This window comes from Streptomyces sp. NPDC058671, from assembly GCF_042716475.1.
Taxonomy (GTDB): domain Bacteria; phylum Actinomycetota; class Actinomycetes; order Streptomycetales; family Streptomycetaceae; genus Streptomyces.
In genome coordinates this window covers 1-46870 of record NZ_JBHXSA010000035.1, presented here as the reverse complement: position 1 = coordinate 46870, position 46870 = coordinate 1, and the positions used below count along the sequence as shown (strand labels likewise).

Below are 46870 nucleotides of genomic sequence, written 5' to 3'. Positions count from 1 at the left end.
ATTTTGTTTTAACGATCCAGGGCCCACGCTGCTCGCCCCCCCCGCCTGACCCCGGGCGACGGGTCGCCCCCCCGCGCGGGCGCCCCCGGGTACGTCGGTACCGTGCGGCGCCCTCGCGGAGCGGAAGAGGAGGCGGTCAGGCCTTCTTGGACTTGTCGAGCACCATCACGAGGCCGGCGATCACCAGGAACAGCACCAGCGGGGCGGCGACGAACAGACCGAGGGTCTCGATGACCTCCAGCTTGGGGGCCGGGTCGTCACCGTCGTCGCGGGTGAGCGCGAGCGCGGGGGACGACATGAGCAGCATCATCAGCGTCGTACCGGCCGCGAGCGAGCCGGCGCGCAGAGCGTTCTTCTTGTCCACGGTGCAAACGTAGCGAACCCCTAAACGGGGCGCGCGCCCGGGGGTGCCGTACGGGCGTCGGGGACCGGCGTGGGGACCTCCGGGGCCGGCGTGGAGGCGCTCGGGACCACCGAGGCGACGTCCGGAGTCGTCGTGGGGACGTCCGGGCTCGGCGTGGAGGCGCCGGCGACGTCCGGAGTCGCCGTGGGGACGTCCGGGGCCGTGGTGGCGCGGTCCGGGGCGGCCGTAGGGGCGTCCGGGATCGGCTTCGGGACGTCCGGGGCCGTCACGCGGGCGTGCAGTTCGCGTAGCAGGGCGTGGGCGCGGGGCGAGGCGACCAGGTGCTCCAGAGTGAGCGGCTGGCCGTCCGGGGCGGCGAGCGGGAGCCGCCAGTTCGGGTACTCGTCCCAGGTGCCCGGCAGGTTCTGCGGTCTGCGGTCCCCCACCGTGTCCGGCAGCCACACCCCCACCATGCGGGCCGGGGTGCCGAGCAGGAACCGGTGGACGGCCCTGATCTCGGCCTCCTCGTCCCCCGGGCCCTCCGGGAGCAGCCCGAGGCGCTGGAACAGGCCCAGCCACTCGGCGGTCTCGGCCCGGTCCAGTGCCCGCTCGCGCTCCAGGTCGCCGCCGAGCAGGCCGAGGCGGTGCCGCAGCGTGATGTGGTCGCCGGAGAGCTGGGCGGCCGTCGGCGGCAGGTCGTGGGTGGTGGCGGTGGCCACGCAGTCGGCGCGCCACCCGCCCGGGGGCAGCGGACGCTTCGTACCCGCCCAGTCCCGCTCGAACCAGAGCACGGAGGTCCCGAACACCCCGCTGCGGGCCAGCTCCTCGCGTACGCCGGGCTCGACCGTGCCGAGGTCCTCGCCGATGACGAGGGCCCCAGCGCGATGGGCTTCGAGGACGAGGACGGCGAGCATCGCCTCGGCGTCGTAGCGGACGTACGTTCCCCGGGTGGGCTCGTGGCCCTCCGGCACCCACCAGAGCCGGAACAGTCCCATCACGTGGTCGATGCGCAGCGCGCCCGCGTGGCGCAGGAGTTCCCGCAGGAGTCCTCGGTACGGGGCGTAGCCGGCGGCGGCCAGGGCGTCGGGGCGCCACGGGGGCAGGCCCCAGTCCTGGCCGCGGGAGTTGAAGGCGTCGGGCGGCGCGCCGACCGACATGCCGGCCGCGAAGGCCTCCTGCTGGGCCCAGGCGTCCGAGCCCTCCGGGTGGACGCCGACCGCCAGGTCGTGGACGATGCCGACCTCCATCCCGGCCTCGCGGGCGGCTGTGGCGGCCGCGGCCAGCTGCCGGTCCGTCAGCCAGGCGAGCCGGCAGTGGAAGTCGACCCGGGCGGCGAGGGCCGGGTCCTCGCACACGGCGGTCTCGGCCGTGCGCGGTTCGCGCAGTTCCTCGGGCCAGTCGCGCCAGTGGGGGCCGTGCCGCTCGGCGAGGGCCTGGTAGGTGGCGTGGTCCTCCAGGGCCCGGCCGCGCGCGGCGAGGAAGTCGTGGAAGTCGGCGCGCCGCCCGGGGCCGAGCTCCACGGTCTCGACGACGAGTTCGAGAGCCCGCCGCTTGAGCTCCCACACGGCGTCCCGGTCGATCACCGCCCCCTTGCCGAGGACCCGCTCCCGCAGCTCGGCCGCCTCGGCGAGGATCCGGTCGAGCTCCTCGCGGTGCTCGGGGCCGACGAGGGCGTACTCGGGGATCTCCTCGATCCGCAGATGGACGGGGTCGGGGAAGCGGCGCGAGGAGGGGCGGTACGGGGACGGGTCGCCGGGCGCGCCGGGCACGCCCGCGTGGAGCGGGTTGACCTGGACGAAACCGGCGCCGTGGGTGCGGCCCGCCCAGGTGACGAGTTCCCGCAGGTCCCCGAGGTCGCCCATGCCCCAGGAGCGGGTGGAGAGCAGTGAGTAGAGCTGGACGAGGAGGCCGTAGGCGCGACGCCCGGGGCCCGGAACGCGCGCGGGGCTCACGATCAGGGTGCTGACGGCCGCGCGCCCGTCGGGGGCCTGCGCCTCGACCGTGTGGACGCCGAGGGGCAGCCGTTCCCAGTCCTCGCCGGTGACGACGGCGCCGTCCTCGGTGGTGACCCGGAGCCGGGTGCCGGGCGGCAGGTCGGCGGGCGGGCGGACGGGCGCTCCGCCGCGCCGCAGGACCAGCGTCGGGGGCAGCAGGCGCTCCCGGTCGGCCCGTTCCGCCGCGTCGAGGGCGGCGGTGACCGCTTCCGGCGTGGCCGCGTCGACGCCGAGAGCGGCGAGGACCGCCACGACGGTCGCGTCCGGGACGGGCACGGTGACGCCTTCGGAGGGGCTGTACGCGGTGGCGACGCCGTGACGGGCGGCGAGACGGGCCAGGGTCACTTCACACTCCGGGGGACTCCGTGCCGCCCGCGCTGCCGGGGGCGGTGGGTTCGCTGGTGAGGGGGGCCGCCTCGGTCAGGGGCGGTTCGCTGGTGAGGGGGGCGGCGTCGGGGAGGGGCGGTTCGCTGGTCAGCGGTTCGCCGGCGGGGGCCGGCTGCTGCGGCATCCGTATCCGTCCGAGGTGGGGGGCGGTGGTGGTCACGGGGGTCTCCCGGTTTCGTCTCGACAGGTGGGACCAGGGGTAACGACGGAGACCTACCCACCGCACCTCGTTTTACCGGCGGAGAGTGGTGAAGTGATGTCACCTCGCCGACGGCTCGCCGGGCAAAGGCGACACATCGGCCACGCACATTGACACCTCAGTACGACGGGTGGTGGGCTCGTGACCCACTCGTGACCAACCGGCGGAGCAGCCGGCACCGCCGAAGGGAGACCCCGTGCACCTCGGGCGCAGGAAGCGCACGGCGACGGCCGTGGCCGCCGCCGTCATCGGCGGCCTCCTCGGCGGCGCGGCTCCGGGCCCGGCCCAGGCGACCCCGAGGGCGCCGCTGCCCCTCCGCGCCCCCACAGCCCCGCCGGTGCCCACCGCGCTCCTCGGCGCCGTGGCCCCTCTGTCCCCGGCGGCGCCGGTGGCGCCGGTGGCCCCACGGGCCCCGAAGGCACCACTCACACCACTGTCACCACTGGTCCCGGTGTTTCCGGCCGTCCCGGCGACGGACAGCCCCTCCGTCTGGCCCCGGCCGCAGTCGCTTGCCGCCGGCGGGCCCTCCGTACGGCTCGGGGACGAGGTGACGCTGGTCGCGGACGACGACGCCGATCCGTACGCCCTCGACGCGCTGCGCGAGCTGCTGCGGGCCGCCGGGGTGCGGACCGTCCACGCCGGGCTCCCGGGCCGCGGGCCCGTCCTGCGGGCCTCGGGCCACTCGGGCGAGGCCGCAGGGAAGGCGTTGACCGCCCTGCGCGTGCCCGACCGGCTCGATCTGCCGCGCGGCGGCTACCGGATCGCCACGGGACGCCTCGAAGGCCGCGACACGGTCGTCCTCGACGGGGTGGGCGAGGACGGTCTGTTCCACGCCGTGCAGACACTGCGTCAGCTCCTCGGCGCCGGCCGGGAGGTCCCCGGGGTCGTCGTGCGCGACTGGCCGGGCACGGCCGAGCGCGGGATCACCGAGGGCTTCTACGGCCGCCCCTGGACCGCCGAGCAGCGGCTCGCCCAGATCGACTTCCTCGGCCGGACCAAGCAGAACCTCTATCTGTACGCGCCCGGCGACGACCCCTACCGGGGGGTGCAGTGGCGCGAGCCCTACCCGGCCGCGCAGCAGGAGGAGTTCCGCGCACTCGCCGAGCGGGCCCGCGCCCGGCACGTGACGCTCGGCTGGGCGGTGGCGCCCGCCCAGTCCATGTGCCTGTCGTCGGCAGGCGACCTGAGGGCGCTGACCGGGAAACTCGACGCCATGTCGGAGCTCGGGGTGCGCGCCTTCCAGCTCCAGTTCCAGGACGCCTCGTACGACGAGTGGCACTGCGACCGGGACGCCGACACCTTCGGTCGCGGTCCCGAGGCGGCCGCCGCCGCCCACGCGCGCGTGGCGAACGCGGTCGCCCGCCACCTCGCCGAACGGCATCCCGGCGCCGAACCGCTGACCGTGATGCCGACGGAGTACTACCAGGACGGCACGACCGCGTACCGCGCGAAGCTCGCCGAGGCGCTCGACACGGACGTGCGGGTGGCGTGGACGGGCGTCGGCGTCGTGCCGCGCACGATCACCGGCGGCGAACTGGCCGGGGCGCGCGGTGCGCTGCGCCACCCGCTGGTCACCATGGACAACTACCCGGTCAACGACTACGCGCAGGACCGTCTCTTCCTGGGCCCCGCCACCGGCCGCGAGCCGGCTGTGGCGGCCGGCTCCGCCGCCTTCCTCGCCCACGCCATGGAGCAGCCCGCGGCCTCCCGCATCCCTCTCTTCACCGCCGCCGACTACGCCTGGAACCCGCGCGGCTACCGCCCCCAGGAGTCCTGGCGGGCGGCCGTCGACGACCTGGCGGGCCCGGAGCCGGCCGCCCGCGAGGCGCTGCGGGCGCTCGCCGGGAACGGCGCCTCATCGGTCCTCGACCCGGCGGGCGAATCGGCCTACCTGAAGCCGCTCCTGACCGCCTTCTGGGCCTCCGGGGCGGGCGGCGACGGCGCGGCCCGGCAGCGGGCGGCCGAGGAACTGCGGGCCGCGTTCACCGTGATGAGGGAGACCCCCGAGCGGCTCGCGGACACCGCCGGCGGCGCCCTCGACGACGAGACCGGCCCCTGGCTCGACCAGCTCTCCCGGTACGGCCTGGCGGGCGAGACGGCCGTCGACATGCTGACGGCGCAGTCGGCCGGTGACGGCGCGGCGGCCTGGCGGGCACAGCTGCGCCTGGAAGGGCTGCGGAAGGAGCTGGGGGCGAGCCGGGTGACGGTCGGGGCGGGGGTGCTCGACCCGTTCCTCACGCGCGCGGTGGAGCGGGCGGCGGCGTGGACCGGCGCCGACCGGACCCCGGCGGCCCGCGCCGACCGTGCCACCGGCTCCTACACCGTGCGGCTCGACCGGGCCCGGCCCGTGGAGGCCCTGACGGTGATGGCCGAGCCGGCCGCGGCGGGCGCACCGGGCACGGACGCGCGCGTGGAGGCGTACGTCCCCGGCGAGGGCTGGCGGCCGCTCGGTCCGCTGTCGGCGTCCGGCTGGACGCAGACCGGGCTCAAGGGGCTGAGGGCCGAGGCGCTGCGGGTGGTGTGGAGCGGCGGGGGCCCGGCTCCCGAGGTGCGTTCCCTGGTGCCGTGGTTCGCGGACGGGCCGCGTGCGGGTCTCGACCTGTCCCGTACGGAGACGGACGCGGAGATCGGCGGCCCGGCCCAGCGGGTGGACGTGGAGCTGTCGGGCCGGCGCGCCGGGGTGGTGCGCGGGCCGCTGACGGCGAAGGCCCCGAAGGGGATCACGGTCCGGCTGCCGAAGCAGGCGGCGGTGGAGCGCGGCGCGCGGACGACCGTCCCCCTCGAGGTGTCGGTGGCGCCGGACGTCCCCACGGGCGCGTACCGGGTGCCGGTGTCGTTCGCGGGCGAGGAGCGGGTCCTGACGGTACGGGCCTTCCCCCGTACGGCGGGCCCGGACCTGGCGCGGACGGCGACGGCCTCGTCGTCGGGCGACGAGACGGCGGACTTCCCGGCGTCCTCCGCGGTGGACGGCGATCCGGCGACCCGCTGGTCCTCCCCGGCGCAGGACGGCGCCTGGTGGCAGCTGGAGCTGCCCCGGCCCGCCCGGATAGGGCAGGTGGTGCTGCACTGGCAGGACGCGTACGCCTCGCGCTACCGGGTCCAGGTATCGGCCGACGGGCGGGTCTGGCGTACGGCGGCGACGGTCGAGGCCGGCCGGGGCGGCCGGGAGTCGGTCCGGATGGACGCGGCGGACACGCGCTTCGTGCGCGTGCAGGGCGAGAAGCGGGCGACCCGGTACGGCTACTCGCTCTGGACGGTGGAGACGTACGCCGTGGCGGCCCCTCCCGAGAAGCCGGTCCGCCCTGCCGAGGACGCGACCCCTCCCGCCCAGGAGGCGACCGGGGCCGCACCGCAGGAGCCGTCGGATCCTGCCGAGGGCGCGACGCGGGAGCCGTCGGGCCTTCCCGCGGGCGCGCCGGAGGAGCGGCCCGCCCCCTGAGGTGCGCGCCGCTCCCGGCCTCCCGTACGCGAAAGGCCCGGCTCAACCCGTCGTCAGCGCCCTCACTGGGGCCTCGGCGACGGCGTCGATCCGGGCCATCACGTCCTCGGCGCCGTAGGCCTCGAGGTACGGCAGCCAGCGCGGGTCCCGGTGTCCGGTCCCGATGATCCGCCAGGCCAGGCCGGTCGGCGGGGCCGGCGGGTGGCGCAGCCGCCAGCCGATCTCGCGCAGGTGCCGGTCGGCCTTGACGTGGTTGCAGCGGCGGCAGGCCGCCACCACGTTGTCCCAGGCGTGCGTGCCCCCGCGGCTGCGGGGGATGACGTGGTCGACGCTGGTCGCGACGGCCCCGCAGTACATGCAGCGCCCGCCGTCCCGGGCGAAGAGGGCTCTGCGGGTCAAGGGAACGGGCCCCCGGTAGGGGACCCGCACGAAGCGTTTCAGTCGCACCACGCTGGGCGCGGGGACGACTTGGGTCTCGCTGTGCAGGAAGGCGCCGGATTCCTCGAGGCAGAGAGCCTTGTTCTCCAGTACGAGGACGAGTGCGCGGCGGAGCGGTACGACGCCGAGCGGCTCGTACGACGCGTTGAGGACCAGGACATGCGGCACGGATGCCTCCTATGACGCCGGCGGCGCGTGGCTCGCGCCGGGACGAACTGCTCTCAGTTTCTCCTCATGCCTGGTCGGAACGCCACCACGTATGCGGGATCGGGGTGACGGGCCGGGGGTGTTCTCGACCACATCGGCATGCCTGTCCTCCTCTCTCTGTCCCTCTGTCTGCCCGGGTGAGGTCGGTCTCTCCCTCGAACAGGACAACGGGACCACCCCCGCCGTCCCGTTACTGTGGATGGCCTGCGTACGCGATGCCTGGAGGTCTTCCGTGTCCTGGTCCGCCCTGGCGGCTGCCACCGAACCCGAGCCGATGCCGGCGACCCTGGACGAGGCGGCGGAGAGGGCCACGAACGCGGCCAGCTGGGTGGAGCAGAACTGGTCCACCTGGCTGAACACCGGGTTGCGGATCCTGCTGATCCTGGTCGTCGCGGTGCTGCTCCGGATGGCGTTCCGCCGTGCCCTGACGAGGCTGATCGAGCGGATGAACCGTTCGGCGCAGGCCGTGGAGGGCACGGCCCTCGGCGGTCTCCTGGTCAACACCGAGCGGCGGCGTCAGCGCTCGGAGGCGATCGGCTCGGTGCTGCGTTCGGTGGCGTCCTTCCTGATCCTGGGCACGGCCGGACTGATGGTCCTCGGCGCGTTCAAGATCGATCTCGCGCCGTTGCTCGCCTCGGCCGGTGTCGCCGGTGTGGCGATCGGTTTCGGCGCGAGGAACCTCGTGACGGACTTCCTGTCGGGCGTCTTCATGATCCTTGAGGACCAGTACGGCGTCGGTGACTCGGTCGACGCGGGCGTGGCATCCGGCGAGGTCGTCGAGGTGGGCCTGCGGGTGACGAAGCTGCGCGGCGAGGACGGCGAGATCTGGTACGTGCGCAACGGCGAGATCAAGCGGATCGGGAACCTCAGCCAGGGCTGGGCGACGGCCGGCGTCGACGTGACGGTCCGGCCGACGGAGGACCTGGACCGGGTGCGCTCGGTGATCATGGAGGCGGCGGAGGCCATGGCGAAGGAAGAGCCGTGGAACGAGCGTCTGTGGGGTCCGGTGGAGGTCCTCGGTCTGAACGAGGTGCTCCTCGACTCGATGACCGTCCGGGTCGCGGCGAAGACGATGCCGGGCAAGGCGCTCTCCGTGGAGCGCGAGCTGCGCTGGCGCATCAAGAAGGGCCTGGACGAGGCGGGCATCCGCATCGTGGGCGGTCTCCCGGCGCAGGCCGAGGAGGCGGGGGCCGATCCGACCGCCGGCATGGCGGCCCCGTCGGCGTTCGCCTCGACGACGTCGCCGCAGTCGGCCGCGGCCACTCCGCTGCCGAGGTCCGATCTCGCCAAGTAGGACGTACGGGATACCCCGGCCGGCGTACGGGTCGGCAGGACGCCCCCGCGGGTAACGCTTCGGTTGCCTTCGGGGGCGTCCCGCGTGTCCGGGTATTGACGCCCGGCGACCGCCGCCTTACCTTCCTTCCAACCGAATAGGAAACTTTCCTAACAGTGTTGGTCCGAAGGCAGGTGCGACCGTCATGGCCGGTACGACCCCGGGAACCCCCGGCACACCGCGCGTCCTGCGTGCCATGAACGACCGGGCCGCCCTCGACCTGCTCCTGGAGCACGGCCCGCTCTCGCGCACCCGGATCGGCAAGCTCACCGGCCTGTCCAAGCCGACCGCTTCCCAGCTGCTCGCTCGCCTCGAAGCGGCCGGTCTCGTCGTCGCCACCGGCACCACCGAGGGCCGCCCCGGCCCGAACGCCCAGCTCTACGCCGTGAACGCGCGGGCCGCGTACGCCGCGGGACTCGACGTCAACCAGCACCGCGTCCACGCCGCCGTCGCCGACGTCACCGGCACGATCGTCGGCGAGTACGAGCTCCGCACCCCCGGCCGATCCTCGTCCGGCGTCGTCCGCCAGATCACCGGCGCCCTCGACGGTGCCGCGGAGGCGGCCGGGATCACCCGCGAGGAGGTCCGGCGCCTGGTCATCGGCACCCCCGGCGCCTTCGACCCGGCCACCGGGCGCCTGCGGTACGCCTCCCACCTGCCCGGCTGGCACTCCCCCACCCTCCTGGAGGAGCTGGCCGCCGTCCTGCCCATGCCGTTCGAGTACGAGAACGACGTCAACCTCGTCGCCGTCGCCGAGCAGCGCGTGGGCGCCGCCCGCGGCCACGACGACTTCGCCCTGCTGTGGAACCAGGAGGGCCTCGGCGCCGCCCTCGTCCTCGGCGGACGCCTCCACCGCGGCTTCACCGGCGGCGCCGGCGAGGTCGGCTTCCTGCCCGTGCCCGGCACCCCGCTCGTACGGCAGGTCACCAAGGCCAACTCCGGCGGCTACCAGGAACTCGCGGGCGTCCAGGCCGTCCCCCGGATCGCCCGCGCCCTCGGGATCGACACGCCCGAACAGCCCTTCGTCCCGGTCGCGTCCTCCCTGCTCGGCCACGCCGCCGAGGCCCACGGCGAGGACCCCCGGTACGCGCAGCTGCTCGATCAGTACGCCGAGCGGGTCGCCACCGGGCTCGCCTCGATCGTCGCCGTCCTCGACCCCGAGCTGATCGTGCTGTCCGGTGACGTCCTCGTCGCCGGCGGCGAACCCCTGCGCGCCCGCGTGCAGTCCGAACTCGCCGACCTCGCCGCCTCCCGGCCACGGCTCGTCCTCAGCGCCGTACCCGAGCGGCCCGTCCTGCGCGGCGCCCTCGAAAGCGCCCTCGCCACCACCCGCGACGAGGTCTTCGACACCTCGCGCTGACCCAACCGCCCTTCCCCCCCCGTAAGCCCTCCGCCACAGGGAGACACCGCCATGCCCGTACGCGCCCGCAGAGTCGCCGTCGCCCTCGCCGCCACCGCCTCGATCGCCCTCCTCACCTCCGCCTGTACGGGCTCCGCGGACGACGCGGCCTCCGACGACCCCAAGGCGGAGACGACCATCACCTTCTGGCACGGCTGGTCGGCGCCGTCCGAGGTCAAGGCGATCAAGGACAACGTCGCCCGCTTCGAGAAGGCCCACCCGAACATCAAGGTGAAGGTCGTCGGCAACATCAACGACGACAAGCTCAGCCAGGCGCTCCGCGCGGGGGGTTCGAACGGGCCGGACGTGGCCGCCTCCTTCACCACGTCCAACGTCGGCAAGTTCTGCCACACCGGCGCGCTCGCCGACCTGGGGCCCTTCCTGGAGAAGGACAAGGTCGACCTGGACAAGACCTTCTCCAAGGTCCTCCAGGACTACACCCGGTTCGAGGGCAGGCGCTGCGCGCTGCCGCTGCTCTCCGACGCGTACGGGCTCTACTACAACAAGGACGCCTTCGAGGCGGCCGGCATCCCCGCGCCGCCGAAGACCTGGTCGGAGTTCACGCGGGTCGCGAAGAAACTGACCAAGGAGAAGGGCGACAGCTACGAGCAGCTCGGCTTCATGCCGAACTACCTCGGCTACGAGACGGTCCCCAGCCACTACATGTCGCAGTGGAAGCACACGTACTTCGACGCGAACGGGAAGTCGAACCTCGCCAAGGACCCCGGCTTCGCCAAGATGCTGACCTATCAGAAGTCGCTGGTCGACGGCCTGGGCGGGTTCGAGAAACTGGACAGGTACCGCACCACCTTCGGTGACGAGTGGGGCGCCAAGCACCCCTTCCACACCGGCCAGGTCGCCATGCAGCTCGACGGCGAGTGGCGGCTGAACTTCATCAAGGACGCCAAGGTCCCCTTCGAGGTCGGCGTCGCGCCGCTGCCCGTCGCGGACGACGAGGTGGCCGAGTACGGCAAGGGCTACCTGTCCGGCACGATCATCGGCCTCGCCCCGCAGAGCAAGAAGCAGAACGCGGCCTGGGAACTGATCAAGTACATGACCATGGACACCGAAGCCGTGGTCCAGTTCGCCAACGACATCGGCAACGTCCCCTCCACCCTGGAGGCCCTGAAGTCGCCGAACCTGAAGGTCGACGCGCGCTTCAAGGTCTTCCTGGACATCGCCCGGCACCCCGCGTCCTCCACCTCCGACGGCGCGGTGAACGGCAGCACCTACCAGGACACCTTCCAGGACTTCGCCCAGAAGTACGAGAAGGGCGAGGTCAAGGACCTGAAGAAGGGTCTTGAGGAGACCGCCGCCCAGATCGACCGCGACATCGCGCAGGCGAAGTAAGGCCCGGGACCGGTACCTCATGTCCACCGACACCCACCTCGCGGGGCGCAGGGCGGCGCTGCGGTCGAAGCGCGTACGCGGCGCGCTGCGCACCACGGCGTTCATGTCGCCCTGGCTGATCGGCTTCGGCTTCTTCTTCGCGTACCCGCTCGCCTCGACCGTCTACTTCTCGCTGATGAAGTACGACGGCATCAACCCGCCGACCTGGCGGGGCCCGGACAACTGGACGTACGTCTTCGCCGACCTGCCGAAGTTCTGGCCGGCGATGGAGAACACCCTCTGGCTCGCCGTCGTCATGGTCGCCTGCCGGGTGGTGTTCGGCCTCGGCGTCGGCCTGCTCGTCACCAGGATCAAGACGGGCGCGGGGATCTTCCGCACCCTGTTCTACCTGCCCTACCTGGCTCCGCCGGTCGCCGCGACGCTGGCCTTCGTCTTCCTGCTCAACCCGGGCACGGGACCGGTCAACTCGCTCCTCGAAGCCGTCGGCGTCCCCGCGCCCTCCTGGTTCAACGACACCGCGTGGGCCAAGCCGGCCCTGACCGTCCTCGCCGTGTGGGGCGTCGGGGACCTCATGGTCATCTTCATGGCCGCGCTGCTCGACGTCCCGAAGGAGCAGTACGAGGCGGCGGAGCTGGACGGGGCCTCGGCCTGGCAGCGGTTCCGCTACATCACCCTGCCGAACATCTCGCCGATCGTGCTCTTCGCGGTCGTCACCGGGATCATCGGCGCGATGCAGTACTACACCCAGCCGATCGTGGCCGCCAAGGTCGCGTCCGGGGTGATGGGCGGCTCGGGCCAGACCTTCGAACCGGGCTACCCCGACGACTCCACGCTGACCCTGCCGCAGCTGGTCTACAACCTCGGCTTCGGCCGCTTCGACTACGGCGCCGCCAGCGTCGTGGCCCTCGTCCTGTTCGCCCTCTCCATGGCCTTCACCGCGCTGCTCATGCGCCGGCGGGGCGGCCTGATCGGCTCGGGTGACTGATCATGACCTCCGTATCCACCCTCGACCGTCCCGTGCGCGGTGCGTCCGCGATGGCCGCCGAGAAGTCGGCCCGGCGCAAGGCGCTCCTGCACTGGATCGCCGTGCACTCCCTCGGGATCGCCGCGGCCCTGTTCTTCGTGCTGCCGTTCGTCTTCGTCCTCCTGACGTCGCTGATGAGCGACCAGCAGGCACTGACCCGGGACCTCACCCCGAACAGCTGGCACTGGGACAACTACGTCCGGGTGTTCCGGACGGAGGGCTTCCTCGACTGGTGGAAGAACTCCCTGCTGTACGCGGGGCTCGGCACCGCCCTCGTCGTGGTGTCCTCGGTGCCCGTGGCGTACGCGCTCGCCAAGTTCCGCTTCCGCGGCCGGCATCTGTCGCTGCTGCTCGTCATCTCGATGATGATGCTGCCGCCGCAGGTCGTCGTCATCCCGATGTACCTGTTCTGGGCCAAGCAGATGGACCTCTCCGGCACGCTGTGGCCGCTGATCGTCCCGATGGCCTTCGGCGACGCCTTCGCGATCTTCCTGCTGCGCCAGTTCCTGCTGACCATCCCGAACGAGTACATCGAAGCGGCACGGATCGACGGCTGCGGCGAACTGCGCACCCTGCTCCGGGTCGTGCTCCCGATGGCGAAGCCCGGCGTCGCCGCCGTGGCGCTGTTCCACTTCTTCTCCTGCTGGAACGACTACTTCGGGCCGCAGATCTACACCTCGGAGAACCCGGCGGCGTACACGCTGAGTTACGGCCTGGAGTCCTTCAAGGGCGCGCACCACACCGACTGGAATCTGACCATGGCCGCGACCGTCCTGGTCATGGCCCCTGTGATCCTCGTCTTCTTCTTCGCCCAGAAGGCGTTCGTCGAGGGAGTCACACTGACCGGAGTGAAGGGCTGACTCACACATGAAGCTCACTGTCGTGGGGGGCGGTTCCACCTACACCCCCGAACTCGTGGACGGCTTCGCGCGCCTGCGCGACACCCTGCCCGTCACCGAACTCGTCCTCGTCGACCCGGCCGCCGAGCGGCTCGACCTGGTCGGCGGGCTCGCCCGGCGGATCTTCGCCAAACAGGACCACGCGGGGAAGGTCGACACCACCACCGACCTCGACGCCGGGGTCGAGGGCGCCGACGCCGTCCTGCTCCAGCTGCGGGTCGGCGGCCAGGCCGCCCGGCAGCAGGACGAGACCTGGCCGCTGGAGTGCGGCTGCGTCGGCCAGGAGACCACCGGCGCCGGCGGGCTCGCCAAGGCGCTCCGTACCGTCCCCGTGGTCCTGGACATCGCGGAACGGGTACGGCGTGCCAACCCCGACGCCTGGATCATCGACTTCACCAACCCCGTCGGCATCGTCACGCGCGCGTTGCTCCAGGCCGGGCACAAGGCCGTCGGCCTGTGCAACGTGGCGATCGGCTTCCAGCGCAAGTTCGCGGGACTCCTCGGCGTGGCCCCGTCCGAGATCCACCTGGACCACGTCGGGCTGAACCACCTGACCTGGGAGACGGCTGTACGGATCGGGGGCCCCGAGGGCGAGAACGTGCTGCCCCGGCTGCTCGCCGAACACGGCGACGCGGTCGCCGGCGACCTGCGCCTGCCGCTGCCGGTCCTGGACCGGCTCGGCGTCGTCCCCTCCTACTACCTGCGCTACTTCTACGCGCACGACGAGGTGGTGCGGGAGCTCGGCACGAAGCCCTCACGGGCCGCCGAGGTCGCCGCGATGGAGAAGGAACTCCTGGAGATGTACGGGGACCCGGACCTGGACGAGAAGCCGGCACTGCTCGGCAAGCGCGGGGGCGCCTTCTACTCGGAGGCGGCCGTGGACCTGGCGGCCTCCCTGCTCGGCGGAGGCGGCTCGCCGTACCAGGTGGTGAACACGTACAACAACGGGACGCTCCCGTTCCTGCCGGACGACGCCGTCATCGAGACCCAGGCGGCGGTGGGCCCCCAGGGTGCCGCGCCGCTCCCCGTCGCGCCGGTCGACCCGCTGTACGCCGGCCTGATCGCGAACGTCACGGCCTACGAGGACCTGGCGCTCGAAGCAGCGCTGCGCGGTGGCCGCGACCGGGTGTTCAAGGCGCTGCTCGCGCACCCGCTGGTGGGACAGTTCGCGTACGCCGACGGGCTCACCGACCGGCTGATCGCGCACAACCGGGAGCACCTCGCGTGGGCGTGACCGGAACCCTGCTGGCCATCGACGCCGGCAACAGCAAGACCGACGTCGCGGTCCTCGGCGCGGACGGCACCGTCCTCGGCGCGGCCCGCGGCGGCGGGTTCCAGCCGCCTCTGGTGGGGGTGGCGGCGGCGGTCGACGCGCTGGCGGAGACCGTCGGCCGGGCGGGCGCCGAGGCGGGGGTCCCGGCCTCGTTCGCCCATGTGTCGGCCTGTCTCGCCAACGCCGACCTGCCCGTCGAGGAGAGCGCGCTGCGGGCCGCACTCCTCGGCAGGGGCTGGAGCCGGTCGGTCCGGGTGCACAACGACACCTTCGCGATCCTGCGGGCGGGGCTCGACGAGCCGCGCGGTGTGGCGGTGGTGTGCGGGGCCGGGATCAACTGCGTCGGGATGACCCCGGACGGCAGGACCGCGCGCTTCCCCGCGATCGGGAAGATCTCCGGGGACTGGGGCGGCGGCAGCGGCCTGGCCGAGGAGGCGCTCTGGTTCGCGGCGCGCGCCGAGGACGGGCGGGGTGAGCCGACCGAGCTGGCGCGGGCTCTGCCGGCGCACTTCGGCCTGGAGACGATGTACGCGCTGATCGAGGCGCTGCACCTGGGCCGGGTGCCCATCGCGCGGCGGCACGAGCTGACGCCCGTGCTGTTCCGGGTGAGCGCGGCCGGGGACCCGGTCGCCCTGTCGCTGGTGCACCGGCTCGCCGAGGAGGTCGTGGCCCTGTCGGCGGTCGCCCTCGGGCGGCTCGGTCTGCTGGACGAGGAGGCTCCGGTGATGCTGGGCGGCAGCGTGCTCGCCGCGCGCCACCCGCAGCTGGAGGGGCGGATCCTCGACCTCCTCGCCGAGCGGGCGCCGAAGGCCGTCGTCGGCTTCGTGACGGCGCCGCCGGTCCTCGGGGCAGGGCTGCTCGCCCTGGACGAGACGGGTGCGGGTCCGGAGGCGGCGGCCCGGCTGCGGGGGCACTACGGGTCCTGAGACGTGGCCGGTGGCGGGGCGTTCCCGCCTCTCCGAGGGGGCGCCCCGCAGGCATGTTCACCTGTTCGAGCGACGCCGGATACGGAACCGATCCGGGCCCGGCGACGTATTCAAGGTGAGGGGTCATGGGGGGTCATGAGCGGTCACGAGGGGGCGTGAGGGCGGCATGAGGGGGTCCTGAGGGGGTTCGCCCGCGGATGTGCCGGAGGCATACGGCAGGATAAGAACAAGATCGCGTCAATACCGGTGTGCGGACGGCCCCCTGGGGCCATACTGCTGGCCGGGTGGTCGTCCACCGTCGGCCGGTGGTCACCGCAGGACCGGCCGGACGGGCCGACGTCAGCGACCGAGTGGGAGGTCAAGTGACACACCCGCCGAACGCGCCCGCCGCCTCGGCTGCGCGGAGCACGGCAGCCGCGCCCGTACGCCCGGTCGGCGTGCCCGCGCAGCCGTCGCCCGAACCCGGCGCCGTCCCGCCCGCGGGGCGCGGGGCTCTGGCCGTGGGACGGGAGCGGCTGCGGGTCGCCGCCACGACCGAGCCCGGCCGGCTCCAGATCCTCGGCGCCGTCCTCGCGCTGCTCGTCGTCGCGTTCGGGGCCGTCACCGCCCTCCAGGTCGACGACCGGGCCACCGCCGCCGACGACGTCGTCAGCCGCAGCCAGCCGCTGTCCGCCGACGCCGCCGCGATCTACCGTTCCCTCGCCGACGCCGACACCACCGCCGCCAGCGGCTTCCTCGCGGGCACCCTGGAGCCGGCGGACTCGCGCGCGCGGTACGACCGGGACATCGCGACCGCCGCCCGGCTCCTCGTCAAGGCGGCAGCGGGCACCGGCGGTTCGAGCCAGTCGGCCCGTGAGATCGCCACCCTCAACCAGCAGCTCCCCCGCTACACGGGCCTGGTCGAGCGCGCGCGGGCAGCCAACCGGCAGGGCCTCCCGCTGGGCGGGGCCTATCTGCGGTACGCCAACCAGCAGATGACCAGCACGCTGCTGCCCGCCGCGGAGCGGTTGTACGCGGCGGAGACCGTACGGCTCCAGGAGGACGACGAGTCGGCCGGCACCTGGCCGTTCCTCGCCCTCGGCCTCGGGCTGCTCACCCTCGCCGTCCTCGGCTGGGCGCAGCGCCGCAACTACGTCAGGACGCACCGGGTCTTCAACCACGGGCTGCTCGCCGCCACCGCCGCCACCGTGGTCGTCATGGTCTGGCTCCTCGCCGCGCACACGGTCGCGCGCAGCGGGCTCGACAGCGCGCGGGCACACGGACAGGAGTCCCTCCAGGTCCTCAACTCGGCGCGGATCAGCTCGCTCACGGCACGCGCCAACGAGAACCTGACCCTGGTCGCCCGGGGCGCCGTCCTCACCGAGGACGGCAAGAACGACAAGTACGAGGCGGAGTACACGGCGAGCATGGACGCCCTGACGACCGCGCTCGCCACGGCGCGCGAGCGTGCCGACGACGACGCCGGCCGGACCCCGGTCGACGAGGCCGCCTCCCGCACGGGCGAGTGGCAGAAGCGCCACAAGGACGCCCGCGCGAAGGACGAGGCCGGGGACTTCGACGGCGCGCTGAGCCGGATCGTCGGGTCGGAGGAGTCGACGGGGCAGTCCTTCGACCAGGTCGACGCCGCCCTCGAGCGCGCCCTGGCGCACGAACAGGCCGAGTTCACCCGCTCCGCCGGGGACGCCAGGGACGCGCTGGCGGCACTGCCCCTGGGCGCGGCGGCCCTCGGGATCCTGGGCGCGGCCGGCGCCGTGCTCGGCATCAACCGCAGACTGTCGGAGTACCGGTGAGAGGGGGCGGGATGCCGAGCGGCACGTACCCGCTGGCGCGGCGGACGGCGGAGCGGTTCCGGGGCTGGGGCGGGGTTGCCGCCATGGCCGTGGCCTGCGGGCTCACCGCCTCGCTCACCCTGCTTCCGCTGACCCACGACGGCGGCGACGCGGCGGCCACCCCCGGCACGCACGGCCCGGGACCCGGCGTCGGCACGGGTGTCCAGATCAAGGCGGACACCTGTGAGAAGCCGGAGGCCTCCCTGCGGCCCTCGACGGCGGACGGCCCGTCGATCCGGGCCGTGAAGGACCGCGGGAAGCTGGTCGTCGGTGTCGACCAGTCCAGCTACCGCTGGGGCTACCGGAACCCGGAGAAGGGCACCCTGGAGGGCTTCGACATCGATCTGGCCCGCGCCATCGCACGGGACATCCTGGGCGACGAGAACGCCGTCATCTTCCGGGCGATCCCGACGAACCAGCGGATCGCCGCCCTGGACAGCGGCAAGGTCGACCTCGTCGTGCGCACGATGACGATCAACTGCAGGCGGATCCAGCAGGTCGCCTTCTCCACGGCCTACTTCCAGGCCGGGCAGCAGGTCCTGGCGCCCAAGCGGGCCGAGGACATCACCGGCTACGACTCCTCGCTGCGCGGCAAGCGGATCTGCACCGCCGAGGGCTCCACCGCCTACGAGGCCCTGGAGCAGAACTCCTTCGGCGCGCTCTTCAAGGACGAGGCCGACGGCACCAAGGACGACAAGGACCTGCTGACCGTCCCCAACCAGCTGGACTGCCTGGCCCGGCTCCAGCTGGGCGAGGTCGACGCCGTCGTCACCGACAACGCCCTCGCGGCCGGCCAGGCCGCCCAGGACCCCGCGGTGGAGCTGAAGGGCCGGCCGTTCACCACCGAGTTCTACGGGGTGGCCGCCAAGCTCGGCAACGACGACCTGGTCCGCCGGGTCAACCAGGTCCTCGTGAACTACCGGCAGGGCCCCTGGCAGAAGGCGTACAAGGACTGGCTGGAGAAGGACCTGCCCGGCATATCCGGCCCACCCGCTCCCCTCTACAAGTAGCCCCGCCCCGCACGACAGCCCTGATACACGGAGAGGAAGAGGTGATCGATGGGCGTCACGGGAACCCCTGGGCCGGTGATGGACCGGGACGAGGTGGACCGTGCGCTGGCGCGGCTCGGCGCCGAGCACAAGGCGATCGAGGACTCGCTCTTCGCGCTCCAGGACCACGCGGGCCGCAGACTGCTCGAAGGGGCCGAGCTGACCGGGACGACCCGGGACCGCTGGGCGGCGGCCGAGCGGACCATCACCCTGCTCTGGACCTGCTTCGACGTGTACACCGGGGCCCTGCGGGACGCCCGCGAGGTGCGCGCCCGGCGGCGCTGGCCCGGCCGTGACGAGCTGGTCGAGCTGACCGACCGGTTGCGGGGCGAGAGCGTGCTCGTCGCGGGCGGCGCGGGCGAGCAGGGACTGCTCTCCGAGCGGTTCAGCCTGGAGGGCCTCGTCCGGCGGATGAACGAGCTGTACGCGTCCTCGCTCGACCTGGTGGTCACCGCCGACGCCGTCTGGTCGGCGCTGCCCGCCCGGATAGACCTGCTCGCCGCCGAGCTGCGCCGGACGCGCTCGCTCGCCCACTCGGTCGGTGTGCGGCCCGGGGAGCACCCGGCCGGGGACGACCTGGAGGACATCACGGCCGAGCTGACCCGGCTGCGCTCCCAGGTGGTGACCGATCCGCTGGCGTTCTGGCGTCCGGCGGCGGGCAGTTCGGCGCCCGGCGGCGGCCGGCCGGACACCGAGCGGTACGACAGGGCGGCCCTGGCTCTCGAGGACGTACGGCGGGAGATCGAGGCGGTGCTCGCGGTCCGGCAGGACTCCGAGGACCGGCTGCTCAGGCTGCGTGACGTGCTCTCCCGGGCCGACCGTACGCTCGCCGAGGCGCGGGCCGCGCGGGGCGAGGTCCTCGCGAAGATCGCCGCCTCCGAGGTACCGGCCGTCAGCGGGCCGCCGATCGTGCTCCAGGAGCGGCTCGCCGCCGCCGCGGAGTACCGCAGGCACGCCCAGTGGCACCGGCTCTCCCCGCTCCTGGAGTCCCTGGAGCGGGATGCGGAGGACGAGCTGCTCCGGGCCCGGGAGTCGCTGACCGCGGTCACGGCGCCGCTGGCGGTCCGGGCCGAACTGCGCGGCCGGCTGGACGCGTACAGGGCGAAGGTGGCACGGCTGGGCGCGGCGGAGGACCCGCTGCTCATGGAGCGGTACGACGCGGCCCGCCGGATGCTGTGGAGCGCGCCCTGCGACCTGCGGGTCGCGGAGCAGGCCGTGCTGCGCTACCAGCGGGCGGTGGCGGACGTGCTGTCCGGCCCGGGAGACGCGGGAGGACGACAGTGGTGAGCGGGGAGACGGGCGTGGGGAGCTGTCAGCGTCCTTCGTGCGAGGGTTCGTACGAGGACATGGGAGGCGGCGAGCTGTACTGCGACACGTGCGGGCTGGCCCCGGTGGTGGCGCCCGGAGGGCTCATCGGCTCGACGCCGACCGGCGTGGCCGTGCCCGGCAGGGGAACCGGGACGAACGTTGTCGGCGGGCCGGACTCCAGCTCGTCGCGGAGCGGTTCGCGGGCGTCGTCGCGGGCCTCCTCGCGGTCCTCGACCTCCCGGCGTTCGGTCTCCGGGCGGCTCTCGCGCGCTCTCTCCGGGGCCTCCGCCCCGTCCCGTTCGGTGTCGGTGCGCAGCTCGGGCTCGTCGACCGGACAGTCCGCGAGGAACCGGCTGGGCGCGGGCCTGGTGTCGATCCCGGAGGTGCCGCGCCCCGACCCCCGGGTCGCGGTCATGGAGAACCCCGAGGTGCCCGAGCGGAAGCGATTCTGCTCCCGCGCCGACTGCGGTGCCCCGGTGGGGCGTTCGCGGGGTGACCGGCCGGGACGCACGGAGGGCTTCTGCACCAAGTGCGGGCACCCGTACTCCTTCGTGCCGAAGCTGCGCGGCGGGGACATCGTGCACGGCCAGTACGAGGTGGCGGGCTGTCTCGCGCACGGCGGCCTCGGCTGGGTCTACCTCGCCGTCGACCGGGCCGTCTCCGACCGGTGGGTCGTCCTCAAGGGCCTCCTCGACACCGGTGACCAGGACGCCATGGCCGCCGCGATCTCCGAGCGCCGCTTCCTCGCCGAGATCGAGCACTCCAACATCGTCCGCATCTACAACTTCGTCGAGCACCTCGACCAGCGCACCGGCTCCCTCGACGGCTACATCGTCATGGAGTACGTCGGAGGCAAGTCGCTCAAGGAGATCGCCAACGACCGGCGCACCCCGGACGGCCGGCGCGATCCGCTGCCGGTCGAGCAGGCCTGCGCGTACGGCATCGAGGCCCTTGAGGCGCTCGGGCACCTGCACAGCCGCAACCTGCTGTACTGCGACTTCAAGGTCGACAACGCGATCCAGTCCGAGAACCAGCTGAAGCTGATCGACATGGGCGCGGTCCGGCGGATGGACGACGACGAGTCCGCGATCTACGGCACGGTCGGCTACCAGGCGCCGGAGGTGGCCGAGGTCGGCCCCTCGGTGGCGAGCGACCTGTACACGGTGGCACGCACGCTCGCCGTGATGACCTTCGACTTCCAGGGTTACACGAACGTCTTCGTGGACTCGCTGCCCGACCCGGACCACATCGCGGTCTTCCGGACGTACGAGTCGTTCTACCGTTTCCTGGTCCGCGCCACCGACCCCGATCCCGCCCGCCGGTTCGCCTCGGCGCAGGAGATGGCGGAGCAGCTGACGGGTGTGCTGCGGGAGGTGGTGGCGCTCCAGTCGGGGCGGCCCCGTCCCGCGCTCTCGACGCTGTTCGGCACGGAGGTCCGCGTCACGGACACCGCGCTCTTCGCCGAGCTGACGGAGGACGTGTCGCGGCTCGGGGGCCGCGGGGCCGGCCGCCGGCGGCGGACGGCGGCGGGGACCGCTCCGAGTGCGGGGCCTCCGCCCGCAGGGCCGGGGACGGTCCGTCCGCACGCCGGGCCGGGTGCGGTGCCGCCTGTTCCCGGCGGGGCCGGTCCGGGGGCGGTGCCGCCTGGCCCCGGCGGGCCGGGGGCGGTGCCCCCCGTCGCAGGGACCGGTTCCGGGCTCGGGGAGTTGCTCGCGCCGCTCGACACGCCCGCCACCGCGCTCGCGCTGCCCGTGCCGCGCGTCGACCCGGGCGATCCCCACGCCGGTTTCCTCGCCGGTCTGGCCGCCGCCGCTCCGGGTGAGCTGCTCGGCGCGCTCCAGGCCGCGCCGACGCCCTCCGCCGAGCTGTGGCTGCGCACCCTGCGGGCCCAGCTGGAGCTGGGCGACCTGCCCTCCGCCGTGCGGACCCTCGCCGGGATCGAGGAGCGGGACCCGGACGACTGGCGGGCCGTCTGGTACCGGGGTGTCACCTCCCTGGTGACCGGGGACCACGAGCACGCGGCGCTGGCCTTCGACGCGATCTACGACGCCTTCCCCGGGGAGCCGGCGCCGAAGCTGGCCCTCGGGATCTGCGCCGAGGTGCTCGGGCAGTTGGACAACGCGGCCGAGTACTACCGCCTGGTGTGGGCCACGGACCCCAGCTTCGTCAGCGCGGCCTTCGGACTCGCCCGGGTGCGGCTCGCGGCGGGTGACCGTACCGGCGCCGTCGCGACCCTGGAATCCGTACCCGAGGCCTCGATCCACTACACGGCGGCCCGTGTCGCGACCGTACGGGCGCGGCTGCGGCGGCGCCCGGCGTGGGAGCCGATCGGCGCCGATCTGACGGCGGCCGCGGCGCAGGTCTCCGCGCTCCAGGGCTTCGGTCTGGACGCGGTGCGGCGGGAGCAGTTGTCGACGGAGGTCCTCGGAGCGGCCCTCGACTGGGTACTCTCCGGTAGTCCCGGTGCGGAACCGGGCGGCGGCGCGCTGCTGCTCGGAAGTGAACTGGACGAGCGCGGACTGCGCTTCGGCCTCGAACGCTCGTACCGGGTGCTGGCCCGGCTCGCCCAGCGGGGCGAGGAGAGGATCGAACTGGTGGAGCGGGCCAACCGTTTCCGCCCCCGGACGTGGGTGTGAGGATGTCCCAGAAGCCGAAGCCGTCGCACGGACTCGCAGTCTGCCCGGACTGCGCGGAGCCGCTGGACTCGGGTGACCGGTACTGCGGGGCGTGCGGTCACGACCTGATGGCCGTACCGGCCGCCGGGGTGGAGCCGGACCGCCCGACCGTGGTGATCGGCACCCCCGTGGACTGGCCGGACGCCCCGCCGCGGGAGCCCGGTTCACTGTCGACCATGACCCAGCACCCCGGAGACCTCCCGGGCACCGACTCCGGTGGCCGTGACCTGCCGACGATGGTGTTCCCCCCGGACGGCCCGGTGCCGCCCGGGGGGAACACCACGACAGGCAGCGGGGACTTCGAGCTGGCCGCGCCCGACCCGCGTACGGCGGTACGGGCGGCCCCGGCCACCCCGCCCGCGGCCCCGGTCCAGGCTTCGGCCACGGCACCGGCCCCTGCGCCCGTCCAGGTCCCGGAACCTCCTGCTCATGCCCCGGCCGCGGCCCAGGTACCAGAGCCTCCTGCTCATGCCCCGGCGCCCGCCGTCCCCCCCGTGCCCGCCACTCCTCCCGTACCCGCCGGCCCTCCCGTACCCGCCGGCCCTCCCGTGCCCGCCGCTCCGGTCGCGCGGGGCACGGCCCCCGCCGCCGTCGTGTGTGTGGCCTGCCGGGCCGGGCGGGTGGACACCGACGGGTACTGCGAGAACTGCGGGCACGCGCAGCCCCGTGAGCGCGACCACATGGAGCGGGAGCTCGGCGGCGTCGCCGCCGTGAGCGACCGGGGGCTGCGCCACCACCGCAACGAGGACGCGTTCACCGTGTCCACGACCACGCTCCCCGACGGCTCCCCCGCCACCGTCGCGATCGTCTGCGACGGCGTGTCCTCCGCGACCCGGCCCGACGAGGCCTCCGCCGCCGCCGCCGAGGCGGCCGGCGCCTCGCTGCTCGCGGCGCTGCCCCGGGGCACCCACCCGCAGCAGGCGATGCACGAGGCGATCGTGGCCGCCGCCGAGGCCGTCAACTCCCTCGCCGAGGAGCCGGACCAGGACGGGGCGGAGCACGACCCGCACCGCCATCGCAACGCCCCGGCGTGCACCATCGTGGGCTCCGTCGTCGCCGACGGCCTGCTCGTCGTGGGCTGGGTCGGCGACAGCCGCGTCTACTGGGTGCCGGACGACCGCGCCACCCCGCCCGCCCGGCTCACCGAGGACGACTCGTGGGCGGCCCAGATGGTCGCGGCGGGTCTGATGAACGAGGCCGAGGCGTACGCGGACGAGCGCGCCCACGCGATCACCGGCTGGCTCGGCGCCGACGCGTACGAACTGGACCCGCACACGGCGGCGTTCAAACCGGAACGCTCCGGCGTGGTGGTGGTCTGCACGGACGGTCTGTGGAACTACGCCGAGGGCGCCGACGACATGGCGCGGGTCGTCCCCGCCGACGCGGCGGACCGCCCGCTGCACAGCGCCCAGGTGCTGGTCGGCCACGCCCTGGACGGCGGAGGCCACGACAACATCACGGTCGCCCTCGTGCCGTTCACCGTCTCGCACCACGGGGCAGGATCCGCCTGAGCGGTCGCCGATCCCCCGTCCCCTGCCCGTCGTTGCCCGAGGAGCCCTGACCGATGGCGAACTTCTCCAAACCGACCGCCCCCCAGTTCTCGGTGGACGTCTACCAGAACGAGTTCCTGCCCGAGGGCGGCCGTGACGTCAGCGCGATCGTCACGGTCACGTCGACCGGGGGCGGTACCGGCGGACAGCGGCTGTCCGGCCCCGCGGGCGCCGGGGCCGGTGTCGTGATCATGGTCGACTGTTCCGGCTCGATGGACTATCCCGCCACCAAGATGCGGGGAGCCCGGGAGGCGACCGCGGCCGCCGTCGACACCCTGCGCGACGGCACGTCCTTCGCCGTCGTCGACGGCACGCACGTCGCCAGGGAGGTCTACCCGGGGAACGGCCGCCTCGCCGTGGCCGACGCCCGCACCCGGGCCGAGGCCAAGGAGTCGCTGCGCCGCCTGAACGCCGGCGGGGGCACGGCGATCGGCACCTGGCTGCGGCTCGCGGACCGGCTGCTCTCCTCCGCCGAGCTCACCATCCGGCACGGCATCCTGCTCACCGACGGCCGCAACGAGCACGAGTCGCCGGAGGAGCTGCGGGTTGCCCTCGACGCCTGCGCGGGCCGCTTCACCTGTGACGCGCGCGGGGTGGGCACCGACTGGGAGGTCAAGGAGGTCACCGGGATCGCTTCGGCACTCCTCGGCACCGCCGACATCGTCGCCGACCCGTCCGCGCTCGCCGCCGACTTCACGGCGATGATGGAGCAGGCGATGGGCAAGGGCGTCGCGGACGTCGCACTGCGGCTGTGGACGCCGGTCGGGGTGGAGATCGCCTTCGTGAAGCAGGTGGCGCCGACGGTCGAGGACCTGACCGGGCGGCGCACCGAGGCCGGGCCGCGCGCCGGTGACTACCCGACGGGCTCGTGGGGCGACGAGTCCCGTGACTACCACGTCAGCGTGCGGGTCCCCCGGGCCGCCGTCGGTCAGGAGATGCTCGCCGCCCGGGTCTCCCTGATCGCCCCGGACCCGGCGGGCGGCGATCCCCGCCCGCTGTCTCAAGGACTGGTACGGGCGGTGTGGACCGACGACCTGGCGATGTCGACGTCGATCAACCCGCAGGTGGCGCACTACACGGGCCAGGCCGAGCTGGCGGACGTCATCCGACAGGGCCTCGATGCCCGCAAATCGGGCGATCACGACGGGGCGACGGCGAAACTGGGCCGCGCCGTGCAGCTCGCGGCCGTCTCCGGGAACGCGGATACGGCGAAACTGCTTTCGAAGGTGGTCGACGTCGTCGATGCGGCGACCGGTACTGTGCGTTTGAAGGCGAAGGTCGCGGATGCGGACGAGATGACACTCGAAACGCGCTCCACCAAGACCGTTCGCGTCAAGAGGTAGCCCGGCCACCGGGCCGGACGAGGAGAGGGGGAAGCGCCGACATGCCGACCTGCCCGAACGGACACCAGTCGGTCTCCGACGACTGGTGCGAGGTCTGCGGCCATCGCATGGCCGGGGCGGGTGCGCCGACGGGTGCCGTACCGCCGCCTCCCCCGCCGCCGCCTCCCGCGTACGGATACCCCGGCCCCGGTGGTCCCGGCCAGCCCCCGACGGGGCCGCCGCCGGGCGCGCCCGGTCCCGGTGCTCACGGTGGCTTCGGCCCCGGTGGCGACCCGAACGCCACGGCCCAGGCGGAGCTGTGCCCGCAGTGCCGTACCCCGCGCGAGTACATGGCGCCGTTCTGCGAGGAGTGCCGCTGGAACTTCCTCACGAACACGGCGACCTCCTACACGCCGCTGGCCCCGCAGAACGCCCCGTCACCGCCGCAGCAGCACGGACCGCCGCCCGGTCTGAACCTGCCGCCGGGCTTCCAGTCCTCGCCGCCGCAGCCGCCGCAGCCCCAGCAGCCCCAGGATCCGTTCGGCTACCAGGGATCGCGGCCCTCGCAGGTGAACCGCCCGGCCGAGCCGCTGGGGAGCGACCCCACGCATCACCAGGCCCCGCCGCAGCGCCCGCCGGCGCAGCAGCCGCCGACACAGCAGCAGCCGCCCGGCCCGCCCGCGTACCTCCAGGCTCCGGCCCAGGTACCGGCGCCGCCCGCACCGCCGCAGCCGCGCGCCGACGACGACTGGGTCCTGTCCCCACCGTCGCAGACGCCGCAGTCGCCCCCGCAGCACCAGGCGCCTCCGCAGCACCACGTACCTCAGGCTCCTCCGCAGCCTCAGCAGCACCAGGCACCCCAGGGGCCTCCGCAGCACCATGCACCCCAGCAGCACCAGGAGCCCCCGCAGCACCACGGTCAGCACCAAGGCCAGCACCAGGCCCAGCACCAGTCCCAGGGTCAGCACCAGTCCCAGGGCCAGTCCCAGGGCCAGCCCCAACAGCCCCAACAGCAGTTCCAGCCCCCGCGGCAGCAGCCCCTGTCGTGGACCGCGGTCATCGGCCCGGACCGCGACTACTTCATGGCGATGATGCAGCGCAGCGGTCCCGAGGCCACGGGCCTGAACCTGCCCGCGTACTCCCCCGCCAAGCACCTGCCGCTCCAGGGCAACCAGATCTCCATCGGCCGCCGCCGGCACTCCACCGGCGAGTCCCCCGACATCGACCTGTCGGTGCCGCCGGAGGACCCGGGCGTCTCGCACCAGCACGCCGTGCTCGTGCAGCAGCCGGACGGTTCGTGGGCGGTGGTGGACCAGAACTCCACCAACGGCACCACGGTCAACGGCGGCGAGGAGCCGATCCAGCCGTACGTCCCCGTACAGCTCCAGGACGGCGACCGGGTGCACGTCGGCGCCTGGACGACGATCACGATCCGTCGGGGCTGACCCACCCGTACGTTCACGCGTCCGGCAGCGGCCAGGCGTACGGCCCTGCGGGGTCGTCCAGCCAGGCCCACTGCCGGTCGCCGCTGACCGTCACCCCGAAGCGCTCCCGTTCCGGTCGCCGCTCGCGCAGCCAGAGCGAGAGCGCTTCGCGTCTGTCGAGGGTCCCGCCGACGAGACCCCACAGGAAGCGGAAGCGTTCGTCCCCGGCCGGATCGGGGCGTGGGGCGCGGCCCGCGGAGCCCCGGAGCGGCACGAAGTACGCGGAGGTCGCGAGGAACCGTCCCTCCGCGTGCGCCCGGTCGCGCACCCGCAGCAGGAGCAGCCCGGTGGAGAGCGGGGTGAGGACGAGGCCGCCGGGCCGGCACCGGGCGATCCAGGGGTACGGGACCGAGGGCACCGCGCAGGTCGCGACGATCCGGTCGTAGGGGGCGCGCTCGGGACAGCCCCGGGCGCCGTCGGCGGTGACGACCGCGGGGCGGTGTCCGGCGGCGGCCAGATGGGTCCGGGCGGACTCCGTGATCTCCTCGTCCAGGTCGACGGTGGTGACGTGCTCCTCGCCGAGCCGGTGGCAGAGCAGGGCCGCGTTGTAGCCGGTCCCGGCGCCGATCTCCAGGACGTCGTCCCCGTCGCGTACGTCCAGGGCGTGGAGCATCAGCGCCATCAGGGACGGCTGGCTGGCGGAGGAGAGCAGTTCACCGTCCCGCACCCGGGTGGCGACGGCGGTGTCCTCGTAGGCTCCGCGCAGCCAGCGGTCCCGCTGCCCGGGGTCCGGGTCGCCGGACCAGAGCCGCTCGTAGCCGCCGCTCCCGGGGACGTAGTAGAAGGGGACGAAGAGGTGGCGCGGGACGGTGGCGAAGGCGTCCCTCCAGGCGGGGTCGGTGAGCGCGCCGCAAGCCTCGATCTCCCGCACGAGCTCCCGCCGTGCCCGCGCGCCGCCCTCGGCGAACTCGTCCCGCCGCTCATCCATGCCTCCACTCTCCCGCCGCCGGGGGCCCGCGGCGAGCGGTCCTCGTTCTCCGGTCCTAGGACGGGGCATCTGAGACGATGGGATGGTGAACGAGATTCCCGGGGAAGCAGTGCAGGAGCAGACCTTCTACGAGCAGGTCGGCGGCGAGGAGACCTTCCGGCGTCTGGTCCGCCGTTTCTACGAGGGGGTCGCGGAGGACCCGCTGCTGCGCCCGATGTACCCCGAGGAGGACCTCGGCCCCGCGGAGGACCGGCTCGCCCTCTTCCTGATGCAGTACTGGGGCGGCCCCCGCACCTACAGCGACGACCGCGGCCACCCCCGTCTCCGGATGCGCCACGCTCCGTTCACGGTGGACCAGGCCGCCCACGACGCGTGGCTCCGCCACATGCGGGCGGCTCTGGACGACCTGGACCTGGCTCCCGAGCACGAGGCCGAGCTCTGGCGCTACATGACCTACGCGGCGGCCTCGATGGTGAACACGGCCGGTTGACGGCCCCTCACCCCGTACGGTCCCGACCGCGCACGGACGGGCACATTCCGGAGACGGAACCCCGGATAACGGTCACGATCGGATCAAGGTGCGCCCGTAAGCGGTTTCCAGCGGCACATGCCCTCTGAAAGCATCCGGGGGAAGTCCGGGAGCGTTCGACCGCGTTCGACGTGCGCACCGTGATCAGGGTGGCCAGGGGGATGGGTGACGGGGTTCGTATTCCTGCGCGTCAGGGCACACCGGCTGTTGCTCGCCGCGGCAGTGCTCGCCGTGCTCCTGACCACCTCGGTGCTCGCCACCCTCGCCTCGTTCTCCGGGGCCATCGGGGACGCGGCGCTCCAGGCCGGGCTGCGGGGCCGGTCCGCGGCCGCCGCCTCGCTGCTGGTGAGGGGGCAGATACCGGCCGAGCAGCGGGCCGGGGCGGAGGAAGCGGTCCGGGAGGGGATGCGGGCGACCTTCGACGGGCTGCCCGTGACCGTACGGCGGCTCGAACGCTCCGGTCCGTACGCGCTGCCCCGCGGTCCCCAGGCGTCCGCCGCCCGTGAGGGCGACCCCGACCTGACCCACTTCGCCGCGCTCGACCGTTCGAAACTCTCCCTCGTGCGCGGCGCCTGGCCCTCCGCCACCCGGACGGCCGGCGTGGTCGAGACGGCGCTGCCCGAGGAGGCGGCCCGGCGGTTGCGGGTCGGCCCCGGGACCGTTCTCGATCTGAGCGACCGGTTCGACGACCGGCGGGTGCGGACCCGGATCACCGGCGTCTACCGGCCCGTCGACACCGGTGACCCGTACTGGCAGCTGGACCTGGCCGGCGGCCGCGGGGTACGGACCGTCGCCTTCACGACGTACGGGCCGCTCCTCGCCGACCCGGCGGTACTCGCCTCCGGGGCGCTGAGCTCCGGCGACACGTCCTGGCTCGGCTCCGCCGACTTCACCGGCCTCACCACCGACCGCATCGACGCGCTGCGCGCCACGGCGACCGAGGGCCCCAAGGCGCTGGCCGACGCCTCCGACCGGTTCGGTACGACGATCTCCGCGTCCACCGCGCTGCCGACCGTCCTGGAGCAGACCCAGCGGTCCCTGCTCGTCTCCCGTTCCACCCTGCTGATCGTCGCCGTCCAGCTGGTGCTGCTCGCCGCGTACGCGCTGCTGCTCGTCGCCCGGCTGCTCAGCACCGAGCGTTCGGGGGAGACCGCGCTGCTGCGGGCCCGCGGCGGTTCGCGGCGCCGGATCGCCGGTCTCGCCGCCGCCGAGGCACTGCTGCTCGCGCTGCCCGCGGCGCTCGCCGCCCCGCTCCTCTCGGGGCCGCTGACCCGGCTCTTCGCCGAGCGGTCGGCGCTGTCCTCCCTCGGCGTCCGGCTGGACACGACCCCCTCGCTCCAGGTGTGGCTGGTCTCCGCCGCCGTGGCCCTGTGCTGCGCGGGAGCCGTCGTCGCCCCCGCGCTCGCCGCAGGGGACGGTTCCGTCGTCCCGCTGCGCAAGGCCCGCCCGGCGTCGCTGCCCGGTCCCGTGCGTGCCGGGGCAGATCTCGGTCTGCTCGCCGTCGCCGCCGTCGCGTACTGGCAGTTGCAGCGCCCCTCGGCCGCCGGCGACACCCTCGGTGCGGAGGGGTCCGGCGGGGGTTCCGTCGATCCGGTGCTCGTCGCCGCTCCCGCCCTCGCCCTGCTCGCCGGCACCGTCCTGACCCTGCGGCTGCTGCCGCCCGTCGCGAAGCTGGCCGAGCGGCGGGCGGCGGGCGGGCGCGGTCTCTCCGCCGCGCTCGCCGGCTGGCAGTTCAGCCGGCGGCCGCTGCGGGGTGCGGGTCCGGTCCTCCTCCTGGTCCTCGCGGTGGCGATGGGCATGCTCGCCATCGGGCAGAGCGGGTCGTGGGAGCGTTCGCAGCGCGACCAGGCCGACTTCCAGGCCGGTGCGGCCGTCCGTGTCCTCGGCGCGGGCCCGGGTGAACCCACCAGGACCGAGCAGTTGGGCGCCGTCCCCGGGGTCCGCGCGGTGGCCCCGGTGCACCGCACCACCATGGACGTGGCCGGGAGGAACGCGACCGTCCTGGCCGTCGACATCCGCAACGCCGCCGATGCGCTGCTGCTACGCCCCGACCTCGCCGACGTCCCCGTCCGCTCCCTCCTCGCCCCGCTCGCTCCCCGGGCGACGACCCGCCCCGGTCTGGCGCTGCCGGCAGGCACCCGGGCGCTCACCGTCGACCTGCGGTTCGCCGGACCGACCGGCGCCGCCCGGGTGACGGCCGTCCTGGAGGACCCGAGCGGCGTCCCGTACCGGCGGACCATGGGATCGGTGCCCTCCGACGGCCGGACGTACCGGCTGACCCTGGACCTCGGCGCCCGGACCGCCGTACCGGGCACCGACGCGAGGCGCGGCTCCGGCGGCCTGCTCACCCTGACGGGGCTGGAGTTCGGCGGCCGTTTCGTCGACGGCGCGAAGGGCACGCAGGTCCTCCGCGCCGAGCGGTTCGGCGTCGTCCGCGCCGACGGCGGCGAGCAGGTCCACGCCCCCGGGCGGGTCCTCGCCGCCTGGACGCACCTCTCCGAGCAGACCGGGGGCACAGCCGAGGGCGGGGGCCCCACGTCCGGCGTCCCCGGCGCCCCCGGCCCCGGCGGCCGCCCCGCCCCGTACACCGTCTCGACCGCCGTCCCCGGCACGCCCGCCGGAAGCCACCGGGGGCCCGAGGAGTTCACCCTGCGGATGACCGCCCCCGGCCCGAAGGCGCCCGACCGGCTGTACGCCGTGGCCACCGGGGCCTTCATGAAGGCGACCGGGGCCGGGCCCGGCGACGAGATCGAGGTCGCCGTAGGCGGCCGTGGCGTCGGCGTCACCGTCTCCCACGTCGTCGACGAGCTGCCCACCACCGGCCCGGGCGCCCGGGCGGCCTCCGCCCTCACCCCCGACGCCACCCCCGAGGACGGCGGAACGGTTCTCCTCGATCTGGCGGCCGTCAACCAGTACCTGGCCACCGGCACGGCCTCGACCGTCCCGCCCACCGAATGGTGGCTGACCGTCGCGCCCGGCCGGGCGGACGAGGTCGCCACCGCCCTGCGCACCCGGTCCGACGCGGACCTCGCCCAGGTCCTCGTACGCGACGAGATCGCCGCCGAACTGCTCGGCGACCCGCTCGGCGCGGGCCCCAACGCCGCCCTGATGGCGGTCGCCGCCGCCGCGGCCGCGCTCGCCGCCGTCGGCTTCGCGGTCGGCTCGGCCGGCGCGATGCGGGAACGGTCCGCCGAGTTCGGGGTGCTGCGGGCGCTCGGCGCGCCACGCCGCCGCCTCGCCCGCCTCGTCGCCGCGGAACAGGGACTGCTCATCGGCATCGGCCTGCTCGTCGGCATCGGACTCGGCGCCGTCCTGGCCCGCGCCGTCGTCCCGCTGGTCGTCCTGACCGGGCAGGCAGCCCGCCCCGTCCCCCCGGTCCTGGTCGAACTGCCCCTCGGCCACGTCGCCCTGCTGCTCGCCGGCGTCGCCGCGCTGCCGCTCGCCATGGTCGCCGTGATCGCCCTGCGCCGCACGGACCCGGCCGTGACCCTGCGCCACCAGGGGGACAACTGATGTCCGCCGGAACCGGAGAGAACCCGGACGTCCCCGCCGTACACCGGAAGGACCCCGGAACCGCGGAGAACCCGGACGTCCCCGCCGTACCCAGGAAGGCTCCCGACATGCCCCGGTCCCGGTCCGACAAGCCCGCCCGCGCCGTGGCGCCCTGGGTGCGGACCCGGCTGCGGACCGCTCCCTGGGCCGCCGCCACCCTCGCCCTCCTCGTCCTGGTCACCGCCTACCTGGCGGCCGCGCTGCCGCGCGCGGTGGACGCGTACGAGACCGAGGGGCTGCGGCACGACGTCCGGGCCGCCGCACCCCGCGCCACCGTCCTCGAACTCACCAACCCGCTCGCCCTGTCCACGACCGAGGCGAGCCTGGCCCCCGGGGTCCTGCGGAGGCAGCGGGACGAGGTGCGTGCCCTGTTCCCCGAGCCGATCCGCACCGACCCGGGGCAGAGCGCCCACGGAGTCCGTACGGTCAGGCGGGTCGAGGGGACCGACCCCTGGCTGCCCCGGCCCGACGGCGTGGCCCCGGAGTTCGTGCTCTCCTCCCCGTCCTCCCTCACCGAGCACGCCACGCTGCACGAGGGCAGGCTCGCCGCGGGTACGCCCCGCGCACCGGAAGCGGTGGTGACCGCGGAGACCGCGGCCGCCCTGCGCCTGAAGCCCGGCTCCGTCGTGCACCTGCCGGACAAGTCCGGCACGGCGCCGCTCGCCGTGACGGTCACCGGGATCGTGGAGCCGCGCGGCCCCGAGTCGTCGTACTGGGCGGTGGAGCCGCTCCTGCGCACCCCCGCGCTCGCCCCGCTGGTCGCCGGCGGCGAGGTGAAGCACTACTGGCAGGGGGCGCTGCTCCTCTCCCCCGCGTCCGCGGCCGCCGTGCTCTCCCTCACCAACGACCTGGAGGTCTTCTTCCGGTTCGCGCCCACGTCCGACCATCTCACCGGCCGGGACACCGGCCGGTTCGCCGCCGCGCTCGACTCGGCGGCCGGCGGTCCCGGCCTGGTCGGGATGCGCAAGGTGGTGGGACCCACGGGGGCCCTGACCACCGAACTCGACGGAATCGTCGACGCGTACGGTTCGATGCGCGAGGCCATCGGTCCGGTCGTCGCCGTCGCCGTCTTCGGGATCGGCGCCGTCGCGGCGGTCGTCCTCGCCATGACGGGCGGGCTGTTCGTCGCCCGCCGCGACGGCGAACTGGCGCTGCTCCGCTCCCGTGGCGCCTCCCTGACCGGCATCGGTCTGCGGCTCCTCGGCGAGACCTCGGCGGTCGCCGTACCGGCCGCCGCGCTCGCCCTGGTCCTCGCGGTGGTGACGGTACGGGCGCCCGGCGGGTCGGGCGGAATCCCCCTCGGCCCCTCCCTGCTCGCCGCCTCGGCCGTCGCCCTGCTCGCGATGCTCGTCCTGCCGCTGCGGGCGGTCGTCCTGCACCGCCGGCCGCGCCTGCACGGCGGACGCGACGACCTGCTCACCGCGCGCCCCTCCCGGCGCCGTACGGTCGCCGAACTCACCGCGCTCGTCCTCGCCGTGGGCGCGGTCGCCTCCCTGCGACTGCGCGGAACCGGCGACTCCGGCGACCATCTGGTGAGCGCCGCGCCGGTGCTCGTCGGCCTGATCGCCGCCTCGCTGCTCGTACGGATCCATCCGCTGCCGCTGCGGTGGCTGGGCCGGCCGGCCCGCCGGCTGCGCGGGGCGGTCGGCCCGCTGGCCCTGGCGCGCGCCGGGCGCTCGTCCTCCGCCGGGACGCTCCCGCTGCTCGCGCTCGTGCTGGCGCTGACGACGGCGGCTTTCGGCGGCTCGGTCCTGGCAGGCGTCGCCGACGCCCGCGACCGGGCCGCGCTCCTGGCGACCGGCGCGGACGCCCGGATCGACGGCTCGGTGGAGTGGACCGCGCTGCCGGCCGGCCTGACCGATGCGGTGCGCGGTACGGCGGGGGTACGGGACGTGGCCCCGCTGCAGATCGAGTACGGGGTGTCCCTGCCGTCCCGGCAGGGGACCTCCGTCCGGCCGATGAGCGGCACGCTCGTGGGCGTCGAACCCGGCTCGTACACCCGGCACACGGAGCGCACGGGGTTCGGCCCGTTCCCGGCGGGGCTGCTGGCGTCGACGGGGAAGGGCGGCAAGGAGGCCGTGGCGGACACCGAGCGGGTGCTGCCCGCGATCGCCTCGCCCTCGGTCGCCGAACGGCTCGGCACGGCGCCTCAGGAGATCGTGGCGGCCGCCGGCGTGTTCCACGTGAAAGTGGTGGCCGTCCGGGCGGTGACCCCGGCGCTGCCCGGCGCCGACTTCCTCCTCGTCAACGCCGCCGACCTCACCCACCGGACCCCGACGACACTGCTCGTCACGGGCCCGGAGGACGGGGCCGCGCTGCGGGCCGCCGTGGAGGCGAGGTCCGACGCGCTCCTGGTGTCGACGCGCACCGAGGAGCGGGCGGGCTACGTGGACTCGCCGCTCCAGTCGGGGGCCGAGCGGATGTACCTGGGGGCGATCGGGGTGGGCGCCGGGTTCGCCGTGGTGGCCGTGCTGCTCTCCCTGATGCAGAGCGCGCCGGAGCGGACGACGCTCCTCGCGCGGCTGCGGACGATGGGGCTGACCCGGAAGCAGGGGCGGCGGCTGCTGGGACTCGAAGCGGTGCCGCAGGCGGTCCTGGCGGCGCTGGGCGGGACGCTGGCCGGCTGGGCGACGGTGCCGCTGCTCGCGCCGGGCATCGACCTGTTCCGGCTCGCGCTCGCGACGACGCCCGGGTTCGCCCTGCCGGCCGGTGCGCCGCTGCGGGCGGACCCGTGGTCGCTGGTGGTGCCGGCGCTCGCGGTGGTCGTCCTGACGGCGGCGGCGACGGCCGGACAGGCCTGGTGGGCGGGGCGGAAGAGCTCGATCAAGGAACTCAGGGCAGGAGACGCACGATGACGAAGACCGGGACGATCCCCAGCGCCGCTTCGGACACCACCCTCGAAGAGCTGGAGCGGCGGGTCACCGCGCGGCGCGACCGGCCCTCGTACGGTCATGACGCGCTCATCGCCTGCGACCGGCTGGTCCGGATCTTCACCACGGACGGGGTGGAGGTGCAGGCCCTCCAGGGGCTCGACCTGCTCGTCAAGGAGGGCGAACTGATGGCCCTCGTCGGCGCCTCCGGGTCGGGCAAGTCGACGCTCATGAACATCCTGGCGGGCCTTGACGTGCCGACCGCCGGCGCGGCCCGGGTCGCCGGGTGTGACCTGCTCGCGATGGACGGCAAGGCGCGGCTGCGGTACCGGCGCGAGGTCGTCGGCTTCGTCTGGCAGCAGACCGCCCGCAACCTGCTGCCGTATCTGACGGCAGCACAGAACGTGGCCCTCCCGATGCAGTTGCGGGGCCGGTCCAAGCAGAAGGCGCGGCGGGCCGAGGAGCTCCTCGCGATGCTGGGCATCGCGGAGGCCCGGGACCGGCGGCCCCACCAGCTGTCCGGCGGCCAGCAGCAGCGGGTGGCGATCGCGGTCGCCCTCGCCAACAACCCGTCCGTGCTCCTCGCCGACGAGCCGACGGGCGAGCTGGACTCGGCCACCGGTGAGCAGGTCTTCGCGGCCTTCCGCCGCGCCAACGACGAACTGGGCACGACGATCGTGATCGTCACCCACGACCAGGCCGTCGCCTCCGAGGTACGGCGCACGGTCGCCATCCGCGACGGCCGCACCTCCTCGGAGGTGCTGCGCCGCACGGAGGTCGACGAGCAGGGCCAGGAGTCGCTGGTGGCCCGGGAGTACGCGATGCTCGACCGCGCGGGCCGGCTCCAGCTGCCGGCGGAGTACACGCGGGCGCTCGGGATGGAGCACCGGGTGGCACTGGAACTCGAGCAGGACCACATCGGGGTGTGGCCGGACGGCACGGAGGGCTGAGGGGGACCGGGAGGGTCCGGGTCCGAGCCCCGGGTCCGGTTCGGGGGCGGGTCCGGGCCCCGGGTCCGGTTCGGGCGCCGGTCCGGGTACGGGCGGGGGCCGGGTCCAGGCGCGGGCGCGGGGCCGGGTCCGGGTACGGGCGCGGGGTCGGGTCCAGGCGCGGGCACGGGGCCGGGTCCGGGTACGGGCGCGGGGCCGGGTCCAGGCGCGGGCGTGGGGCCGGGTCCAGGTGCGGGCCTGGGTCCGGGGCCGGGTGAAACCGCGGAGCGGCGGCGGACGTCCCACTCCCGGGGTGATGTCCATGTCATCGACGGAGTCGTCGGAGTCGTCGGAGTCGTCGGAGAACATTCGGGCCTGGGGTGTCGTGGCCCTGCCCGCGGTCTGCGCGGCCGCGCTCTACGCCTGGTCGGCCTGGTGCTTCGGAGGCGCGAGCGCGCCGTCCACCACGGTCGCGATATCGGTCGGCGGGGCGGCGATCCTCGCGGCGGCCGTGGCGTACTTCCTGCTCGTCGACGGGGCCATGGGCCTCTTCGGCGCACTCGCGCTGGTCGGCGGGCTGCTGCTGACCGTGGCCGCCGCGGATCAGGCGGCGTCGCGGGGCGCGGTCGCCGCGTGTGTCGTGGTGGAGGTCCGCGAGGAGGAGCGGACCCAGGTCGGCGAGGGCGGCGCCACGACAGTGGTGTACCACCACACCCTGCGCTGCCCGGGCGGCTACCCGTCGACCGTCACGGAGGCCCACCGGGCCGCGCCGGACGGCGGGGAGGTGCGGGTGGCCTACGACCCCCGGCAGCGGGTGGCTCCGGCTCTCGAGGGTTCCAGCTCGCCGCTGCGGCAGGCGGTCCTGGCCATGCTGCTGCTGGCCGCCGCCACCGCGGGGGCGAGGCGGTTCAGCCGGCGGGGCCGTCCGGCGGCATGAGTCCGGCCGCGCTGGTGAGGCCGCGCCTCTCGTGGAGGGCGATGGGATGCCAATCGACGTTCCCGCGCGGCGGGTGCACGTCGCGCTGCCGGGCGGCTTCGGCGGCGGCCCCTACGGGCGGGGCGCGGAGGCCCCGCTGTCCCCGCCGGTCAACGGGGCGCGACCGACAGGGACATCGGTGCGGTGCGCAGGGCGATCGAGCCGTACGGGGTGCGGAGTCTGAGCCACGGGCCGGAGGCGAACAGCGCGACCGGCGTCGGCTCCGGTGTGGGCGGCAGGAAGCCCAGTGACTGGGCGGCGTGCACGGCCCGGAGCGGCAGCCCGGTGGGGCCGAGGGTCCGGGACCAGATCTCGCGGCCGACGCGGTCGCGCTCGGCCCTGGTCCGCGACTCCTCGGGCAGCCGCTCGTCCCGCGCGCGGAACTCGGCGACGGCGGCGGCGACCGCGCCCCGCATCTCCGCGGCGTCCGGCAGCCCGGCGACCGGCGCCCAGCCGGTGCGCGGCGGGAGCACGCCCGCCCAGGACGGCCCGGTCACGGAGGCCGGGACGACCGCCTTGCCCGCCGACTCCTCGATTCCTTCGAGGAGTTCACCGGCGGAGACGGTCACGTCGACCTCGACCGCGTCGACGAGACGGGCCGTACGGATCGCGAGTACCTCGAAGGACGCGGGCCGTCCGAAGACGGCCAACGCCCCGCCGCCGGCCTGGAGGCGGACGGCTGCGGCCCGGTCGTAGTGGACGAGTCGGGTCAGGAAGGCGGCGAGGGCCGCCGCCTCCCTGGCGTCGTCGAAGTGCAGCGGAGCGAGCACGCTCATGGGGCGGACGTCATCCCGTCGTCCACGTACTCCTCCAGGAAGCTGCGCTCCTCGGCGGTGATGCGCCGGGGCCGCTGTGCCTCCAGGTCGAAGGGCACGACGACCGTGGACGCCCGTACGTACGTGACGTCGGGGTCCTTGATCTCGTACGCGATCGTCAGCGAAGCCGCCCCGATCTTCGTCACCCAGGACTCGACCGTCACCGGCGCGTGCCGGTGGACGAGGGGTCGCAGGTAGTCGATCTCGTGCCGGGCCACGACGGACCCGCCGGAGAACGAGGGGGAACCGTCCCCCGGCGCCAGCCGGAACATGAAGTCGATCCGCGCCTCTTCCAGGTACCGCAGGAAGACGACGTTGTTGACGTGCCCGAAGGCGTCCATGTCCGACCAGCGCAGGGGACAGCTGTAGATGTGCCTGGTCACTGACCTCAGCCTCGGGTCAGCTTCTTGTACGTGGCGCGGTGCGGACGGGCCGCGTCCGGGCCGAGGCGCTCGATCTTGTTCTTCTCGTAGGACTCGAAGTTGCCCTCGAACCAGTACCACTTCGAGTCGCCCTCGTACGCCAGGATGTGCGTGGCGACCCTGTCCAGGAACCAGCGGTCGTGGGAGATGACCACGGCCGCGCCGGGGAACTCCAGGAGCGCGTTCTCCAGCGAGGACAGCGTCTCGACGTCGAGGTCGTTGGTGGGCTCGTCGAGGAGCAGCAGGTTGCCGCCCTCCTTGAGCGTGAGCGCCAGGTTCAGGCGGTTGCGCTCACCACCGGAGAGGACACCGGCGGGCTTCTGCTGGTCCGGCCCCTTGAAGCCGAAGGCGCTGACGTACGCGCGGGACGGCATCTCGACCTGGCCGACGTTGATGTAGTCCAGCTCGTCCGACACGACGGCCCAGAGGGTCTTCTTGGGGTCGATGTTGGCGCGGGTCTGGTCGACGTAGCTGATCTTGACCGTGTCGCCGATCTTGACCGAGCCCGAGTCCGGGGCCTCGAGGCCCTGGATCATCTTGAACAGCGTCGTCTTGCCGGCACCGTTCGGGCCGATGATGCCGACGATGCCGTTACGGGGCAGGGTGAAGGACAGGTCGTCGACGAGGACCTTGTCGCCGAAGGCCTTGGAGAGGTTCTCGACCTCGACGACGATGGAGCCCAGGCGCGGGCCCGGCGGGATCTGGATCTCCTCGAAGTCCAGCTTCCGCATCTTGTCGGCCTCGGCGGCCATCTCCTCGTAGCGAGCGAGACGGGCCTTGGACTTGGTCTGACGGCCCTTGGCGTTGGACCGGACCCACTCCAGCTCCTCCTTGAGGCGCTTGGCGCGCTTCTCGTCCTTGCGGCCCTCGACCTTGAGACGGGTGGCCTTCTTCTCCAGGTACGTGGAGTAGTTGCCCTCGTAGGGGATCGCGCGGCCGCGGTCGAGTTCGAGGATCCACTCGGCGACGTTGTTCAGGAAGTACCGGTCGTGCGTGACGGCGACGACGGCGCCCGCGTACTTCGAGAGGTGCTGCTCCAGCCAGTTCACCGACTCGGCGTCGAGGTGGTTGGTGGGCTCGTCGAGGAGGAGCAGGTCCGGGGCCTCGATCAGCAGCTTGCAGAGCGCGACACGGCGCTTCTCACCACCGGAGAGGTTGGTGACCGGCCAGTCGCCGGGCGGGCAGCCCAGGGCGTCCATGGCCTGCTCCAGCTGCGCGTCGAGGTCCCAGGCGTTGGCGTGGTCCAGGTCTTCCTGGAGCTTGCCCATCTCGTCCATCAGCGCGTCCGAGTAGTCGGTCGCCATGAGCTCGGCGACCTCGTTGAAGCGCTTGAGCTTGCCCATGATCTCGGCGGCACCGTCCTGGACGTTCTCCAGGACCGTCTTGCTCTCGTCCAGCTTCGGCTCCTGCATGAGGATGCCGACGCTGTAGCCGGGCGACAGGAACGCGTCACCGTTGGACGGCTGCTCAAGGCCCGCCATGATCTTCAGAACGGTGGACTTTCCGGCACCGTTCGGGCCGACCACACCGATCTTCGCACCCGGCAGGAAGCTCAGCGTCACGTCATCGAGGATGACCTTGTCGCCGTGCGCCTTGCGCGTCTTGCGCATCGTGTAGATGTACTCAGCCAAGAGAAACCGTCCGGCAGAAGTGAGTGGGCAGATACACCCCATCTTGCCTGACCGCCACCCCCGGGCGGAAACCGGTAAGGCGGGGGCGGGGGCTCGGAGGGGGTCGCGGCGAGGGCGTACCGGTCGGTAGGGGGACGGGCCCGTACCGGGCGGTACGGGCGCAACGGGGACGGAACGGGGCCCGGACGTGCGACGACCCCGGGCGCGGATGCGGTCCGGGGTCGTGCGGGGTCACGGGGCGGGTCCGGTGTGACGCGGATCACCCGGTGGGGTCAGGCGGTGTCCCGGTGCCGACGGGGCCGGCACCGGGGGCCCGGACTCAGGCGCCGGCGGTCTTCTTCTTGCGGAGGAAGAACACCGCGCCGCCGCCGATCACGACGAGCGCGAAGGCGATGCCCGCGATCATCGGGGTGGCGTTGGAGCTGCCGGTCTCGGCGAGGTCGCCGCCACCGGTGGTGGTGCCGGTGGTACCGGTGGTGCCGCCCGTGGTGTCACCGGTGGTACCGGTGGAGGTCGACGGAGAGGTCGACGGGGTGGGCTCGGCCGAGGGCTCCGTGGTGGGGTTCTCGGACGGCTTCGTGCCGGGGGTGGCCGTCTCGCAGTCCAGGACGCCCTCGAAGGTCTCCTCGAAGTTCGGGCCGGTGACCGTGAACTTGTACGCCTCGTCCTCGGCGAGCGGGACCGTGATGGTCTTGGTCTCGCCCGGGGCGATGGTGTGCGAGGTGCCCTTCAGGTCGAAGGTCCAGGCCTCGTCGCCCTTGTTGGACGCGATGACCTCCAGGCCACCCTTGGCGCAGTCCTTGGCGACCGTGACGGCCGGGACAGCACCCTGCTTCGCCCAGGTCGCGGACGCCTTGCCGGTGACGGTCGACTCGCTGGAGCCGGCCAGGATCAGGGTCTGGGACGGGCCGTCGACGGAGACGAAAGCGCGGCCCAGGGAGACCTTGGTGGTGGCCGCGGCGGTCAGCTCGGCGGCGCCGTCGGCGGTGCCGGCGGGAACGTCGAAGAAGACCTCGGTCTTGCCCTTGGCGACCTCGGTGACGGGCTTGCCGTCCTTGTCGACGACCGTGACGCCCGCAGGGGCACCGGGGGCCAGCGAGACCTTGGCGGTCGCGGCGGTGGTGTCGACGCTGATCGGGCCGAGCTTGCTTCCGGCCTTACCGGCGATGGTGGCCGGGGAGACGCTGAGGGAGGCGGTCGGCTCGTCGAGCTGGACGGCCTTCTCGAGCAGGTACGCCGTCAGCTTCTGGGCGTCCTCGTCCTTCGGCGTCGCGGTGACGTCGTCGGAGAGGGTCCAGATGGCGGCCTGCGTGCCCGCCGCGGCCTCCTTCTTGGAGAGGTCGACGTCCAGCTTGCCGCCGAGGGCCTCGGCGGAGAGCTTCGGGTAGGCGTTCTCCAGGATCCAGAGGATCTTGCCCGCGTTCCCGTTGTCGTGCAGGGAGGATTCGTCCCAGCCGACTTCCTTGTAGTCGAAGTCTTCCTTCGCTCCGGTGCGGAGGTCGATGCAGTAGGTGAAGAGAGTGCCCCCGCCGTCCACCTCCATCTTGAACAGACCGCCGCCGACCGACCACTTGTCACCGTTCTTCTCGGTGATCTCGACGTCGGCGGCGTCCTCGGTCATGCCGTGGAGCTTCGCCATGACGCCACCGGAACCCGGCGCGGCGTCATCGGCGAGCGCCGGACCGGCGGTCGCGATCGATCCGACCGCGACGAGGCCGGAGACCAGGGTCGCAGCGGCAAGGCGGGCAGCGCCGCGCCCTCGAACTGAAAACATTGCATTCCCCTCCGGGCGAGTCGCTCCGCGAACACAGTCACTTTCGCGTGGGGGGAGCGCACGCCAGCAGATTCACAGACCCGATGGGCTCATGTGCCACATGAGTACCCGCGAATCCTAGGGATGCGGAAGCCCCCGGTGCCCGGCCATACGTTCAGATAACCATTCCGACTCGGAATCGTTATCACCCACGGCGAGTTGGTCGACAAATCGCTATGACACAAGGTCAGGGCACGGTCACCAACAGCGCCGAACCCTCGGCGGACCGCTCCGCGGACCCCTCGGACCGCTCCGTGGACCCCCCTGCCACGCTCATCTCCCCTGCGGCGGCCGCCACCGCCTCCTCCATCGCCGCCGCCGCGGCCTCCGTCCACGGGTCCCGCTCCGGCGCTGGAACCAGCCCCTCCGCTTGTTCCGTCCGCTGCCTGGACTCCGTACGCACCGCGCGCCGGAAGGCCGCCGTACCCCGCGTCAGATCGTGGCCCACGGCCAGCGCGTCCACGTCCACGAAGGTCTTGCGCTGTCCGTCGCGCTCGTCCTCACGGACCCTCAGCCGGCCGTGCACCACGAGCGGCTCCCCCACGGAGACCGAGGCCGCGAGATTGGCCCCGAGCGACCGCCAGGCCGACACCGTGTAGAAGCTGGTGTTCCCGTCGGACCAGAGCCCCCGCTCCCGGTCCCAGCGGCGGGCCGTCACCGCGAAGCGGAACCTGGCCACCCCGCCGGTCGCCGTGTCCCGGTACTCCACCGCCGTCGCCACATTGCCGACGAGCGTCACGGTCGTGTCGTTCATGGTCCCGCCCCCAACCTCTGTGTTTCTCTCGGTCACCACCAGGGTGGGACAGGCGGGGAGTTCCCGCCCGCGCCTGTGGACAGCCGCGCGGCTGGGGACAACCGCCTCACCCGGGAGGGGGACCGGAACCCCGCCGGCACACGGCCGCCCTCACCTCCCCCGTACACCCGCCCGCGTCGCACCCAGCCGGTTCGCGCCCATGCGGCTCCCGCCGACGATCCGCGCCGAGGACCGGGCGCCCGCGACCGTCGCGTACTGCTCGCGCACCTCCCGGTAGCGCATCAGCTCCGCCGCCACCGGGTCGAGCACCCGGGCCCGGCCGCAGGCCGCCGCCGCCTCCCGCAGGCGCCGCTCGGCTTCCTGCCCGTACCGCTTGGCGGGACCCTTCACCGCGCCCTCGCAAGCCCATTCGACCAACGGTCCGCCGATGATGCCGGCGAGCATCACGAGGACCGGCGGGAGCAGCCCCGGTTCGACGACGCCGACGATCTGGGCCACCAGCCACAGCGCGCCGAAGATCTGCAGGAGGGTCATCACGACCTGGGCGAGGACGGCCGCGGGCCACCAGGCGGGCCGGGGCGGGCGGGCCGACGGGTCCCCGACGGTGACCGTCAGCTCGTCCAGGGCCTCGGGCAGTCCCTCCGCCCCGCGGGCCGCCGCCTCGCGCACGGCCTGCGCCCAGGGGACGGGGAGCCCGCGCGAGGCCTCGTCGGCGACGATCCGCACCGCCTGCTCCACGCGCTGGCGTGCCGTCAGTTCCTCCTCGACCGGGGAGGTGAGGCGCGGGTCGGTGGAGCCGTGGGCGCGCATCCGCTCGTACCAGCGGTAGAGCCGCAGCCAGGGGGTGCCGCAGGCGCGGATGGCGCCCCGGCGCCAGACCCGTTCGGCCGCCTCGCCCGCGGCCTGGGCGCCGACGGCGGCCGCGAGCCGGTCCGTGAAGGCCTCACGGGCCCGCTCGTCGAGGCCGGGCCGCCCGTCGGCCAGGTACGCCGGGCGCAGCCGGACGGCGGCGGCGTCGACGTCGGCGGCGAGCCGGCGTTCGGGGGCGGTGCGTTCCTGGACGAAACGCGCGAGCAGTTCCCGGAGTTCGGGGACGCCGTCGCCGGTCGCCGCGGAGACGGCGAGGACGGTGGCGCCGGGTTCGCCGTGCTCGCCGAGTGCCACGCCGTCCTCGTCGAGGAGGCGCCGCAGGTCGTCGAGGACGAGGTCGGCGGCTTCCGTACCGAGCCGGTCGATCTGGTTGAGGACGACGAAGGTGACCTCGGCATGCCCGGCGAGCGGCCGGAGGTAGCGCTCGTGGAGGGCGGCGTCCGCGTACTTCTCGGGGTCGACGACCCAGATGACGGCGTCGACGAGGCCGAGGACCCGGTCGACCTGGTCGCGGTGGGCGGTGACCGCCGAGTCGTGGTCGGGCAGGTCGATGAGGACGAGCCCCTGGAGTTCGGTGTCGGCCGCGCCGCCCGCGAGGGGCCGGCGCCGGAGCCGGCCGGGGACGGCGAGCCGGTCGAGGAGCCCGGCGGAGCCCTCGGACCAGCTGAGGGCGATGGGCGCGGAGGTGGTGGGGCGGCGCAGGCCGGTCTCGGAGACGGGTACGCCGGCGAGGGCGTTGAAGAGCGTCGACTTGCCGCTGCCGGTGGCGCCGGCGATGGCGATCACGGTGTGCCGGGAGGAGAGCCGCTGCCGGGCGGCGGCCTCGTCGAGCACCCGCCCGGCCTCGGCGAGGGCCTCGCTCTCGACCCGCGTACGGGAGAGTCCGACGAGTTCGTGAAGGGCGTCGAGGCGCATACGGAGGGCACCGCCGTAGGCCCCGCCGAGGGGCGGCAGGGCGTCTTCCTCCTCGGCGTCCGCCTCCCCCGGGTGGGCGCCGAAGCCTGCGGCGGCGCCCCGCTCACCGGCACGTCGGGCGATCAGCCCGTCGTCCCAGCGACGGCGGCCGCGGTCACCGTCGGCACCGCCGTCACCGTCACGACCGCGGCCGGGGTCCGGGCCGGGGTCACCACGACGGCGCTTCCGGAGGCGGCCCGCATCCGCGTCCACCTCCCCGGCCCCACCCTCACCGGCACCCGTACCCGTGTTCACATCCGCATCGACATCCACGCTGTCACTTCTCCTTCTGCAGTACGGAGAGCGCGGCGATCAGCTCCGCCTGCGGCTCGGGGGTCACGTCGAGCGCTTCGAGGGGCGCGAGGAGCCGGTCGCGTTCGGCGTGCAGGACTCGGTCGACGCACGAGAGGACGAGTTCGCCGCCCTTGTCGCGCAGGCGGAGCGCGGCCTGGGCGCCGAGGAGTTCGGCGAGGCGTTCACCCGCGGGCCGGGTGCGCCGCCCGCCGAGGAGGGCGGCGGCGAGGAGCGCGGCGACGGTGTCGGCCTCGGGGACGGCCGTACGGGAGGCGGAGGGGCGCTCCACGCCGCGTACCTCGTCCTCGGCGAGCTCTTCGAGGACGCGGCGCCAGCGCCGCACCTCGACACCGACCCGCTCCCCGGCCTCGCGGTCGCCGCCGGTGCGGACGGGGCCGAGGGCGCCGGAGGCGGGTTCGCGGCGCCAGGCGTCGTGGACGGTCTCCTCGGCGGCGGAGACCGCGCAGTGGAGGAGGGCGGCGAGGGATTCCACGAGGGCGTCGAGGAGTTCGTCGGCGGTGCTGTCGCGGGGGTAGCCGCGCCAGCGGGTGCGGGCGTCGCCTGCGAGGACGGCGCCGCGCCCGAGGAGGGTGCGGACGCGTCTGCCCTGCTCGGTGTACGCGGCTTCGACGGCGCCGCCGAGGCGGACGGCGGCGGCGTACTGCGCGGCGACGGCGGCGGCCAGCTCGGGGAGCCGGGCGTCGAGGGAGTCGATGACGCCGGTGGCGGTCCGGGCGGCGGCCTGCTGGCGGGCGGCCGGGTCCTCGGCGCAGTGGGCGAGCCAGCCGCGCAGGGCGGCGACGGCGCTGTCGGGCAGCAGCCCGCTGCCGCCGGCGGCGGACTCGGGCAGCTCGGGGATGGTGAACCGGGGTACGTCGCCGAGGCCCGCCTTGTCGAGGAGGGCCGCGTACTGCCGGGAGACCTCGCCGATGACCTGGTGGGGGACACGGTCGAGGACGGTGACGAGGGTGGCGTCGTACTCCTTGGCGGTACGGAGCAGGTGCCAGGGCACGGCGTCGGCGTAGCGGGAGGCGGTGGTGACCATGACCCAGATGTCGGCAGCGCACATCAATTCGGCGGCGAGGAGCCGGTTCTCGACGACGAGGGAGTCGATGTCGGGCGCGTCGAGGAGGGCGAGCCCCCGCGGCACGGAGGAGGCCGTCTCGACGCGCAGGGCGTTCTCCTCGGGGGGCTCCTCGGGGTGGTCCTCGTCGGCCTGGGGCAGCCAGACGCGGGTGAGCTGCGGCAGGACGCGCATTCCGGCGAACCAGTGGTGGTCCTCGGGGTGGCACACGAGCACGGGTGTGCGGGTGGTGGGTCTGAGCACGCCGGACTCGCTGACGCGCCGTCCGACAAGGGAGTTGACGAGGGTGGACTTCCCGGCGCCGGTGGATCCGCCGACGACGGCGAGGAGCGGGGCGTCGGGATCCTTCAGGCGCGGTACCAGGTAGTCGTCGAGCTGGGCGAGCAACTCGGCCCGGGTCTGCCGGGCGCGTGGCGTGTCAGGAAGGGGCAGGGGGAGACGCACGGCGGCGACACGGTCGCGCAGGGCGGAGAGTGCGTCGATCAGCTGAGGCCGTTCGTCCAAGGTCACCACATGCGAAGAATGCCCAATTTATGAGTGTTTTTGAAGCCTATTGCGGCCCTGCGCGCCGAAGTGAGGGGTGATGACCGGAACCTCAGGCATAACGAGTGCACAACACCCGCCCCGAGCGATGCGAAAAGCGCTGCGCGAATCGCACCTGCCTGCGATTATCGTTCCGCTTCACCGAACCTCCACATCGTGCCACGCAGGTGAAGCAACCGGGCCAAGGTGATCGGAGCCCTATCCTTGTCCCGGCAGGCCACACCCCACCCACAAGGGGCTCCTGACCACACGACCACCACCCGGCCCCCGTAGCTCAGTGGATAGAGCAGGTGCCTTCTAAGCACTTGGCCGCAGGTTCGAGTCCTGCCGGGGGCGCTCCGCGCCAGACCCTCCTCCGGGAGGGTCTTTTTGCTGGTCGGGGCCATTTCCGGTCGGGGGTGGGGGTGCGGGAAGGAGGATCTCGCACGGCTGGGCCCGTCCGGCTGAACCGGACAGCGGCGGGCGTTCGGCCCGAAGACGGCCCGAATTTCCGGGACGGTCGCCCGGTCAGGGGGGCGGCGGGCTCGGGCTCGGGGGGCCGGGCTCGGCCAAGGAGGCTCCGGCTCCGACCCGGGGAGCTCGGACTCCGACCCCGCGCCAGGACGGACAGCGTGGCTGCGGGCTGTGGGCCGCCGGGCTCCACGGGCCCGAGAACGCCGTCAGCGGAGCCCTGGGGCGCACAGGACGCACGAACAGGCCGTGCGCCTGCGTCAGGTGCCCCGGGGCTCCGCTGACGGGCTGAGGAGATCAGGCGAGGTTGATGTTCTCCGCCTGGGGGCCCTTCTGGCCCTGGGTGACGTCGAACGTCACGGCCTGGCCCTCCTGGAGCTCACGGAAGCCCGTCGAGTTGATCGCCGAGTAGTGGGCGAAGACGTCCGGGCCGCCGCCGTCCTGGGCGATGAAGCCGAAGCCCTTTTCGGCGTTGAACCACTTCACAGTTCCGGTAGCCATGTCACATGCCTTCCAGTCGATGGAACGCCTCCCGCACGATGCGGAAGACGGAGGTGATCGCCCTGGTTCCTGCGGCACAGCACAGCAAAAAACCCACGCCGAAGGCATGGGCAAGGGAACTTCCGAACCACGACAGCTAACCGGGACGGTACACGTCCCCACACCGTGTCACCAGAGGAAACGCCCTTGAAGTGTGCGCGGAGCCCGCCGGGGTCCGGCGGGCACGCACCGTCTCAGGCCGCGGTCGGCGGGTCGGCCGCTTCGGCGGCGCGGCGGTATTCGGCGTTGATGCGCTGGGCTTCCTCGAGCTGGTCTTCCAGGACGATGATGCGGCAGGCGGCCTCGATCGGGGTGCCCTGGTCGACGAGTTCCCGGGCGCGGGCCGCGATGCGCAGCTGGTAGCGGGAGTAGCGGCGGTGGCCGCCCTCGGAACGGAGCGGGGTGATGAGGCGGGCCTCGCCGATGGCGCGCAGGAAGCCCTGGGTGGTGCCGAGCATCTCGGCGGCCCTGCCCATCGTGAAGGCGGG

The 46870-nt window shown here is 73.8% G+C and carries 34 protein-coding genes and 1 tRNA gene; 21 read left to right on the top strand and 14 right to left on the bottom strand.

The window, feature by feature from the left end; genetic code table 11:
- Positions 1-136: 136 nt before the first annotated feature.
- Genes ACFWV2_RS30810 through ACFWV2_RS30800 form a run of 3 tightly spaced genes read right to left on the bottom strand, consistent with a single transcriptional unit; the run spans position 137 to position 2884 of the window.
- On the bottom strand, positions 137-364 hold the full coding sequence (locus ACFWV2_RS30810) for a hypothetical protein (RefSeq protein ID WP_056558822.1): 228 nt from the start codon (positions 362-364) through the stop codon (positions 137-139).
- 20 nt (positions 365-384) lie between these two features.
- Entirely contained in the window at positions 385-2682 is a 2298-nt protein-coding gene (gene malQ / locus ACFWV2_RS30805; protein WP_384409962.1) for a 4-alpha-glucanotransferase, read from the bottom strand.
- Position 2683: 1 nt separating this feature from the next.
- Positions 2684-2884, bottom strand: coding sequence for a hypothetical protein (locus ACFWV2_RS30800; protein WP_384409959.1), 201 nt, complete (start codon positions 2882-2884; stop codon positions 2684-2686).
- Between the two features lie 235 nt (positions 2885-3119).
- Between ACFWV2_RS30800 and ACFWV2_RS30795 the strand changes: the two genes are divergently transcribed.
- Positions 3120-6362, top strand: a complete 3243-nt coding sequence (locus ACFWV2_RS30795) for a beta-N-acetylglucosaminidase domain-containing protein (protein WP_384409956.1) — start codon at positions 3120-3122, stop codon at positions 6360-6362.
- A 42-nt stretch (positions 6363-6404) separates the two neighbouring features.
- On the opposite strand, the gene ACFWV2_RS30790 is transcribed toward ACFWV2_RS30795, so the two are convergent.
- A complete protein-coding gene (locus ACFWV2_RS30790; protein WP_384409953.1) occupies positions 6405-6968 on the bottom strand; it encodes an HNH endonuclease in 564 nt (187 codons plus the stop codon).
- A gap of 313 nt (positions 6969-7281) precedes the next feature.
- Between ACFWV2_RS30790 and ACFWV2_RS30785 the strand changes: the two genes are divergently transcribed.
- From ACFWV2_RS30785 to ACFWV2_RS30720, 14 genes are all read left to right on the top strand, one after another.
- Entirely contained in the window at positions 7282-8301 is a 1020-nt protein-coding gene (locus ACFWV2_RS30785; RefSeq protein ID WP_384409978.1) for a mechanosensitive ion channel family protein, read from the top strand.
- Between the two features lie 184 nt (positions 8302-8485).
- Positions 8486-9700 (top strand): ROK family protein, encoded by a 1215-nt coding sequence (locus ACFWV2_RS30780; protein WP_384409950.1) that lies wholly within the window; start codon positions 8486-8488, stop codon positions 9698-9700.
- A 51-nt stretch (positions 9701-9751) separates the two neighbouring features.
- On the top strand, positions 9752-11089 hold the full coding sequence (locus ACFWV2_RS30775; protein WP_384409947.1) for an ABC transporter substrate-binding protein: 1338 nt from the start codon (positions 9752-9754) through the stop codon (positions 11087-11089).
- Between the two features lie 19 nt (positions 11090-11108).
- Positions 11109-12074, top strand: coding sequence for a carbohydrate ABC transporter permease (locus ACFWV2_RS30770; protein ID WP_384409944.1), 966 nt, complete (start codon positions 11109-11111; stop codon positions 12072-12074).
- A 2-nt stretch (positions 12075-12076) separates the two neighbouring features.
- A complete protein-coding gene (locus ACFWV2_RS30765; protein ID WP_384409941.1) occupies positions 12077-12973 on the top strand; it encodes a carbohydrate ABC transporter permease in 897 nt (298 codons plus the stop codon).
- 7 nt (positions 12974-12980) lie between these two features.
- Entirely contained in the window at positions 12981-14246 is a 1266-nt protein-coding gene (locus tag ACFWV2_RS30760) for a 6-phospho-beta-glucosidase (protein WP_384409939.1), read from the top strand.
- Positions 14237-15211, top strand: a complete 975-nt coding sequence (locus ACFWV2_RS30755; RefSeq protein WP_384409937.1) for an N-acetylglucosamine kinase — start codon at positions 14237-14239, stop codon at positions 15209-15211. The genes ACFWV2_RS30760 and ACFWV2_RS30755 overlap by 10 nt, the downstream gene beginning before the upstream one ends.
- Before the next feature lie 362 nt (positions 15212-15573).
- Entirely contained in the window at positions 15574-17001 is a 1428-nt protein-coding gene (locus ACFWV2_RS30750; RefSeq protein ID WP_384409935.1) for a hypothetical protein, read from the top strand.
- An 11-nt stretch (positions 17002-17012) separates the two neighbouring features.
- On the top strand, positions 17013-18050 hold the full coding sequence (locus tag ACFWV2_RS30745; protein WP_384409933.1) for a glutamate ABC transporter substrate-binding protein: 1038 nt from the start codon (positions 17013-17015) through the stop codon (positions 18048-18050).
- Between the two features lie 48 nt (positions 18051-18098).
- Positions 18099-19376, top strand: coding sequence for a hypothetical protein (locus ACFWV2_RS30740; protein ID WP_384409931.1), 1278 nt, complete (start codon positions 18099-18101; stop codon positions 19374-19376).
- 59 nt (positions 19377-19435) lie between these two features.
- Positions 19436-22033: a tetratricopeptide repeat protein gene (locus ACFWV2_RS30735; RefSeq protein ID WP_384409975.1), complete on the top strand. Its 2598-nt coding sequence runs from the start codon at positions 19436-19438 to the stop codon at positions 22031-22033.
- A gap of 2 nt (positions 22034-22035) precedes the next feature.
- Positions 22036-23583 carry a protein phosphatase 2C domain-containing protein gene (locus ACFWV2_RS30730; protein ID WP_384409929.1) on the top strand — a complete coding sequence of 516 codons (1548 nt, stop codon included), beginning with the start codon at positions 22036-22038 and terminating at the stop codon, positions 23581-23583.
- A gap of 53 nt (positions 23584-23636) precedes the next feature.
- A complete protein-coding gene (locus ACFWV2_RS30725; RefSeq protein ID WP_384409927.1) occupies positions 23637-24965 on the top strand; it encodes a VWA domain-containing protein in 1329 nt (442 codons plus the stop codon).
- Between the two features lie 41 nt (positions 24966-25006).
- Entirely contained in the window at positions 25007-26389 is a 1383-nt protein-coding gene (locus ACFWV2_RS30720; RefSeq protein WP_384409925.1) for an FHA domain-containing protein, read from the top strand.
- A 13-nt stretch (positions 26390-26402) separates the two neighbouring features.
- On the opposite strand, the gene ACFWV2_RS30715 is transcribed toward ACFWV2_RS30720, so the two are convergent.
- Entirely contained in the window at positions 26403-27356 is a 954-nt protein-coding gene (locus ACFWV2_RS30715; RefSeq protein WP_384409923.1) for a methyltransferase domain-containing protein, read from the bottom strand.
- An 85-nt stretch (positions 27357-27441) separates the two neighbouring features.
- Between ACFWV2_RS30715 and ACFWV2_RS30710 the strand changes: the two genes are divergently transcribed.
- The 5 genes from ACFWV2_RS30710 (at position 27442) to ACFWV2_RS30690 (ending at position 36173) form a co-directional block, all read left to right on the top strand.
- Complete coding sequence (locus ACFWV2_RS30710; protein ID WP_384409921.1) at positions 27442-27846, top strand: globin; 405 nt, start codon at positions 27442-27444, stop codon at positions 27844-27846.
- A gap of 204 nt (positions 27847-28050) precedes the next feature.
- Complete coding sequence (locus tag ACFWV2_RS30705; protein WP_384409919.1) at positions 28051-31398, top strand: FtsX-like permease family protein; 3348 nt, start codon at positions 28051-28053, stop codon at positions 31396-31398.
- Between the two features lie 107 nt (positions 31399-31505).
- Entirely contained in the window at positions 31506-34292 is a 2787-nt protein-coding gene (locus ACFWV2_RS30700) for an FtsX-like permease family protein (protein WP_384409972.1), read from the top strand.
- On the top strand, positions 34289-35257 hold the full coding sequence (locus ACFWV2_RS30695; protein WP_384409917.1) for an ABC transporter ATP-binding protein: 969 nt from the start codon (positions 34289-34291) through the stop codon (positions 35255-35257). Before ACFWV2_RS30700 ends, ACFWV2_RS30695 begins: the two co-directional genes overlap by 4 nt.
- A gap of 301 nt (positions 35258-35558) precedes the next feature.
- The gene (locus tag ACFWV2_RS30690) at positions 35559-36173 is read left to right on the top strand and encodes a hypothetical protein (RefSeq protein ID WP_384409915.1); all 615 of its coding nucleotides are present in this window, start codon (positions 35559-35561) and stop codon (positions 36171-36173) included.
- A gap of 149 nt (positions 36174-36322) precedes the next feature.
- Here ACFWV2_RS30690 and ACFWV2_RS30685 read toward each other — a convergent pair whose 3' ends face one another.
- The 7 genes from ACFWV2_RS30685 to ACFWV2_RS30655 form a co-directional block, all read right to left on the bottom strand.
- Positions 36323-36988 carry a hypothetical protein gene (locus ACFWV2_RS30685; RefSeq protein WP_384409914.1) on the bottom strand — a complete coding sequence of 222 codons (666 nt, stop codon included), beginning with the start codon at positions 36986-36988 and terminating at the stop codon, positions 36323-36325.
- On the bottom strand, positions 36985-37410 hold the full coding sequence (locus tag ACFWV2_RS30680) for a thioesterase family protein (protein WP_360784414.1): 426 nt from the start codon (positions 37408-37410) through the stop codon (positions 36985-36987). Before ACFWV2_RS30680 ends, ACFWV2_RS30685 begins: the two co-directional genes overlap by 4 nt.
- 5 nt (positions 37411-37415) lie before the next feature.
- Positions 37416-39080 carry an energy-dependent translational throttle protein EttA gene (gene ettA, locus ACFWV2_RS30675; protein ID WP_360784416.1) on the bottom strand — a complete coding sequence of 555 codons (1665 nt, stop codon included), beginning with the start codon at positions 39078-39080 and terminating at the stop codon, positions 37416-37418.
- A 319-nt stretch (positions 39081-39399) separates the two neighbouring features.
- Entirely contained in the window at positions 39400-40854 is a 1455-nt protein-coding gene (locus ACFWV2_RS30670) for an LAETG motif-containing sortase-dependent surface protein (protein WP_384409911.1), read from the bottom strand.
- A gap of 226 nt (positions 40855-41080) precedes the next feature.
- Positions 41081-41647 carry a single-stranded DNA-binding protein gene (locus ACFWV2_RS30665; protein WP_384409909.1) on the bottom strand — a complete coding sequence of 189 codons (567 nt, stop codon included), beginning with the start codon at positions 41645-41647 and terminating at the stop codon, positions 41081-41083.
- 150 nt (positions 41648-41797) lie between these two features.
- On the bottom strand, positions 41798-43432 hold the full coding sequence (locus ACFWV2_RS30660; protein WP_384409969.1) for a GTPase: 1635 nt from the start codon (positions 43430-43432) through the stop codon (positions 41798-41800).
- A 316-nt stretch (positions 43433-43748) separates the two neighbouring features.
- Positions 43749-45353: a dynamin family protein gene (locus ACFWV2_RS30655; protein ID WP_384409966.1), complete on the bottom strand. Its 1605-nt coding sequence runs from the start codon at positions 45351-45353 to the stop codon at positions 43749-43751.
- A gap of 302 nt (positions 45354-45655) precedes the next feature.
- Here ACFWV2_RS30655 and ACFWV2_RS30650 point away from each other — a divergent pair.
- Positions 45656-45728 (top strand) — tRNA-Arg (locus tag ACFWV2_RS30650).
- A 411-nt stretch (positions 45729-46139) separates the two neighbouring features.
- Here ACFWV2_RS30650 and ACFWV2_RS30645 read toward each other — a convergent pair.
- Both ACFWV2_RS30645 and ACFWV2_RS30640 read right to left on the bottom strand, forming a co-directional pair.
- Positions 46140-46343 carry a cold-shock protein gene (locus ACFWV2_RS30645; RefSeq protein WP_030052720.1) on the bottom strand — a complete coding sequence of 68 codons (204 nt, stop codon included), beginning with the start codon at positions 46341-46343 and terminating at the stop codon, positions 46140-46142.
- Between the two features lie 233 nt (positions 46344-46576).
- On the bottom strand, positions 46577-46870 hold a 294-nt coding region (locus ACFWV2_RS30640; protein ID WP_384409906.1), incomplete at its 5' end, for a MerR family transcriptional regulator.

What these genes read in the sequence shown, in the direction of transcription:
- ACFWV2_RS30785 (WP_384409978.1), top strand. Translation starts at nt 7,282, where the DNA reads ATGCCGGCGACCCTGGACGAGGCGGCGGAGAGGGCCACGAACGCGGCC.
- ACFWV2_RS30780 (WP_384409950.1), top strand. Translation starts at nt 8,486, where the DNA reads ATGGCCGGTACGACCCCGGGAACCCCCGGCACACCGCGCGTCCTGCGT.
- ACFWV2_RS30775 (WP_384409947.1), top strand. Translation starts at nt 9,752, where the DNA reads ATGCCCGTACGCGCCCGCAGAGTCGCCGTCGCCCTCGCCGCCACCGCC.
- ACFWV2_RS30770 (WP_384409944.1), top strand. Translation starts at nt 11,109, where the DNA reads ATGTCCACCGACACCCACCTCGCGGGGCGCAGGGCGGCGCTGCGGTCG.
- ACFWV2_RS30765 (WP_384409941.1), top strand. Translation starts at nt 12,077, where the DNA reads ATGACCTCCGTATCCACCCTCGACCGTCCCGTGCGCGGTGCGTCCGCG.
- ACFWV2_RS30760 (WP_384409939.1), top strand. Translation starts at nt 12,981, where the DNA reads ATGAAGCTCACTGTCGTGGGGGGCGGTTCCACCTACACCCCCGAACTC.
- ACFWV2_RS30745 (WP_384409933.1), top strand. Translation starts at nt 17,013, where the DNA reads ATGCCGAGCGGCACGTACCCGCTGGCGCGGCGGACGGCGGAGCGGTTC.
- ACFWV2_RS30740 (WP_384409931.1), top strand. Translation starts at nt 18,099, where the DNA reads ATGGGCGTCACGGGAACCCCTGGGCCGGTGATGGACCGGGACGAGGTG.
- ACFWV2_RS30735 (WP_384409975.1), top strand. Translation starts at nt 19,436, where the DNA reads ATGGGAGGCGGCGAGCTGTACTGCGACACGTGCGGGCTGGCCCCGGTG.
- ACFWV2_RS30730 (WP_384409929.1), top strand. Translation starts at nt 22,036, where the DNA reads ATGTCCCAGAAGCCGAAGCCGTCGCACGGACTCGCAGTCTGCCCGGAC.
- ACFWV2_RS30725 (WP_384409927.1), top strand. Translation starts at nt 23,637, where the DNA reads ATGGCGAACTTCTCCAAACCGACCGCCCCCCAGTTCTCGGTGGACGTC.
- ACFWV2_RS30720 (WP_384409925.1), top strand. Translation starts at nt 25,007, where the DNA reads ATGCCGACCTGCCCGAACGGACACCAGTCGGTCTCCGACGACTGGTGC.
- ACFWV2_RS30715 (WP_384409923.1), bottom strand. Translation starts at nt 27,356, where the DNA reads ATGGATGAGCGGCGGGACGAGTTCGCCGAGGGCGGCGCGCGGGCACGG.
- ACFWV2_RS30700 (WP_384409972.1), top strand. Translation starts at nt 31,506, where the DNA reads ATGCCCCGGTCCCGGTCCGACAAGCCCGCCCGCGCCGTGGCGCCCTGG.
- ACFWV2_RS30695 (WP_384409917.1), top strand. Translation starts at nt 34,289, where the DNA reads ATGACGAAGACCGGGACGATCCCCAGCGCCGCTTCGGACACCACCCTC.
- ACFWV2_RS30690 (WP_384409915.1), top strand. Translation starts at nt 35,559, where the DNA reads ATGTCATCGACGGAGTCGTCGGAGTCGTCGGAGTCGTCGGAGAACATT.
- ACFWV2_RS30685 (WP_384409914.1), bottom strand. Translation starts at nt 36,988, where the DNA reads ATGAGCGTGCTCGCTCCGCTGCACTTCGACGACGCCAGGGAGGCGGCG.
- ACFWV2_RS30670 (WP_384409911.1), bottom strand. Translation starts at nt 40,854, where the DNA reads ATGTTTTCAGTTCGAGGGCGCGGCGCTGCCCGCCTTGCCGCTGCGACC.
- ACFWV2_RS30665 (WP_384409909.1), bottom strand. Translation starts at nt 41,647, where the DNA reads ATGAACGACACGACCGTGACGCTCGTCGGCAATGTGGCGACGGCGGTG.
- ACFWV2_RS30660 (WP_384409969.1), bottom strand. Translation starts at nt 43,432, where the DNA reads ATGCGCCTCGACGCCCTTCACGAACTCGTCGGACTCTCCCGTACGCGG.
- ACFWV2_RS30645 (WP_030052720.1), bottom strand. Translation starts at nt 46,343, where the DNA reads ATGGCTACCGGAACTGTGAAGTGGTTCAACGCCGAAAAGGGCTTCGGC.